55 protein-coding genes (1 of these 55 running past the window's edge) are annotated in these 55,952 nt (G+C 63.4%); 36 read left to right on the top strand and 19 right to left on the bottom strand.

Translation table 11 applies throughout. The features are described from left to right. Positions 1-11: the 3' end of an acyl-CoA desaturase gene (locus LRQ04_RS15755; protein WP_235521416.1), read on the top strand. It extends 1,162 nt beyond the left edge of the window; only the last 11 of its 1,173 coding nucleotides appear in the window; its start codon lies beyond the left edge, outside the window; its stop codon occupies positions 9-11. A 109-nt stretch (positions 12-120) separates the two neighbouring features. Here the strand turns inward: LRQ04_RS15755 and LRQ04_RS15750 are convergent, their stop codons facing one another. Continuing rightward, positions 121-954 (bottom strand): alpha/beta fold hydrolase, encoded by an 834-nt coding sequence (locus LRQ04_RS15750; RefSeq protein WP_235521313.1) that lies wholly within the window; start codon positions 952-954, stop codon positions 121-123. 95 nt (positions 955-1,049) lie between these two features. On the opposite strand from LRQ04_RS15750, the gene LRQ04_RS15745 reads away from it, so the two are divergent. Beyond that, positions 1,050-1,619: a TetR/AcrR family transcriptional regulator gene (locus LRQ04_RS15745; protein WP_235521312.1), complete on the top strand. Its 570-nt coding sequence runs from the start codon at positions 1,050-1,052 to the stop codon at positions 1,617-1,619. A 58-nt stretch (positions 1,620-1,677) separates the two neighbouring features. Here the strand turns inward: LRQ04_RS15745 and LRQ04_RS15740 are convergent, their stop codons facing one another. Then, complete coding sequence (locus LRQ04_RS15740) at positions 1,678-3,027, bottom strand: MFS transporter (protein ID WP_235521311.1); 1,350 nt, start codon at positions 3,025-3,027, stop codon at positions 1,678-1,680. 138 nt (positions 3,028-3,165) lie between these two features. On the opposite strand from LRQ04_RS15740, the gene LRQ04_RS15735 reads away from it, so the two are divergent. Further along, complete coding sequence (locus LRQ04_RS15735) at positions 3,166-4,302, top strand: App1 family protein (RefSeq protein ID WP_235521310.1); 1,137 nt, start codon at positions 3,166-3,168, stop codon at positions 4,300-4,302. On the opposite strand, the gene LRQ04_RS15730 is transcribed toward LRQ04_RS15735, so the two are convergent. Then, the gene (locus tag LRQ04_RS15730) at positions 4,299-5,360 is read right to left on the bottom strand and encodes a LacI family DNA-binding transcriptional regulator (RefSeq protein WP_235521309.1); all 1,062 of its coding nucleotides are present in this window, start codon (positions 5,358-5,360) and stop codon (positions 4,299-4,301) included. The two genes, LRQ04_RS15735 and LRQ04_RS15730, sit on opposite strands and share 4 nt — an antisense overlap. 181 nt (positions 5,361-5,541) lie before the next feature. Between LRQ04_RS15730 and LRQ04_RS15725 the strand changes: the two genes are divergently transcribed. Genes LRQ04_RS15725 through LRQ04_RS15705 form a run of 5 tightly spaced genes read left to right on the top strand, consistent with a single transcriptional unit; the run spans position 5,542 to position 10,232 of the window. Next, entirely contained in the window at positions 5,542-6,408 is an 867-nt protein-coding gene (locus tag LRQ04_RS15725; protein WP_235521308.1) for an ABC transporter substrate-binding protein, read from the top strand. 33 nt (positions 6,409-6,441) lie between these two features. Beyond that, positions 6,442-7,230, top strand: a complete 789-nt coding sequence (locus LRQ04_RS15720; RefSeq protein WP_235521307.1) for an amino acid ABC transporter permease — start codon at positions 6,442-6,444, stop codon at positions 7,228-7,230. Next, complete coding sequence (locus tag LRQ04_RS15715) at positions 7,227-8,015, top strand: amino acid ABC transporter ATP-binding protein (protein WP_308194955.1); 789 nt, start codon at positions 7,227-7,229, stop codon at positions 8,013-8,015. The genes LRQ04_RS15720 and LRQ04_RS15715 overlap by 4 nt, the downstream gene beginning before the upstream one ends. Next, positions 8,015-9,058, top strand: a complete 1,044-nt coding sequence (locus tag LRQ04_RS15710) for a Gfo/Idh/MocA family oxidoreductase (RefSeq protein ID WP_235521306.1) — start codon at positions 8,015-8,017, stop codon at positions 9,056-9,058. Before LRQ04_RS15715 ends, LRQ04_RS15710 begins: the two co-directional genes overlap by 1 nt. Positions 9,059-9,113: 55 nt before the next feature. Then, positions 9,114-10,232, top strand: coding sequence for an FAD-binding oxidoreductase (locus tag LRQ04_RS15705; RefSeq protein WP_235521303.1), 1,119 nt, complete (start codon positions 9,114-9,116; stop codon positions 10,230-10,232). An 84-nt stretch (positions 10,233-10,316) separates the two neighbouring features. Here the strand turns inward: LRQ04_RS15705 and LRQ04_RS15700 are convergent, their stop codons facing one another. After that, entirely contained in the window at positions 10,317-10,751 is a 435-nt protein-coding gene (locus tag LRQ04_RS15700; RefSeq protein WP_235521302.1) for a hypothetical protein, read from the bottom strand. 258 nt (positions 10,752-11,009) lie between these two features. Here LRQ04_RS15700 and LRQ04_RS15695 point away from each other — a divergent pair, with 258 nt between their 5' ends. Then, positions 11,010-11,465: an iron chaperone gene (locus LRQ04_RS15695; protein WP_235521301.1), complete on the top strand. Its 456-nt coding sequence runs from the start codon at positions 11,010-11,012 to the stop codon at positions 11,463-11,465. Positions 11,466-11,538: 73 nt separating this feature from the next. Here the strand turns inward: LRQ04_RS15695 and LRQ04_RS15690 are convergent, their stop codons facing one another. Then, positions 11,539-11,727, bottom strand: a complete 189-nt coding sequence (locus LRQ04_RS15690) for a hypothetical protein (RefSeq protein WP_235521300.1) — start codon at positions 11,725-11,727, stop codon at positions 11,539-11,541. A gap of 123 nt (positions 11,728-11,850) precedes the next feature. Between LRQ04_RS15690 and LRQ04_RS15685 the strand changes: the two genes are divergently transcribed. From LRQ04_RS15685 to LRQ04_RS15660, 5 genes are all read left to right on the top strand, one after another. Next, positions 11,851-12,897 (top strand): saccharopine dehydrogenase, encoded by a 1,047-nt coding sequence (locus LRQ04_RS15685; protein ID WP_235521299.1) that lies wholly within the window; start codon positions 11,851-11,853, stop codon positions 12,895-12,897. Beyond that, a complete protein-coding gene (locus LRQ04_RS15680) occupies positions 12,894-13,505 on the top strand; it encodes a TetR/AcrR family transcriptional regulator (protein ID WP_235521298.1) in 612 nt (203 codons plus the stop codon). Before LRQ04_RS15685 ends, LRQ04_RS15680 begins: the two co-directional genes overlap by 4 nt. Positions 13,506-13,565: 60 nt before the next feature. Then, on the top strand, positions 13,566-14,906 hold the full coding sequence (locus LRQ04_RS20775) for a DUF222 domain-containing protein (RefSeq protein WP_374198959.1): 1,341 nt from the start codon (positions 13,566-13,568) through the stop codon (positions 14,904-14,906). 255 nt (positions 14,907-15,161) lie between these two features. After that, positions 15,162-15,716 (top strand): RNA polymerase sigma factor, encoded by a 555-nt coding sequence (locus LRQ04_RS15665; protein ID WP_235521296.1) that lies wholly within the window; start codon positions 15,162-15,164, stop codon positions 15,714-15,716. Continuing rightward, positions 15,713-16,546, top strand: coding sequence for a hypothetical protein (locus tag LRQ04_RS15660; protein WP_235521419.1), 834 nt, complete (start codon positions 15,713-15,715; stop codon positions 16,544-16,546). The genes LRQ04_RS15665 and LRQ04_RS15660 overlap by 4 nt, the downstream gene beginning before the upstream one ends. Positions 16,547-16,588: 42 nt before the next feature. Here the strand turns inward: LRQ04_RS15660 and LRQ04_RS15655 are convergent, their stop codons facing one another. From LRQ04_RS15655 to acs, 4 genes are read right to left on the bottom strand one after another with little or no spacing between them, the layout of a single operon-like run. Continuing rightward, positions 16,589-17,083 (bottom strand): CoA-binding protein, encoded by a 495-nt coding sequence (locus LRQ04_RS15655; protein WP_235521295.1) that lies wholly within the window; start codon positions 17,081-17,083, stop codon positions 16,589-16,591. Beyond that, positions 17,080-18,402: an O-acetylhomoserine aminocarboxypropyltransferase/cysteine synthase family protein gene (locus LRQ04_RS15650; RefSeq protein ID WP_235521294.1), complete on the bottom strand. Its 1,323-nt coding sequence runs from the start codon at positions 18,400-18,402 to the stop codon at positions 17,080-17,082. The genes LRQ04_RS15655 and LRQ04_RS15650 overlap by 4 nt, the downstream gene beginning before the upstream one ends. Next, positions 18,402-19,592 (bottom strand): dimethylsulfone monooxygenase SfnG, encoded by a 1,191-nt coding sequence (gene sfnG / locus LRQ04_RS15645; protein ID WP_235521292.1) that lies wholly within the window; start codon positions 19,590-19,592, stop codon positions 18,402-18,404. The genes LRQ04_RS15650 and sfnG overlap by 1 nt, the downstream gene beginning before the upstream one ends. Beyond that, positions 19,589-21,694, bottom strand: coding sequence for an acetate--CoA ligase (gene acs / locus LRQ04_RS15640; protein ID WP_235521289.1), 2,106 nt, complete (start codon positions 21,692-21,694; stop codon positions 19,589-19,591). The genes sfnG and acs overlap by 4 nt, the downstream gene beginning before the upstream one ends. Before the next feature lie 223 nt (positions 21,695-21,917). Here acs and LRQ04_RS15635 point away from each other — a divergent pair, with 223 nt between their 5' ends. From LRQ04_RS15635 to LRQ04_RS15600, 8 genes are all read left to right on the top strand, one after another. Next, on the top strand, positions 21,918-22,343 hold the full coding sequence (locus LRQ04_RS15635) for a CoA-binding protein (protein ID WP_235521288.1): 426 nt from the start codon (positions 21,918-21,920) through the stop codon (positions 22,341-22,343). Between the two features lie 63 nt (positions 22,344-22,406). Then, a complete protein-coding gene (locus LRQ04_RS15630) occupies positions 22,407-23,258 on the top strand; it encodes a polysaccharide deacetylase family protein (RefSeq protein WP_235521285.1) in 852 nt (283 codons plus the stop codon). 62 nt (positions 23,259-23,320) lie between these two features. Next, on the top strand, positions 23,321-23,731 hold the full coding sequence (locus tag LRQ04_RS15625) for an MmcQ/YjbR family DNA-binding protein (protein WP_235521282.1): 411 nt from the start codon (positions 23,321-23,323) through the stop codon (positions 23,729-23,731). Between the two features lie 96 nt (positions 23,732-23,827). Beyond that, complete coding sequence (locus LRQ04_RS15620) at positions 23,828-24,286, top strand: hypothetical protein (protein WP_235521280.1); 459 nt, start codon at positions 23,828-23,830, stop codon at positions 24,284-24,286. 174 nt (positions 24,287-24,460) lie between these two features. Then, positions 24,461-25,870 (top strand): N-acetylglucosamine/diacetylchitobiose ABC transporter substrate-binding protein, encoded by a 1,410-nt coding sequence (ngcE, locus tag LRQ04_RS15615; RefSeq protein WP_235521278.1) that lies wholly within the window; start codon positions 24,461-24,463, stop codon positions 25,868-25,870. A 5-nt stretch (positions 25,871-25,875) separates the two neighbouring features. Further along, the gene (locus LRQ04_RS15610; RefSeq protein WP_235521276.1) at positions 25,876-26,892 is read left to right on the top strand and encodes a carbohydrate ABC transporter permease; all 1,017 of its coding nucleotides are present in this window, start codon (positions 25,876-25,878) and stop codon (positions 26,890-26,892) included. After that, positions 26,892-27,785: a carbohydrate ABC transporter permease gene (locus tag LRQ04_RS15605; RefSeq protein ID WP_235521274.1), complete on the top strand. Its 894-nt coding sequence runs from the start codon at positions 26,892-26,894 to the stop codon at positions 27,783-27,785. Before LRQ04_RS15610 ends, LRQ04_RS15605 begins: the two co-directional genes overlap by 1 nt. 118 nt (positions 27,786-27,903) lie before the next feature. Then, positions 27,904-28,224, top strand: a complete 321-nt coding sequence (locus tag LRQ04_RS15600) for a putative quinol monooxygenase (protein WP_235521272.1) — start codon at positions 27,904-27,906, stop codon at positions 28,222-28,224. A 59-nt stretch (positions 28,225-28,283) separates the two neighbouring features. Here the strand turns inward: LRQ04_RS15600 and LRQ04_RS15595 are convergent, their stop codons facing one another. Then, positions 28,284-28,577 (bottom strand): DUF503 domain-containing protein, encoded by a 294-nt coding sequence (locus tag LRQ04_RS15595; RefSeq protein ID WP_235521270.1) that lies wholly within the window; start codon positions 28,575-28,577, stop codon positions 28,284-28,286. A gap of 213 nt (positions 28,578-28,790) precedes the next feature. Between LRQ04_RS15595 and LRQ04_RS15590 the strand changes: the two genes are divergently transcribed. The 6 genes from LRQ04_RS15590 to LRQ04_RS15565 all read left to right on the top strand — a co-directional run bounded on the left by LRQ04_RS15590 (position 28,791) and on the right by LRQ04_RS15565 (position 37,566). Continuing rightward, on the top strand, positions 28,791-30,722 hold the full coding sequence (locus LRQ04_RS15590; protein WP_235521269.1) for a cellulose biosynthesis cyclic di-GMP-binding regulatory protein BcsB: 1,932 nt from the start codon (positions 28,791-28,793) through the stop codon (positions 30,720-30,722). Beyond that, positions 30,712-32,400 (top strand): glycosyltransferase family 39 protein, encoded by a 1,689-nt coding sequence (locus LRQ04_RS15585; RefSeq protein ID WP_235521267.1) that lies wholly within the window; start codon positions 30,712-30,714, stop codon positions 32,398-32,400. Before LRQ04_RS15590 ends, LRQ04_RS15585 begins: the two co-directional genes overlap by 11 nt. Next, complete coding sequence (locus LRQ04_RS15580; RefSeq protein WP_235521265.1) at positions 32,400-34,358, top strand: glycosyltransferase; 1,959 nt, start codon at positions 32,400-32,402, stop codon at positions 34,356-34,358. The genes LRQ04_RS15585 and LRQ04_RS15580 overlap by 1 nt, the downstream gene beginning before the upstream one ends. A gap of 120 nt (positions 34,359-34,478) precedes the next feature. Further along, a complete protein-coding gene (locus LRQ04_RS15575) occupies positions 34,479-35,657 on the top strand; it encodes a GGDEF domain-containing protein (RefSeq protein WP_235521263.1) in 1,179 nt (392 codons plus the stop codon). Then, complete coding sequence (locus tag LRQ04_RS15570; RefSeq protein ID WP_235521260.1) at positions 35,654-36,151, top strand: hypothetical protein; 498 nt, start codon at positions 35,654-35,656, stop codon at positions 36,149-36,151. The genes LRQ04_RS15575 and LRQ04_RS15570 overlap by 4 nt, the downstream gene beginning before the upstream one ends. Beyond that, positions 36,148-37,566 (top strand): bifunctional diguanylate cyclase/phosphodiesterase, encoded by a 1,419-nt coding sequence (locus tag LRQ04_RS15565; RefSeq protein WP_235521259.1) that lies wholly within the window; start codon positions 36,148-36,150, stop codon positions 37,564-37,566. Before LRQ04_RS15570 ends, LRQ04_RS15565 begins: the two co-directional genes overlap by 4 nt. An 84-nt stretch (positions 37,567-37,650) precedes the next feature. Here LRQ04_RS15565 and purL read toward each other — a convergent pair whose 3' ends face one another. From purL to purS, 3 genes are read right to left on the bottom strand one after another with little or no spacing between them, the layout of a single operon-like run. Next, positions 37,651-39,960 (bottom strand): phosphoribosylformylglycinamidine synthase subunit PurL, encoded by a 2,310-nt coding sequence (gene purL, locus LRQ04_RS15560; protein WP_235521256.1) that lies wholly within the window; start codon positions 39,958-39,960, stop codon positions 37,651-37,653. Next, on the bottom strand, positions 39,957-40,739 hold the full coding sequence (gene purQ / locus LRQ04_RS15555; RefSeq protein WP_235521255.1) for a phosphoribosylformylglycinamidine synthase subunit PurQ: 783 nt from the start codon (positions 40,737-40,739) through the stop codon (positions 39,957-39,959). The genes purL and purQ overlap by 4 nt, the downstream gene beginning before the upstream one ends. Before the next feature lies 1 nt (position 40,740). Further along, positions 40,741-40,992, bottom strand: a complete 252-nt coding sequence (purS, locus tag LRQ04_RS15550) for a phosphoribosylformylglycinamidine synthase subunit PurS (RefSeq protein ID WP_011773385.1) — start codon at positions 40,990-40,992, stop codon at positions 40,741-40,743. A 376-nt stretch (positions 40,993-41,368) separates the two neighbouring features. Between purS and LRQ04_RS15545 the strand changes: the two genes are divergently transcribed. Both LRQ04_RS15545 and LRQ04_RS15540 read left to right on the top strand, forming a co-directional pair. Next, positions 41,369-41,554, top strand: a complete 186-nt coding sequence (locus LRQ04_RS15545; RefSeq protein WP_235521253.1) for a hypothetical protein — start codon at positions 41,369-41,371, stop codon at positions 41,552-41,554. Between the two features lie 122 nt (positions 41,555-41,676). Then, positions 41,677-41,967, top strand: coding sequence for a DUF1540 domain-containing protein (locus LRQ04_RS15540; protein WP_211713976.1), 291 nt, complete (start codon positions 41,677-41,679; stop codon positions 41,965-41,967). Positions 41,968-42,015: 48 nt separating this feature from the next. On the opposite strand, the gene LRQ04_RS15535 is transcribed toward LRQ04_RS15540, so the two are convergent. Continuing rightward, positions 42,016-42,984 carry an NAD(P)-dependent oxidoreductase gene (locus LRQ04_RS15535; protein ID WP_235521251.1) on the bottom strand — a complete coding sequence of 323 codons (969 nt, stop codon included), beginning with the start codon at positions 42,982-42,984 and terminating at the stop codon, positions 42,016-42,018. Positions 42,985-43,185: 201 nt separating this feature from the next. Between LRQ04_RS15535 and LRQ04_RS15530 the strand changes: the two genes are divergently transcribed. Then, complete coding sequence (locus LRQ04_RS15530; protein ID WP_235521414.1) at positions 43,186-46,077, top strand: exo-alpha-sialidase; 2,892 nt, start codon at positions 43,186-43,188, stop codon at positions 46,075-46,077. A gap of 355 nt (positions 46,078-46,432) precedes the next feature. Beyond that, positions 46,433-49,513 (top strand): S8 family peptidase, encoded by a 3,081-nt coding sequence (locus LRQ04_RS15525; protein WP_235521413.1) that lies wholly within the window; start codon positions 46,433-46,435, stop codon positions 49,511-49,513. Between the two features lie 95 nt (positions 49,514-49,608). Here the strand turns inward: LRQ04_RS15525 and LRQ04_RS15520 are convergent, their stop codons facing one another. Further along, complete coding sequence (locus tag LRQ04_RS15520; protein ID WP_235521249.1) at positions 49,609-50,481, bottom strand: helix-turn-helix transcriptional regulator; 873 nt, start codon at positions 50,479-50,481, stop codon at positions 49,609-49,611. A gap of 231 nt (positions 50,482-50,712) precedes the next feature. On the opposite strand from LRQ04_RS15520, the gene LRQ04_RS15515 reads away from it, so the two are divergent. Next, complete coding sequence (locus tag LRQ04_RS15515) at positions 50,713-52,101, top strand: MFS transporter (RefSeq protein ID WP_235521412.1); 1,389 nt, start codon at positions 50,713-50,715, stop codon at positions 52,099-52,101. Positions 52,102-52,200: 99 nt separating this feature from the next. Here LRQ04_RS15515 and LRQ04_RS15510 read toward each other — a convergent pair whose 3' ends face one another. From LRQ04_RS15510 to LRQ04_RS15495, 4 genes are all read right to left on the bottom strand, one after another. Next, entirely contained in the window at positions 52,201-52,605 is a 405-nt protein-coding gene (locus LRQ04_RS15510; protein ID WP_235521247.1) for a serine protease inhibitor, read from the bottom strand. Positions 52,606-52,634: 29 nt separating this feature from the next. Beyond that, positions 52,635-53,573 (bottom strand): 3-methyladenine DNA glycosylase, encoded by a 939-nt coding sequence (locus LRQ04_RS15505; protein ID WP_235521244.1) that lies wholly within the window; start codon positions 53,571-53,573, stop codon positions 52,635-52,637. After that, positions 53,560-54,099 (bottom strand): SSI family serine proteinase inhibitor, encoded by a 540-nt coding sequence (locus LRQ04_RS15500; RefSeq protein WP_235521243.1) that lies wholly within the window; start codon positions 54,097-54,099, stop codon positions 53,560-53,562. The genes LRQ04_RS15505 and LRQ04_RS15500 overlap by 14 nt, the downstream gene beginning before the upstream one ends. A 93-nt stretch (positions 54,100-54,192) precedes the next feature. Continuing rightward, positions 54,193-54,654: a MarR family winged helix-turn-helix transcriptional regulator gene (locus LRQ04_RS15495; protein WP_235521240.1), complete on the bottom strand. Its 462-nt coding sequence runs from the start codon at positions 54,652-54,654 to the stop codon at positions 54,193-54,195. Between the two features lie 96 nt (positions 54,655-54,750). Here LRQ04_RS15495 and LRQ04_RS15490 point away from each other — a divergent pair, with 96 nt between their 5' ends. From LRQ04_RS15490 to LRQ04_RS15480, 3 genes are all read left to right on the top strand, one after another. Further along, positions 54,751-54,975 (top strand): hypothetical protein, encoded by a 225-nt coding sequence (locus LRQ04_RS15490; RefSeq protein ID WP_235521238.1) that lies wholly within the window; start codon positions 54,751-54,753, stop codon positions 54,973-54,975. A 101-nt stretch (positions 54,976-55,076) separates the two neighbouring features. After that, a complete protein-coding gene (locus LRQ04_RS15485; protein WP_235521411.1) occupies positions 55,077-55,310 on the top strand; it encodes a hypothetical protein in 234 nt (77 codons plus the stop codon). Between the two features lie 101 nt (positions 55,311-55,411). After that, positions 55,412-55,795 (top strand): lipopolysaccharide assembly LapA domain-containing protein, encoded by a 384-nt coding sequence (locus LRQ04_RS15480; protein ID WP_235521236.1) that lies wholly within the window; start codon positions 55,412-55,414, stop codon positions 55,793-55,795. Positions 55,796-55,952 lie beyond the last annotated feature (157 nt).

Raw genomic sequence — 55,952 nt, 5'->3', positions numbered from 1 at the left:
CAAGGACGTAAGGCGCGCCAAGAAGCAAAGCTGCAAACAACGACGGCGGCAGGCCGCCTTCGGTTCGGATGGAACCGTCGGTAACCTGCCGTCGTCGTGCGTTGTTGCTGAAAAGGCTGCCTACTTGGAGAGGAAGCCCAGCAGGATCTCGTTGATTTCGCTGCCGTGCGTCCAGAGCATGCCGTGGGGTGCGCCCTCGATCTCCACGTATTCGGCGGCGGGGAGGCGCTTGGTGAATTCGCGGCCGGTGGAGTCGATGGGCAGGATGCGGTCGTCGGTGCCGTGGACGATCAGGGACGGGACCGTGACCTTCTCGATGTCGGAGCGGAAGTCGGTCAGCCAGGTGTCAACCACTGCGAACGATGCGTACCAGGAAGAACCGGCGGCGACGTTCCAGGAGTTGCGCAGGGCTTCCTCACTGAGGCGGTTTCCGAGGAAGTTGTCCGTGTTGTAGAAGTCCTTGTAGAAGTTCTCGAACCAGGCGTAACGGTCTTCGATGGCCGCGTTGCGGATGCCGTCGAAAACGGAGGAGGGTACACCGGCGGGGTTGTCGTCGGTCTGCAGGAGGTAGGGCTCAAGGGAACCCAGGAAGGCAGCCTTGGCAACACGGCCTTCGCCGTAGGTGCCGATGTAGCGGCCGACTTCACCGGTGCCCATGGAGAATCCGACCAGCACAGCGTCCTGCAGGTCCAGGGTTTCCAGGACCGTGTTCAGGTCGGCTGCAAAGGTGTCGTAGTCGTAGCCGGTGGTGACCTTGCTCGACTTGCCGAAGCCGCGGCGATCGTAGGTGATGACGCGGTAGCCGGCGTTCAGGAGGGCGGCGGTCTGCTTCTCCCAGGAGGCGCCGTCGAGGGGATAGCCGTGGATCAGGACAACCGGCTGGCCCGAGCCGTGGTCCTCGTAGTAGAGCTCGATGTCCGTGGTGTTTTCAGTTCCGACTTTGATGAAGCCCATGATTCTGTTCCCTTTCCTCGAAGTAGAGAACGATCGTTCTCTCTCTGGTTCAAATACTATAGAACGCTCGTTCTCAATACAAGTACTATGGGTACATGGATATTTCCGAAGTCCGTAGCCGCATAGTCGCCACAGCTGATGGGCTCTACAACGCCAAGGGCATCCAGTCCGTTGGCATGGATGAGCTGCGCACGGCCGCCGGGGTATCCCTCAAGAAGCTGTACCAGGAATTCCCGTCCAAAGGCAGCATCGTGATGGCCGTGCTGGAACGCCGACACCAGTCCTGGACTGAAGGGCTGGATGCCACTGTTCGCCAGGCCGCGGATCCGCGGGCCAAGCTCCTGGCCATCTTCGATTATCTTGCCGGATGGTTCTGTCAGGACTCGTTCCGGGGCTGCGGCTTCATCAACAGCTTCGCCGAACTGGGGGCCGTCAGCCCCGAAGTGGCCGAGTATGCGCGGAAGCACAAGGAGTCATTCCAGGAATATGTCGCGGCGCTGGCGGCTGACGCCGGCGCTCCACCGTACTTGGCCCCGCAGCTTGCCATCCTTGCCGAGGGGGCGCAAACGACGGCGGCCATCGCCGGCACGCCCGACGCCGCGAGCCAGGCGCGGCAGGCGGCCGAAGTCCTGATCGCCGCCGCGTTGGGCCAGGCCGCGACCTGACCGACCGCCGTCGAGCCTTCCCTGCTAGCGAGCCTTCCCTGCTAGCTGGCCTTCCCTGCTAGCTGGCCTCGAGGTCGTCGAGCGACTTGCCCTTGGTGTCCGCGGACATCAGGGTGGCGACAACTGACACGAGACAGATGCCTAAGGTGGTCATGCCGATGACCAGCGGGATGTTGGCCGACCCCGGGGGAGCGATGGCTGTGAAAAGGCTGGGGAAGAACGAGGCGATCATGAGTCCGATGTTCTGGGAGACCGCGAAGCCCGTCACGCGCATGCGCATGGGGAACTGTTCCTGGAAGAAAGTGGCGAAGGTGGCATTCCACATTTGGAACAGGACGCCCTGCACAATCACGACACAGACGAACACCAGTGGCAGGCTGCCCTGCTGGATGGCCCAAAGGTAGGCCATGGTCAGCAAGCCACCGGAGATTCCACCGGCCACCATCAGTGGCCGCCGGCCGATCCGGTCGGACAGTGCGCCGAAGACAGGGATGGTCAGCACGGCCGTCACGTTGGCCGCCATGGTCACCCACAGGAACTCGCTGCTGGAGAAACCGACCCCATAGCCCTTCTGGGTGGCATACGAGACGCCGAAGATCAGGGTGGCCATACCAATGACGTTGGTAAAGGTCATGGCGATGCAGCGGACCAGTACCCAGGGGTGGGTTCGCAGGAGGTCGATCAGCGGGAATCGACGCTTGGTCTCGGCTCCCTCGGATTGGGCCAGGTAGGCGGGAGGTTCCTGCACCCGGCGTCGAATGACGTATCCGGCCACGATCACCACGGCGCTGAGCAGGAACGGAAGCCGCCAGCCCCAGGAGTGGAATTCCTCGTCAGGCAGCAGGGCGGCGAGTGGAATCAGGACTGCGGTGGCCAGGATCGAACCCACCTGTGTGCCCTGGAGGCTGAAGCTGGCAAAGAAGCCGCGCCGGGCATCGGGGGAGTGTTCCACGATCATCGCGCTTGCCCCACCCAGTTCACCGGCCACGGCAAAGCCCTGAATCAGCCGGAGGATGACCAGGAGGACAGGTGCCAGGAGGCCAACTTGTCCGTAGGTGGGCAGGAGTCCCACTGCGAAGGTGGCGAAACCCATGAGCAGCATCGCGAAGACGAGGACCTTTTTGCGCCCATGACTGTCGCCGTAGGCGCCCAGCACCACGGCGCCGAGTGGTCGGGAGACATAGCCGACGGCGTACGTCGCCAAGGAGGCGATGATGCCGACGGTGGGGTTCTCGGTAGGGAAAAAAATCGTGGGAAACAGGAGCGTTGCCGCCAGTGAATACAGGGCGAAGTCGTAGTATTCCAGCGCACTTCCGATCCACCCGCTCATCGCGGCCTTCTTCGGGTCTTTACGCGCGGCGTCGCCGTCGGTGATGGGGGTGGTTTCCCTCCGGTGCATGACTGTCACGTCGCTGTACTCCTCTGGCGTCGTTGGCAAAGATCAAGTGACTGGATAGGCAGCTTGAATCGATTCATAAAGCATACGATGTGACGTGGAATACGTCAAAGGCCTTTGGGTGGGCACGGGCCGTGGAAGACTGGACGCATGCCTTTCCGTACCGTGAGACCACGCCCGGAGTCCGACGCCGCCAAAAGCCTGAAGCATTCAAAGGAGCAGGCGCGCCATATCGCAATGCGGCTCGACGACGCGTGGCTGAGGTTCCAGACGAAGCTGGCCATCCGAAGGGGCCGGGTGGAAACCGTCATCCCTTACACCGGCTACGGCAGCACCTCCTGGATCAGGGTCCTCGCGCGCGTGGTCCGCAGCGACCCACGAGATGCGGCCGGACATGCCAACCCCTTGCAGGAAAGCATGCGCGGATGGCGCAACTTCACCAGCGCGCCGGTGGCTAACGCGGCCGTGCAAGTGACTGTCGCCGGCGAGGTGCACCATGTTGTTGCCGACCGCGGCGGTGTTGTGGACGCACGCATTCCGGTGGCCCTGGGTGCCGGTTGGCACACGATCATCCTGAAGTCGGGGGACTCCCGCACGGTGGAAGCTCCCGTGGAGGTCGTGGCAGACGACGCGGACTTCGGTGTGGTGTCCGACATCGACGACACCGTCATGGTGACCGCACTGCCGCGCCCCTTCCTGGCGGCCTGGAATACTTTCGTCCTCAACGAGCATGCACGGACGCCCACCCCGGGCATGGCCGTGCTTTACGAACGCATCGCGCGGACCGCCCCCTCCGCCCCGGTGCTCTACCTGTCCACCGGCGCCTGGAACGTGGCCCCCACGCTGTCCCGGTTCCTCAGCCGGAACCTGTACCCCGCCGGCCCCAAACTCCTGACCGACTGGGGTCCCACCCCGGACCGGTGGTTCCGCAGCGGACAGGAACACAAAAAGAACTCCCTGGAACGCCTCGCAGAGGAATTTCCCACCATCAAATGGTTGCTGGTGGGTGACGACGGACAACACGATGAAGCCATCTACTCCGATTTCGCCCAGCGGCACCCCGAAAACGTCAAAGCAATCGCCATCCGCCAACTTTCCCCCGGTGAAGCCGTCCTCGCCGGTGGCCGGTCAAAGTCCGGCGGCCAGCCCACCCCCGGTGTCCCGTGGATCTACGCCCCTGATGGCGCAGGCATGTCCGCGCAACTCGAGGAGTTGGGCATCATCCGGGGCGAAGTCAGGTCCGCGGACGATCCCGAGGAAGGCGACGTAGCTGGAGGAAAGGCCTAGGCCGCACCGATTGAGCCACGCACGATCAGGCGGGCCGCCAACTCCGGGCTGGGTGCGGAGGTCCTCCTGCCTTCGATCTGCCTGATGAGTGCCGAGGCTGCGGCCTGACCCATCTCGTAAACGGGTTGTGCAATGACCGTGAGCGGGGGAGTGGTGAGCCGCGTCCAAGCGAAGTCGTCGTACATGAGGAAAGAGACGTCGTCGGGAATTGATCGGCCTGATTCCTGGATGGCTTCCACTACGCCCAGTGCGATCAGGCCGTCGGAGGCAATGATGGCGGTGGCGGCGTTGGGTCCGTCCAGGAGTTCCAGGGTAATTTTCTTCACCGATTCGGCGTCGCCGGCGTTGAGCCGGACAAGGTCGGCGGGTCGGGTCAGCCCTTCTTCCTCGAAGGCGCGGCGGATTCCATCCAGGCGGTCGGCGATTTGCGAGGACTCCAAGGCCATTCCTTCCTGGTAGGGCTTGTCCGAGGTCAGCGTGGACACGAAGGCGATCCGACGGTGCCCGGCCGCGAGGAGGTGTTTGGTGGATTCGTAGGAGATGCCGGTCATGTCCACGGCGAACGCCTCGGCATCCAGCCCCTCCGCAGCACGGTCCAGAAGTACCAGGGGGCGCCCCGACTCGCGGAGCTGTTGGAGGTGCGCGGTATGCACGGACGATGCCGGGGCCACAATCAGCCCATCCACCCTTTTATCCAGGAGCACCCGCACGGCGTCTACTTCGGCGGCTCTTTCCTCGTCGGTGTTGATGAGGATGACGTGGTACCCGCTCTTCTTGGCGGTGTCTGTGATGCCTCTCATGGCAAGGCCGAAATGCGGGTTTTCGATATCGCCCACCACCACCCCGATGGTGTTCGATTTCCCGGTATTCATACTGCGGGCCAATTCGTTGGGCCGGTACTCCAACTCCTCGGCGGCGGCGAGGACACGCTCGCGGACGTCGTCGCTGACAGCCCCGTAATTGCCCAGGGCCCGTGCAGCCTGGGCCTTGGACACCTGCGCGGCCTTGGCGACGTCGGCAACCGTTACGTCCCGCCGTCGGGATCCCTCAGTGCTCATGTTCACCTTTCCAAAGGGGTGTTGACGCGGCTTTGTGAGTTCCGCTACATTCTAATCAATCGATGTGAGTCCGGTCTCAATCCTAGAGAATGAGACCGGACTCAGCAAGACTCCCGCATCGAGCAATATCTCCAGCGGCTCCTGACAGCACCGCTTTTCCCTCCCACGATTGGACAACGCTGTGATCAAATTGAACTTCCGCCCGGCAGCGCTGGCAGCAGCGGCCTTGGCGGCAATCCTCGCCCTTTCCGGCTGCGGTGGATCCTCCGCCAGCTCCTCGCCCTCCGCCGACAATCCCTACGGCCTGATCGAGTCGGGCACCATCCGGGTTGCCAGCCTGGGCGACTCCAAGCCGTATACCTTCACCGACAGCTCGGGTAACTTCACGGGCTTTGACGTGGAGCTGTTCAAGGATGTTGCCCACCGCGCCGGCGTAGACAAGGTTGTCTTCACCGGGCAGGACTTCTCGGGACTGCTCGCAGCCGTAGCCAACGGCCAGTTCGACGTTGGTGTGGCAGCTATCGGCATCACCGACAAGCGCAAAGAAACAGTGGACTTCTCCGACGGCTACCTCGCCGGCTACCTGACGGTCATCACCACAAAGACCTCGGGCATCAGCGACGTTGACGGCCTCAACGGCAAGCGCCTGGGCGTAGTCCAAGGCACGTTGCAGGAAGCCTACGCAGTGAAGAACTTCACCTCGGCGCAACTGGTCCGCTTCCCTGACAACAACACTGCCATCGCGGCCGTGAACAGCGGTTCCGTGGATGCCCATTTCCTCGATTACGAGGCTGCAAAGGCCTACCAGGAGCAGTTTGGCCTGGTCAGTGCTGCCGACATTCCATCCTTTGACGCTCCGGCCGGGTTCGCTATCGCCAAAGACAAGCCCGCCTTCAAGGACGCGCTGAACAAGGGCCTCGCGGCAGCGATGGAAGACGGCACCTGGAAGAAGCTCTACCAGAAGTGGTTCCCGGGTTCACCGATGCCGGAACAATACCTCCCCAAGGCAGAGCAGACCTCCAACCCGTCCGCTTCCGCCACCAAGTAAGTCGGCCCACCAACCAACGTCTGAGAGCACCCAATGGATTGGCTCAACACCATCAGCCGCACGTTCCTCGACTTTGATGCCATGGTCGAAGTGCTGCCCCAACTCCTCGGAGTTGGCCTCCTCAACACCCTGATCATCTCCTTCGCAGCAACCATCCTTGGCGTAGTCATGGGCATGGTGGTAGCGGTGATGGGAATCTCGCGGTCGAAGTGGTTGCGAATCCCTGCAAGGATCTACACCGACCTCTTCCGCGGGCTCCCTGCGATCCTTACGATCCTGCTGATCGGCCAGGGTTTTGCCCGGCTGAGCCAGTCCGTGTTCGGTCCCTCCCCCTACCCGCTGGGAATCATCGCGCTGAGCCTCATCGCCAGTGCCTACATCGGAGAGATCTTCCGCGCCGGCATCCTTAGCGTGGACAAGGGCCAGGGCGAAGCCTGCCGCGCCCTGGGCATGAGCTACACCAAGTCCATGGCACTCGTGGTGGTCCCGCAAGGAGTGCGCCGCGTGCTGCCTGCCTTGGTGAACCAGTTCATTGCCATCGTCAAGGATTCCTCGCTGGTGTACTTCCTGGGGCTCTTGGTCAGCGAGCGCGAACTGTTCCGGGTAGGGCAGGACGCAGCAGTGCTCTCCGGCAACCTTTCGCCCCTGGTCATGGCCGGTATCTTCTACCTGATCATCACCGTCCCCCTGACCCACCTGGTCAACTACTTCGACAACAAGTTCCGAACCGGCCGACGCCGTCCCACCGCACCAACCAGTGGGCTGAAGGAAGTCAAGGAACTCGACGCGGCTTCGCCGCTCATCACCGGGTGCAACACGTGAACCTCACAAGCAGCAGTGCGACCAGCACCAACAAGCCAAACCAGGACATCGAAAAGTTCCACGGGTCCAGCCTGGAATTGCAGAACCTGACCATGGCCTACGGCGACGTTGAAGTGCTCCGCAACGTCACCCTCTCCGTGGCTCCGGGAACCACCACATGCATCATTGGCCCATCCGGATCCGGCAAGTCCACGCTGCTGCGAGGAGTCAACCGACTCCACGAACCCAAAAGCGGTGACGTCCTCCTTGCAGGAGAGAGCGCCCTCACCGTCAAGCCTGACGTTCTCCGAGCACGCATAGGCATGGTGTTCCAGCACTTCAACCTCTTCCCGGACCACACCGCCCTCGAGAACGTGGCGCTCGCCCTCTGGAGCGTCAAGGGAATGTCCAAGGCGGAGGCACGGGAACGGGCCCGCCGCCGACTGGCGGAAGTCGGTCTCGCTGAGCGGGCCGACCATAGGCCAAGGGACCTCTCCGGCGGTCAACAGCAGCGTGTTGCCATCGCCCGCGCGCTTGCCATGGAGCCAGAGGTCATGCTGTTCGACGAAGCCACGAGCGCACTGGACCCCGAACTCGTCAAAGGCGTCTTGAACCTCATGGCAGGCCTTGGCCGCCGCGGCATGACCATGCTGGTTGTTACCCACGAGATGGGCTTCGCCCGCAAGGTAGCCGACCAAGTGGTGTTCATGGACGAGGGCGAAGTGGTGGAGATCGGCACCCCTAACGAGCTCTTCGACAACCCGCGCAGTGAACGCCTGCAACGCTTTCTCTCGGAAGTCCTGTGATGGGCAGGCCAGCAGTGGCACCCATCCGAACCGCCGTCGTCGGGTTTGGTGTCTCCGGCAAGGTTTTCCACGCTCCGCTGATCGCGGCGGACCCGAACTACTCGCTGGACATCATCGTCACGGCCGATCCGCACCGAAGGGCGGAGGCTGCCCGGCAGTACCCGCAGACGAGAATCGTGGCCACGCCGGAGGAGCTGTTCGCTTTTGCCGGGGAGCTTGACCTGGTGGTGCTCGGAACACCGCCGCTGACGCACCTGGAGCTGGGGGCCATGGCCATCGCCCACGGGCTGAACGTAGTAGTCGACAAGCCTTTTGTTATCACGGTCGCCCACGGTGAGGAGTTGGCCGCCCGGGCTTCCGACGCCGGTGTGCAACTGACGGTTTTCCAGAACCGCCGGTGGGATGCCGACTTCCTTACACTCCGAAGGCTGCTGCAGGACGGCGCACTCGGGGATGTGCGGACCTTTGAGTCCCGGTTTGAATGGTGGCGGCCTGCAGGCTTTGGCAACTGGCGTGATTCAGCGACACTGGCCGAAGGCGGCGGCATACTTCACGACCTCGGCGCCCATCTGATCGACCAAGCCATCCAACTTTTCGGTCCTGTGGAGGAGAGCTATGGCGAGACCGCCAACCACGGGCCGCATCCGGAGGCTGCGGACACCGAGGCTTTCGTCTCCTTGCGTCACGAATCGGGCGTTCGATCACGGCTGTGGATGAACGGCATGGCGGCCCAGGTTGGCCCACGGTTCCACGTCCTGGGCTCCCAAGCCGGGTACACCAAGTGGGGGCTCGACGGACAGGAACCCGCGCTGGCAGCCGGAGTCACGCCGTCGGACGCTGCCTACGGCAATGAACCCGAAGAATCCTGGGGCCTCTTGGGAGTTGACGGTTTGGCCACGCCAGTGCCGGCGGAAGGAGGCGACTACCCCCGGTTCTACGCGGAACTTGCAGCGTCGATCCGTGGCCAAGGACCGTTGCCCGTGCATCCGGCAGAGGCACTGGAAACCCTCAAAATCATCGAAAACATTCACGCCTTCGCCTAGGTGGCGCATAGCGCCAACATGCTCCACCCGCCAGAACCTGAAAGAGAGATCACGCATGTCTTCCACCGTTACCAAGCATGTCGCCGTCATTGGCGGCGGCATCCTGGGCGTCTCCACCGCGGTGCACCTGCTCCGCCAAGGTGCAACCGTTACCCTTTTGACCGAGCAGGGGCTGGCCAGCGAGGCTTCCGGCCGTTCCCTGTCCTGGCTCAACTCTGCTGGAGAGCGCTCCACTCCCTATCACCAGTTGCGCATGGCCGGCGTTGACCGGTACCGCACGCTCTTCGCCGCCGATCCCAACCGTGAATGGCTTCAGTTCGGCGGCGGCCTCATGTGGAACTCCGCCGGTCAAAGCGAAGTCACCAAAGCCCGGCACGCCTACGAGACGTCAATCGGCTACGACTCCAGGCTCCTGGCGCCGGAAGAGATTGCCTCGGCTACTCCCGGGATCGACGCCAGTGCCGTCCCGGAGAACGCAATCTTCAATCCCGGCGAGGGCTGGGTCAGCCTGCCGGATTTGGTGAACTTCCTGATGGAAGAATTCCACGCCCTTGGCGGCCGGCTGGTCCTCAATGCAGGCAAAGCCTCGGTGATGGTCGACGGCGGCCGGGCCACCGGCGTCGAAACCGCCGGAGGTGCAACGTACCCGGCGGACGCCGTGCTCGTAGCCTGCGGCGCTGCAACGCCCGCCGTCGTGAGGCCGCTCGGCGTCGAGATACCGAACGGTTCGCCGGTCTCCATGCTTGTTGTTACCAAGCCCGTTGAGCACCAGGTCGCCGCAGTGATGAATACGCCGCGCGCCGCCGTGCGACCTAACCCGGGCAACACTTTTGCCTTGGACCACGACTGGTATGAAGAGCACATCACGGAGCATGCGGACGGTTCGTTCACCATCCCTGATGATGTCGTCCAGGAATTGGCAGACGAGTCGTCCAGGCTGATCGCGGGAAACCCCGAGCTTAAGCCTGCATCGTGGAAGATCGGGTACAAGCCAATCCCGGGCGACGGCGAACCCGTCTTCGGGGAACTCGGCCAGGTACCGGGCTGCTTCGTAGCTTTCACCCACTCAGGTGCCACTCTGGGCCTCATCGCAGGCGAATTGCTTTCCGGTGAGATCCTGACCGGGGACAAGCACCCCATGTTCGCTACGTTCCGGCCGGGCCGGTTCTCCTAGCCCGGAACGCAAAAGGCCAACGGCCCCGATACGCCATCTGCATAAGCGTGTCGGGGCCGTTGGAGTGTGTGGGTGCCCGCCGGGTCAGCAGGTCAGCGTGCCCTTGAGGACTTTGCCCGTCCAGACATTGGTGGTGCCCGGGACCTTGTAGTAGCCGCGGATTTCGTAGGTCCAGGTTCCGATCACTTGGTAGCCGGAGGTGTAGGTCTTTCCGCTGGCTTTGCTGAGGTCGCCGGTGAACTCGAGTGTCCCGGAGCGGTTGAAGAGTTTGATGTCGTGGTAGTTCGCGTTGGCTACTGCCCCGAAGGAATTGACAGTGACAGTGGCCCGGATACCGAGCGAACAGCTCATGGACACGTTCGCCGTTGCCGGTGCGGCGAGGCTGGCCGTGGAGAACTGCGAGGCGTTTTGGTCAGTGTCGCTGAACGCGGCAAACGCCGCTGCCGGCGCCCCCACCAGGCCAAGAATAACGACGGCGGCGATCACCAGGCTGCGCAGGACGCTGTTCTGCGTGGTCATGGTGGTCATCCTCCTTCTGGTGTTTCGCGCCGGGCCTGATCGGGCTGGGGTTGAAGAATCCGATCAGACCCGGCGGGGCTTGGGAACTACTCTGCCGGGCCACCCTCAAGAACCACTCGTGCAAACCTGCAACAGTTCCTCAGGAAAACCTCAAGACTGCCGCACCGGCAAGCGAGCAGGATCGGAGAAGCATCCGGCGCAAGGCGCACCTACCGTTGAGGTATCCAAACAACGTCCAACAGATCAGGGGGCCGCGAAATGGCTGGGACAGGAACAGCTGACAAGACAAAGTCCTACGACGGATTCAGCGATGATGAACGCTCGGCAATGAAGGAGCGCGCGCAGGAACTGAAGAAGACCGCCAGGAAGAAATCGTCCGCCGCAGATGGTGAGGCGGACGTCCAGGCGAAGATCGCCGAAATGCCTGAGTCGGACCAGGCCATGGCCAAGCGCCTCCACGAAATCGTCAGGGAGCACGCCCCGGAGCTGACTCCAAAGACTTGGTACGGCATGCCGGCCTACGCCAAGGACGGGAAGAACATCGTCTTCTTCAAGAGCGCCGACAAATTCAAGAGCCGTTACGCGACGCTCGGCTTCGAAGAGAACGCCGCCCTCGACGACGGACCCATGTGGCCTACATCTTTTGCCCTCAAGGAGATCACGCCGGAGGTTGAAGCGAAGATCGTGGAACTCATCAAGAGGGCCGTCGCCTAAAGCGACTTAAACCCCGACGGCGGCTGGTTGCCCTCCCAGGCAACCGGCCGCCGTCGTATTTAATCCAGGAGCGTCAGAAGGTGGGGTCCGGGTTCGGGTGCGGCGGCACGGGGCCTGGATCGGGAGTGGGCGTCGGGCCCGGTGTGGGATTGGGATCCGGGATGGGGCTTGGGGGGAACGGGGTAGTGGGATCCGGCGGTGGCGGCACGGGCCCGGGATCCGGGGGAAACGGTTCGGGCTCGTGGATCGGAGGAAGTGTCATGATTCTCCTTTGCCTACTCAGGGGTATTGCTCCGGCAGATAAGTGCAGCCTACTCCGGCCCGGCCATGGGCTACAGGCCCACCCCAACGGGATTTCTAGGTCAAATGACCTATAATAATTTTCATGAATGATCTCCTTGAACTTGATACCGCCGGTCCAGTGCTGATCGTGGGCGGATACGGCACCGTCGGCACAGCGCTGACCCGGCTTGCCCCGAAAGAATGGCCCCTGCTCCTCACCGGCAGAAACCCGGCCCGTGGCAGCCACTTGGCCAGCGGGAATGTGACGGTCAGGAAGTGGGACCTCAACCACCCCGAACCCTTCGCGGCCAAGGTCAGGGCTGTGATCAGCACCGTAAATGACCCCGACGACAGGGTCCTTCGCGCCGCCGCCATTTCCGGAATTCCCTACGTGGATGTCACGCGTTGGACCAGCCGGGTCACCAGGGCAGTCACTCGGGCAACCCTCCTCCAGCCGACGGCTCCCGTATTGCTGAGCTCCGGATGGATGGGCGGAGTCACCAACATCGTCGCCGCAGCCTTGGCGCAGGAGGCCGGCGGTGCGGACCAGATTGATATCGCCATCCGCTACGACATCAACGACCAGGCCGGAGTCGACTCCGTGGACTTCATGGACCGGCTGGGACTGGACTTCGAAGTACGCAAACGCGGCCAGGCCGCCGTCGTCAGCCCGTTGACGGATGCGCGCTGGGTGGACATCGCCGGGCACCGCACCAAAGTGGCGCGGCTGGACACCCCCGAGCAGTTCACCCTGCCGCTGACCATCGGCGCGGGCTCGGTGGCTACCAGGATCGGGTTCAGTTCTAACGCATCGACGACGGCGTTGCTCGCCGCCCGTGCGGTGGGACTGTTCCGCTGGGGGAGCGGTGAGCGGTGGACGCCGCTGCGCCGATCCTTGCTGTACTCGCCGGGTGCAGGCGGAACCGCGCACATCCGGGTGGATGTGGAGGGCCCGAATGGAACGCGGACTGCTGTCATTTCCGATCCCCAAGGACAAGCGCACCTCACGGCGCTGGGCGGCTTGCTCGGGTTGCAGACGGTGCTTGCAGAGGGCGCCCGACCGGGTGTTTCCTTCCCCGAATCCGCGCCTGATCCGCTCTCTCGTCTCGCGGAAATGGAAGCACAGGGTGTGACAATATTGAGGTCATGACCGAAAGCAAGGGCGCCCTGAGGAAAGCGGCGCTGCTGGACGCTGCTGAAGAAGTCCTGGTCACGAAGGGCAACGCCAACGCTGCGATGCGGGACTTTGCCGCTGCCGCCGGCGTACGGATCGGGCACCTGCAGCACTACTTTCCCACCCGGGCTGACCTCATTCGGGCTGTCCTTGAGAGAACACTTGAACGGTCGCTGCACCGGCTGACGGAAGTCGCCGGGCTGGACCTCGATCCCGGGGCAGGTGGTGGACTGACCCGGGACGATTCCCACCGTCTTTTAGCGGCCCTGATCCACGAACATTCGGGTTTGGCAGACGTCAAGATGCACCTCGAGATCTGGGCCCTCGCCGCTTCGGACGAGCAGGCAGCCGCTGCCCTCAGGGCCTTCTACGAACAGTACTCGGGGCACGTCCAGGGTGTGGTGCGGCGAGGAAGGCCAGGCCTCCCGGAGCCAGAGGTGGAGGGGGTTGCCGCGGCCATCATCAGCCTCTTCGAGGGTGCTGCGGTCACACGCTCGGACATCGCGGGTCTTCGAACGGAGTCCGGTGATCAAGCCATCATTCGCGCGGCGCAGTGGATGATCCACGAACAGGGAACTTCCTGACCAACGTCGTGCCCAGCCTGGTGGCTCTATTTTGTCGGTGCCTGCTGGGAGAGTGTTGTCATGGAGCAGGTACGGGAACAGCAAGCAGGTGGGGTAGCTATAGCTGCGCCGGTGCCTGCTGCTTCCGCAGTGCTTGCGGCAGGCCTTGACCGTGGGCCAGAGGGCACGGTCAGTGGTGATCTGATCCAGCAGTTGCGGGTGCTGGAGGATATGAAGTCGGCCATCTCGAGTTTGCAGGCCAAGATCGCCGTGGCGTTTGACCTGGCCCAGCGGCAGGAGCAGGCAGAGAAAGGTATCCCGGCTTCGGAGCGGGGCAAGGGTATTGGGGCGCAGGTGGCGTTGGCCCGGCGGGAGTCACCAAACAAAGGCTCCCGGCTGCTGGGCCTGGCCAAGGCTCTGGTCACGGAGATGCCGCACACCATGGCCGCGCTGGAGTCAGGTCAGTTGAACGAGTGGCGGGCAACGCTGCTGGTCAAGGAAACGGCGTGCTTATCTGCTGAGGACCGGGCCGCAGTGGATGAGGAACTGGCCCCCGACACCGGCACGTTCGATGGTGCCGGGGACAAAGCCATCGCTGCCGCCGTGAAGGCCGCGGCGTACCGGCGTGATCCCCGCTCTGTGACCGAACGCGCAGCGCACGCCGCGTCCGAACGGTATGTCAGCCTCCGCCCGGCGCCGGACACCATGGCCTACCTGACCGCCCTGTTGCCCGTCGCCCAAGGCGTCGCCGTGTTCGCGGCACTGACCCGGCAAGCTGGTACGGCCCGGTCCGCCGGTGATACCCGGTCCAAGGGCCAGGTCATGGCCGACACCCTGGTGGAGCGGATCACCGGCACCGCGGCCGGGTACACGGGTATCGACCTGCAACTGGTCATGACCGACAGGACCCTCCTGGCCGGAGACAGCGAACCGGCACGGCTGAATGGCTACGGGATCGTTCCCGCCGGCTGGGCCCGGGAACTGCTCAGCAACGGACAAGTCGGTGAAGGGCCCGGGGCTTACTACCAGGACTTCAACGTCTGGGTCCGCCGGCTTTACACCGCTCCGGAGACCGGTGAACTGCTCGCATCCAACTCACGGGCACGCTTCTTCCCACCCGGAATACGACGCTTCATCCAAACACGAGACAACACCTGCCGCACCCCCTACTGCGACGCGCCCAGCCTGCACCTGGACCACATCGTCCCGTGGCACTCAGACGGTCCCACCACCGTTCACAACGGGGCCGGGCTCTGCGAAGCCTGCAACCACACCAAAGAAATCCCCGGCTGGAAGTCCACACCCGAAGCAGGAAACCGGCACACGCTCAGAATCACCACACCCACCGGCCACAGCTACCAATCACAAGCACCACCACTGCCCGGATACCGGCCTGGCAAATCCCCTCAGAAAATTCCTTAAAAAAGATTCGTACCCCGCGTAACCCTTTGGCGTCCCCTGACGATTACGTCATTGAAAGGGCCGAGCTGGAATTTGTCCCCCATCATGTTCCAGCTCGGCTCTTCTTTGCCCGAGGGAGTTTTCCTCAGGCAAGCGGGTCTTCCCTACGGATGGTCCGGATGAGCAGTTACCCTTGGTGGGGTTGTCCGTCGAGCTTTGGCGGAAGACCTGGCTCCACAACCACGGACCTGCCGCCGATCGAAAGTCCCAAATCCTGTGACCGACGCATTGACCGACGAAGCGCTTCACGCACTCAAGGACAATAACGCGGAACTGTTCAGCGCCATCTACCAGGCCTATGCGGGCCAGGTGCTCGGTTACCTGACAGCCAAAGGCGTGCCCGATCCTGAGGCAGTCACGCAGGATGTGTTCCTGGCGGTCCTGCCTCGGCTGGACGATGTGAGCGGAGGCGTCAACGGCCTGCGGACTTTCATCTTCTCGGTCGCCCACGCACGCATGGTGGACGAGCACCGGAAGAAACTCCGGGCGCCCGATCATCACGAGTTCGAGCCCGAGCGGGATACCCGCGAATCGAATTCCGCAGAGGCGGAAGCCTTGGACCGGCTGGCACCATATGAGGTCATGGCGCTGTTGGACCATCTTGGCGAGGACCAACGGGAAGTCCTGACCTTGCGCATCGTGGCAGGCCTGACGGTGGAACAGGTGGCCGACATCATGGGGAAATCCGCCGGGGCAGTGAAACAGCTGCAACGACGGGCACTGATTACCCTCCGTGAGCACTCGGCAGTAAAGGAATACGTGGCCCCATGACATACAGGGATACAGAGCGCGAAGCCATCGTGGACGGGCTCATGCTCGACGCGGAGCTTGCTGACGCGCCGGATGTCCGGCAGGCGCTCCTTTCATTGGGTTCATTCGCCAACGTGCCCGCTCCTGCTCCTGGCACCGAGCTCGCCGCGATGCTGGCCGGTCCGCACGACGAACTCTCCAAGCGCCGTTGGCGCCACAAGCACCGCACCGCCGTCGTCAGTGTTGCTGTGGTGGCGGCGATGGGACTGGGCGTCAGCGGCGTAGCCGCCGCCAGTTCGGGCTTCACCCGCAGCCCGTCCTTTGACGGACTCCTGGGCAACTTTGCGCCGCGCTGGTCAGCGTCCACGCCTGTGCTGCCCGCCCCGGATGCGCCCAAGATCAGCACCGAGCCAGCGCCCGCGGTGGATCCTGCGGCGCTCCCGCCCGCGACACCTGCACCCTCGATCCCCGTACCAGCGCCGGCTGAGCCAGCCGCGCCAAGCACGCCAGCGCAGGACGCGGCCAACGCGCCAGCGCCGGCCCCCGGCCCCGAAGGTCAGCCTCCCCATGTCCCTGGTGCGGATGAGGCCAAGTCCGGCTTCGCGAAAGGCCAGCAGGAAAAGCCGGCCCCGGGTAGCCCGGGCCAGGACCAACTGCAACGTCCCGCTGCGCCCAAGCCCGATATGTCCAAGGCTGAGGCGGACAAACCGGGCAAGCAGACGCCCGGCAAACCCGGGAACAAGGGCCAAGCACTGCCGTCCTACCCCAGGCAGTGGTCCGGGGAGCAGGTCAACGAGATCACGGACAAATTGAAGCAGTGGAAGAAGCACGGCGGCAGCTGGACCCGCTAGTGCCGGGCGCCTTGGGGACGACCTGCTGCGGCGGGGTGCCGCTTAGGCGAGGACCTGGCGCTTGGAGGAGATCACTCCGGTGTCGAAGCCGGCCAGGTGGAGTCCACCGTGGAATCGGGCGTGCTCGATCTTCACGCAGCGGTCCATGACCACGTTGAGGCCCGCCGCCTCAGCATCGCGGGCCACCTGTTCGTGCCAGGAACCCAGCTGGAGCCACAGGGTTTTGGCGCCGGCCGCGACAGCTTCGTCCAGGACCCCGGGGAGGTCGTCGTGTTTACGGAAAACGTCGACGATGTCCGGGGACTCGGGAAGATCGGCCAGCGAAGCGTACGTCGGCTGGCCCAGGATCTCCTTCACCACGGGGTTCACGAAATACACCTTGTAGCGCGTGGACGACTGCAGGTAGGTGGCCACGAAGTAGCTGGCGCGGGACGGCTTGTCCGAGGCACCAACGATCGCGATGGACTTGGCCTGGCGCAGGAGCGACAGGCGCTCGGGAGCGGAAGGGCCCTGCCAGGTTCGTTCCGTGGTGCTCATGCTTTCGCTCCTACTTCTGATGGGACTTCGACAGCTGCTTGCGCCTCGGTAAGTGCCTGGTCAAGGTCCCAGATGATGTCATCCAGGTCCTCCAAACCCACGGAGATCCGGACCAGGTCTTCCGGGACACCCGCGGATTCGAGCTGTGCTGCGCTGAGCTGCTGGTGCGTGGTGGAACCCGGGTGGATGACGAGCGTCCGTGAATCGCCCACATTGGCCAGATGGGATGCCAGCTGCAGCGATTCGATGAACTTCTGTCCAGCTGCCCGTCCACCGGCAACACCGAAGGAGAACACGGAGCCTGGGCCCTTGGGCAAGTATTTCTGTGCTCGTTCGAAGTGCGGGTGCGATGGCAGGCCGGAGTAGTTCACGTAGGCAACCCGCGGATCGGCGTCCAGCCATTCCGCGACGGCCTGCGCGTTCTTCAAGTGCTCGTCCAGGCGCTGGGGGAGTGTCTCCACACCCTGCAGGAGCTGGAAGGCGGAGAGCGGGGAGAGCGCCGGACCAATGTCGCGGAGGTGCTCGCAACGCAGCTTGGTCAGGAAGCCGTATTCGCCGAAGTTGCCCCACCAGGAGACGTTTCCGTAGGACGGCACGGGCTCGGTCATCATGGGGAACTTGCCGTTGCCCCAGTTGAAGCGCCCACTTTCCACGATGACGCCGCCAAGGGTGGTGCCGTGTCCGCCGATGAACTTGGTGGCGGAGTGGATCACGATGTCGGCGCCGTGCTCGATCGGACGCACGAGGTAAGGCGTGCTCAAGGTGGCATCGACCACCAAGGGGATACCGGCGTCGTGCGCTACCTTGGCCAGCCCGGCAAGGTCCTGGACTTCCGACGACGGGTTGGCCACTACCTCGACGAAGAGCGCCTTGGTGTTTTCCTGGATGGCCGCGGCGTAGTCCGCAGGGTCGGTTCCCGGCACGAACGTGGTGTCCACACCGAAGCGGCGCAACGATACGTCCAGCTGGGTGACCGTACCGCCGTAAAGCTGGGATGCGGCCACGATGTGGTCGCCGGACTGGGTCAGCGCGGCGAACGTGATGAACTCGGCAGCCATGCCCGACGACGTCGCAACAGCGCCGATGCCACCCTCGAGGGAAGCGATGCGCTCTTCAAAAGCGGCCACGGTGGGGTTGCCGATGCGTGAGTAGATGTTGCCGTACTTCTGCAGCGCGAACAGGTTGGCGGCGTCGTCGGTGTCCTTGAACACGAAGGACGTGGTCTGGAAGATCGGCACCGCCCGGGCGCCGTGCTCGGCGTCGGGGGTGCCGCCGGCGTGAAGCGCGCGGGTGCGGAAACCGAAAGTGCGGTCAGCCATCAGACTGCCACCGACTCGGCGACGGGTGTGGAGGAAAGGTCCAGCTCAGTGCCGTTCCTGCGGGCAAGGTCGGCCTCGAGTTCGCGGACGATCGGCAGGATGTCCTGGCCGAAGGCCGCGATTTCTTCCTGGAAGTGCAGGTAGCCGGTGAGGAACAGGTTCACGCCGATCTTCTTGTACTCCACGATCCGCTCAGCGATCTGCTCCGGAGTGCCGATCAGTTGGGTCTTGAAGCCATCGTTGTACTGGACCAGGTCCTCGAAGGTGGAGTCGGCCCACATGCCCTTGCCGTCCTTCGTGGAGGCGCCGGCTTCCTGCACGGCGTCGCGGAAGCCCTGGACTGCCGGTTTGTGTGCTTTCTCGACGATTTCGCGGAGGGTGTCGCGGGCTTCCTTCTCTGAATCCCGGGCGATCACGAAGCCGTTGAGGCCGAACCGCGGCGCAGCAAGGGCGCCTTCGGTGCCGCGCTTCGTTTCGCCTGCCGCCGCAACGACGCCGGCGATGTTTTCCTTGAAGCCCTCAAGGTCCTTGCCATTGGAGAAGTACCAATCGGCCACCCGGCCGGCGGTGGCCTGGGCCGCCGTCGAATTTCCACCGAAGAAGATTTCCGGGTGCGCCCGGCCGGGAACCGCAACCGGGGCGGGGTTCAGGGTGAAGTCGGTGATGTTGTAGTACTTGCCGTCTTGGCTATAGCCCTGCTCAGTCCACAGGCCGCGGAGGACGTTGATGAATTCCTCGGTGCGAACGTAGCGTTCGTCGTGCTCCAGCCATTCGAGGCCGAAGTTGGTGAACTCGCTCTTGAGCCAGCCGGAGACGATATTGACGGCGGCACGTCCGTTGGAGATGTGGTCGGCGGTGATGATGTACTTCGCCAGGACGCCGGGGTGCCACATTCCCGGGTGGACGGCGGCGATGACCTTGAGGCGTTCGGTGGCTGCAAGGAGGGCCAGGCTGAAGGATGTTGCCTCGTGCTGCTTGTCGGCCCCGTAAGACGCGGCGTAACGGGTCTGGGTCAGCGCATATTCGAAGCCGGAGTTCTCCGCGATCCGGGCGAGCTTCTTGTTGTAGTCAAAGTCCCAGCCGGTGCGCTGCTCGATGGTGGAGACCACCAGGCCGCCGGAAACGTTGGGCACCCAGTAGGCGAACTTGAGCGGCTCGGAGAGTCGTGCGACGTTGCTGATCTCGGTCATGAATTTTCCTTCACTAGTGCCCGCTCGCGCAGGACGTCCTGGATTCCGGCGATTGCCGGCTCGTTTTGGAGTGAGGTGGTATCGCCCAAAGCGGTCCCCTCAAAGAGTTGGGTCAACAGCCGGCGCATGATCTTGCCGCTGCGGGTCTTGGGTACGTCCGCGACCACGACGACGTCGCGCGGCTTGGCGATCGGGCCGATCTCCTTGGCAACGTGGTTGCGCAGGTTGTTGGCGACTTCCGCTTCACGCTCATTGGAGCCGCTTCGAAGCACGACGAACGCGACGACGGCGTGCCCGGTGGTGGGATCGGGCACCGGACAGACTCCGGCTTCCACCACATCCGGATGCGACACCAATGCGGACTCGATCTCAATGGTGGACAGCAGGTGTCCGGAGACATTGAGGGTGTCGTCCACGCGCCCAAGGATCCAGATGTCGCCGTCGGAATCGTATTTGGCGCCGTCGCCGGCAAGGAACCAACCCTGTTCCGCGTACTGGCTCCAATAAGAGTCGAAGTAGCGCCGAGGGTTTCCCCACACGGTCCTGGCGATGGCGGGGCCGGGGCGGTCCACCACGATGAAGCCTTGCTCGCCGGGCCGGGTGCGTCGACCGGCCTCATCCACCACGCGGGTGCTCACGCCCGGAAGGGCGCGCGCCGCGCAGCCCGGCTTGAAGGACGTGTCCGTGGGCGAAGGGGACATGATGGTGGCGCCGGTCTCGGACTGCCACCAGGTATCCACCATGGGCGCAGTGCCACCGCCGATGTTGTGGCGAAGCCAGCGCCAGGCCTCGGGATTGACGGCCTCGCCCACGGTTCCCAGCACCCGGATCGAGGAGAAATCGTAGCTGTCCGGCACGCCGTCCGGGAACCAGCCCATGAGGGAGCGGACCAGCGTGGGTGCCGTGTAGTACTGGGTGACCTTGTAGCGTTCGATGATCTCGAAGTGCCGGCCGGGGTGCGGGGTGTTGGGCGTGCCCTCGAAGATCACCTGGGTGGCTCCGTTGGACAGCGGACCGTAGATCTCGTAGGTGTGGGCGGTGACCCAGGCAAGGTCCGCCGTGCACCAGTGGACGTCCTGGTCCCGCAGCGCAGGATCGGGGTTGCTGAACAGGTACTCGAAACTCCACGATGCCTGCGTCAGGTAGCCCCCGGACGTGTGGACCAGTCCCTTCGGCTTTCCGGTGGTTCCGGAGGTGTACATGATGAAGAGCGGAGTCTCGGCGTCGAAGGCCTTGGGCTCGTGGACCTCGGAGGCAGTATCAACGACGTCGTGCCACCAGACGTCCCGGCCCTCCTTCATGGTTACGGTGCCCAGATCCTCAGCAGGTGTGGTCCGGTTGATGACGAGCACGTGCTCAATGGCGTTATCACCGGAGACTGCGGCGTCGGCGTTGTCCTTGACCGGCACTGCAACCCCGCGGCGGAACTGGCCATCGGTGGTGACCAGGAGTTTCGCCTGGGTGTCCTCTACCCGGAACCGCAATGCCTCGGCAGAGAACCCGCCAAACACCAGTGAATGGACTGCCCCGATGCGCGCCACGGCCAGGGTGATGATCACGGTTTCGGGGATCACCGGGAGGTAGATGACTACACGATCGCCTTTGGTGATTCCCAGCGAAATCAGTGCGTTCGCGGCCTTGGACACCTCGCGTTGCAACTCTGCGTAGGTGATGGCGCGGCGGTCACCGGGTTCGCCCTCGAAGTAAAGGGCAACCCTGTCACCTTTTCCGGCGAGCACGTGCCGGTCCACGCAGTTGTACGCAACGTTTAGCTTGCCGCCGTCGAACCATCTGATCTCCGGCCCGCGGCTGGCTTCAACGTCAACCGGAGTCCAGGTGTGGGCCGTGTGCCACGGGGCTGCCCAGTGCAGGCGGCGCGCCTGCTCTTCCCAGAATCCGACGGCTGACCCGTTCCCGTCAAAACTGCCGTCAAAACTGCTGTGACGCGCCCGCTCGCCGGTATCGGCGCCGTGCACTGCGCCGCCCGTTGGCTCGCTCGAGGACCATCCCGAAGAGCCGTGAAGTGAGCCGGGCGCGTCAAGCAGCCCTGCTTCAGGGGCCGTCGCGCCTGAAGTGGTGTGTGTGGGTACGTCAAAAGTCATGGATGCTCCTTGCCCGGAATTGCAGGCGCAGTGCTAAGGGTGCGAAGAAAGGATGGTCGCCCTCATCCGCGGGGATGGTCACTCTTCACTTAAGCCGATGGTCCATTTGGCTCAAAACCCGGGGGTATTGGTGCGTAATATTCGACTGAGGCAACCCGGGATGGACAGAAAATGCAGATTATTCGGCCAGCTGCCCGATTGTGCGCAGGAGTAGGCTTAGGTCATGATGCACGTCAACGATCCCGCCGTCGTGGAGCGGTTGATGCGAACAAAAGGCACGTGGGCCATTGTGGGCTTGAGTAGCAATGAGTGGCGCTCCGCCTACGATGTTTCGCTGTACGTCCGGGACACGATGGGCATGGAGATCATCCCCATCAACCTCAAGGGCGAGGACGTGCACGGGGAAAAGGGGTACAAAACCTTGGCTGACATTCCGCCCGCCAAACACCCCATCGACGTCGTGGATTGCTTCGTCAACTCCCAACGCGTGGGGGCCGTGATTGACCAGGCGATTGCGATCGGTGCAAAGGCTGTCTGGCTGCAACTTGGCGTCTTTGACGACCAAGCAACGCAGCGTGCCAGGGACGCAGGACTGGACGTCGTGGTGAACTCCTGCCCGGCGCGTGAAGGTTGGCATTACGGTCTGTGATCCCGGGACGGGTTCCTCTGCTAGATTGCTGCTGACTCATCTCTTTAGCCCCGGGGGACAGCCATGACTGGCGACCACTCTGCAATGCCCTTTTCCATGCCCAGCAGGAGGGTTCTCCTCGGTCTCGTGGGCGCTTCGGTCGCGGCCGGCCTCACCGCGTGCACTCCCGGTGAGGGCGCGGAAAGCACGACGACGGCGCTGACGCCGGATGCCGCCGTCGGGTCGCCCGAGGTTCCGGCTGCTCCAGGCGCACCAACAGCAACACCGACCGCGACGAAGCGAATCCGGCGGAGTTTCATCCCGGACTACCAATTGCCCCCGATTGTCGGCGGGCTCGCGCCGGTGATCACCAAGATCCCCACCAAGCATCCGATCGTGTTCCTGACCATCGATGACGGGAACATCAAGACCCCGGAATCCGTGACGCTCATGGCGGAGTACGACTACCCGGCCTCACTGTTCCTCACCAAAAACACCATTGCCGACAACCCGGCGTTCTTCAATGCCTTCAAGGCCCAGGGCAGCCTGGTGGAGAACCACACGGTGACACACAACATCAACATGGTGCGGCAGTGGGGCTATCAGCAGCAGCTGAACGATATCGTGGGGATGCAGGAGTACGCGGTCCAACAGTATGGCCGCAAGCCCACGCTGTTCCGGCCACCCGGTGGAGCCTATTCAAACGCGATGCGGCAGGCCGTGGCGGCTGCGGGCCTGAAAGCGGTGGTCACGTGGGAGGCAAAGGCAAACGCCGGAAAGATGGACTACCAGGTGGGGGACTCGCTGCGTCCCGGCGACATTGTCCTGATGCATTTCCGGGCCGAGTTTGCAGCGGACCTCGCTGCATTCCGGGCCGCCCAGCTGGCGGCAGGGCTGGAAGTGGTGTTGTTGGAGGATTTCCTGGGCGTCGCGTAGGGCGTCGCATAAGCGTCGCAAGAGGGCTCGCTCCGGAGCCGTCCCGCCAGTAGGCTCACTCTATGGATGTTTCCCGTTTGCGCGAGATTTGCCTGGGCTTCCCTGGCGCTTTCGAAGACTTTCCGTTTGGCCCCGAGGCGTCCGTCTTCAAGGTCAGGTCAGCTGTTGCCGGCGGGGCGCGGCACGAGGCCAAGATGTTTGCCCTGTCCTACATGGACCCGGACAACTGGTCGGTCAGCCTCAAATGTGAACCGGCGCTGGCCGAACAGCTCAGGGCGGCCCATCCGGAAATCACTGGTGCCTGGCACATGAACAAGACCCATTGGAATGGTGTCCGGCTGGACGGCGCCCTCCCGGACGACATGGTCCGGGACATGGTGGAGGACTCCTACGACCTGGTGGTGGCCACCCTCAGCCGCAAGCAACAGGAACAGCTGGGGTGGGCCAGGCTGGCCGCTCCGCGCGGGAAGTAACGCCCTCATAACAGCCCTCCCCATGGTGCTGACATGGGGATAGATTGATACTGCATACCTTGAGACCACAGCCATGGGCTGGTCAGGAGCAGTTTGATGCTGGATCAGAAGACGCTTGACCACTTGTGGAAGTTTGGCGATCCGGCGGCTTCCGAAGCCAGGTTCCGTGCCGCCATGGTTGAGGAAATGTACGACGCCGATGAGCGGGCTGAGCTTGCCACCCAGCTTGGGCGGGCCATCGGGTTGCAGGGTCGTTTCGAGGAAGCTGACGCGCTCCACATGCTCTCCATCGCCGACTCCGGCAACGCCGAGGTCTGGATGCGGAGCGGCTTGGAATATGCGTCCTCCGCCCGCGATGAGCGAACCAAGCGCTGGATGATTGCTTTGCACGCGGGCTTGGGGTCGTTTCTGCGCGGTAAAAACCGTCTCACGGAGGCCATGGTGGAGTTCCAATTGGCCGAACAATGGGCGGAAAGACTGGGAACTGAGCGGCAGAGGGCGCTCGCCCGGGAGGCGATCACGGAGTGCGGAAAGGCGCTCGCGGAGGGTCCGTAGAAAGATCACGCTTTGACAAATGTTGATCGAAACTGCCGCGAAATATTGATTTTCGATCATTCGTGGTGAATTATGTCACAGAAGGTTGGTGCTGCCAGAGCGCCAACCCAGACTGTCTGACTGAACGGTTCCTGCCGCAACAGTCGACACTACGAGTCACTGGAGGGTTTAGAAATGAACGTTCAGCACCAGTCCGTTGGTCGCCGTGGATTCCTGCGCGGAGCACTCGCCGCAGCTGTCCTCGTTCCTATGGGGGGAACCATTGCTTCATGTGCTGCGGGCGGCGGTGGAACAACCGCAGGTCCCACAGGAACTGTCTCCGACACCAACCCGTTCGGCATGGCTGACAAGGCCACCCTGGACGCCGTGATCTTCAAGGGCGGCTACGGCATCGACTACGTCGAGTTCGCGGGCAAGCTCTTCGAAAAGAACCACTCGGGTTCCACGGCCAAGATTGCCCCGTCCACTGACATCGCCCAGGAGCTGCAGCCGCGCTTCGTTGGGGGCAACCCGCCGGACCTGATCGACAACTCCGGCGCCAAGGCCATCGGCTTCAGCACCATCCTCGGCCAGCTCGAGGACCTCACGCCCCTTGTTGAGGCCAAGAACCTCGAAGGCAAGGTCATCAAGGACACCCTGTACACCGGCGTACTGGCTCCAGGCACCTTCGACGGCAAGCTTGCCGCCTTGAACTACGTGCTCACCGTCTACGCAGTGTGGTATTCGGATTCCCTCCTCAAGGAAAACGGTTGGACCGTTCCCAAGACCTGGGATGAGATGTACGCCCTCGGCGAGCAAGCCAAGGCCAAGGGCAAGTACCTGTTTGTCTGGGGCAAGGAAGCCGCCACGTACTACCAGGAACTGGCCATCGCGTCCGCCATCAAGGAAGGCGGCGACGAGGTGCGCCTCGCCTTGGAGAACCTCAAGGCCGATTGCTGGTCGCACCCGGCCATCCAGTCCGTCTTCACTGCGCTGGACAAGATCGTCAAGGCCGGCTTCTTCAAACCGGGCGGTTCGGGCACCCAGTTCACTGCCGCCCAGGCACAGTGGAGCAACGCGCAGGAAGCCGTGTTCTACCCCTCGGGTTCGTGGATCGAAAACGAAATGAAGGACCAGACCAAGGCCGGCTTCAACATGATGGGCACTCCCGCTCCGTCCGTGACTGCCAGCCCCAAGATGCCGCAGACTGCACTTCACAGCGCTGCAGGCGAACCGTTCATTGTCCCCTCGCAGGGCAAGAACGCTGCCGGCGGCAAGGAACTGCTCCGCATCATGCTCTCCAAGGAAGCAGCCACCAACTTCGCCAAGACCAAGCTGGCGCCGACCATCGTCAAGGACACCGTTCCGGCCGATGGCTTTGGTTCAACCGCCCTGGTTTCGCAGACGAAGATGCTCAGCGATGCCGGTGAGCACATCTACACCTGGAACTTCATTGACCTGTACGGCACCAACAAGGACCAGCTGGTTGTCTGGAACACCTTCCTGGATGGCAAGTCCGACGTCGCGACGCTGACTTCCGCACTCCAGAACATCACCGACAAGGTCCGTAACGACAGCTCGGTCAAGAAGATCGAAGTGAAGTGACTTCAGTGAAAACTCAGCAGAGCCGGAACGGCGACGGCCTGGCCGCCGTCGTTCCGGCGACCGCCCCACCGCAGGTGATCAAGCGGCGGCGGAAGCCGTTGACGTGGGACAAGGTCAGTTTCTTTGCGGTATTCCTCGGACTGCCGCTGGCGATCTACCTGTTGTTCGTGATTTGGCCCTTTATCCAGGCTTTTGGCTATTCATTGACTGACTGGTCGGGCTTCTCGCCCAACCAGAACTTCATCGGCCTTGAGAACTACGCCAAGATCTTCACTGACGACATCTTCATGAAGGCCATGGGGAACAACATCCTCCTGGTCATCTTCCTCCCGATCATCACCATCATCCTGAGCCTGGTACTTGCGTCCCTGGTGACGGTTGGCGGCAGCAGCAAGGGCCAGATCAAGGGCCTGCGCAACTCCAGCTTCTACCGTGTGGTCTCGTTCTTCCCGTACACCATCCCCGCCATCGCGATCGGCATCATGTGGGGGCAGATCTACGATCCCTCGGGAGGGCTTCTTAACGGCATCCTCACCGGCGTGGGCCTGGACCAGTTCAAGGACTTCGCCTGGCTGGGCGACAAGAACACCGCGATGATTGCCACCATGTTCGTGATCGTCTGGGGCTTCGTGGGCTTCTACATGGTGCTGTTCGTGGCCGGCATCAAGGGCATCCCCGCCGAGCTTTTCGAAGCCGCGAGGATCGATGGCGCCGGTCGCTTCCGCACCGCTGTGTCCATCACCATCCCGCTGATCCGCGACAACATCCAGACGGCCTACATCTACATGGGCATCCTGGCGTTGGATGCCTTCGTTTACATGGCCGCGCTGAATTCCGGCGGTGGTCCGGACAACTCAACTCTGGTCATGGCACAGCAACTGTTCTTCACCGCATTCAGCAAGGGGCAGTTCGGACTCGCAAGCGCCATGGGCGTTGTGCTTGCCATCGCGACCCTGATCTTCTCCGGCCTGGTCTTCGCGGTCAACAAGCTCACCGGCGGCGATAAGGATGTGAGCCTGTAATGAGTACCAAAGTTTCGACACCCGAGATGAAGTCGCTGCACTTCCAGCCGCGGACACCGGCCACCTCGACGGGCGACAAAGTGGTGGGAGCCGTTTCGCACACGGCGTTGACCATTTGGACGCTCATCGTCATCCTGCCCCTCCTGTGGACCTTCATGTCCTCCTTCAAGACGTCCAGCGAGATCTTCGCATCACCGTTCTCCTTGCCGGCCGAATGGAAGCTGGACAACTACGTCAAAGCGTGGAGTGAAGCCGGGATCGGCAGTGCGTTCCTGAACTCGGTGATCGTTGTGGCCGTGGCTTTGGTGATCGTGATGGTTCTGGGCGCCATGTGTGCCTACGTCCTCGCCCGCTACACCTTCCCGGGCAGCAGGGCCATCTACTACCTGATGCTCGCCGGCCTGACCTTCCCGATCTTCCTGGCCATGGTCCCGTTGTTCTTCGTCCTGAAGAACATGGGCTTGCTGAACACCCTGCCCGGGCTGATCCTGGTCTACGTGGGCTTCGCGCTTCCGTTCACCGTGTTCTTCCTGTTCTCCTTCTTCAAGTCGCTGCCCCACGAAATTACAGAGGCCGCAGCCCTTGATGGAGCAGGGGAGTGGCGGACGTTCTTCCAGGTCATGTTGCCGATGGCCAAGCCGGGCCTCGCCTCGGTTGCCATCTTCAACTTCCTGGGCCTGTGGAACCAGTTCCTCATCCCGGTGTCCATCAACGCTGCCGGTCCGCGTGTCCTCTCCCAGGAACTCGCGGCCTTCGCCGGCCAGATGGGCTACGCGGTGGACTACGGTGCGCTGTTCGCGGCCGTAAGCGTCACAGTCATTCCGGTGCTCATTGTCTACGTGATCTTCCAGCGCCAGCTGCAGGGTTCCGTATCGCAGGGCACCTCCAAGTAGTTCAACCAAGCCAAAAACAGCGTTCGACGGCGGTCCCCACCTTCCGGTGGGGGCCGCCGTCGGCCGTTAACTCTGAAAGACTGGAACGGATCAGTAGTCCAACGAAAGGCAGCAGCCCGTGATTTTCATTGTGGTTAAGTTCAACGTCAAGCCTGAGTGGTCCGAGCGTTGGCTGGACCTGGTGGCCGACTTCACCGAAGCGACCCGCGCCGAGCCCGGCAACTTGTGGTTCGACTGGTCCCGCAGTGTGGAGAACCCGAATGAGTTCGTGCTGGTGGAAGCATTCCAGGATGACGCGGCCGAGGCACACGTCAACAGCGAGCACTTCAAGAAGGCCATGGCGGACATGCCCCAGGCCCTGGTGGAGACTCCCCACATCATCAGCCGGCAGTTCGAAGGCAGCGGTTGGGACCGAATGGGCGAGCTGACCATCGCTTAATCCGCGGGGCTTGGCGGCAGCGGGGACGGGGAGCATCCGGGGATCCTTGAGACTGGCTACTAGTCCTCGCTGTGCAGCTCCCGCTGGCGGGCGCTCAGCAGCTCAAACTCGGGCCGGGCAGCCACGAACCGTTCAACGGCGTCGAGCACTTGCTGAAGATGCACGTTGTCCGGGGCCACCAGTGCCGCGCCGATCAGGGCGCGACGATACTGGTCCTGGAACCCGGTCTCTGCGGCCGAAACCTCGAAACGCCGTTTCAGCTCCGCCACCAGGGGCCGCAGCAGCGAGCGCTTTTCCTTCAAGCTATGGACATCGCCCAAGAGGACGTCGAACTCGATCCAACCGATCCACATAGTTCATTATCACCGCAGGTCAGTGGGATGGAACGGCAAGGACTTGATGGAATCTTGAGGAAACGCAGCAAGGCACCTTGAGTTGGACTTGGCAGTGTCTATGAGGTTGGCCCAAGAGGCTGACGGACTCATTCGCTGCTAGTTACCAGGACTGACATCGTGCCCTTAGCCCCTGCCCGAACCAGACCCCATACCCGTTACCGTGCCGCGGCGGTGACGCTCGCCTTCGCTGCCGCTTTGGCCCTGTCTGCGGCCACCATTCCGGCGGCAGTCGCTGCACCCTCCCAGGGATCAACCCTGAAGGCATCGTCCAGCGTTTCTGCCCTCGCAGGGCAGTCGGAGCAGGTCCTGGTGGTTCCGGTGGCTTCGGGCCTGGAGCCCACACGGGTCAAGGGAACAATCGTGGTGTCCGGGAAGCTGGAGGGCACAGTCCGGGCAACGGTTAACGGCCGTGTTGTGCTGGAGACTGCCGCTGCTGCCAACATTGCCCTCGATGCCGCTGTCAGCAATTCCGACGTGCTGGACCAGCAGTTGACCGTGGGCCTTCAAATCGTTCCCGCAACCCAGACCATGTGCGTGCTCTCCAACGCCACGGCAACCCTGAACAACACGGTGGTGGACTTCAGCGGGACCGCCAAAGCACCCACCACAGTGGGTGAGTTCTTCCCGGCGTCCGTGCCCGCCGTCGTTCTTCCCGTCCCGGCGGATCCTGGCTCCGATGTGTCGGCGGCCATCATGACTGCCTCGGCAGCGATGTCGCACCGTTATCCGGACGCCGCAGTCACTGTGGTTCCGGAAGGTGAGCTGGCGGCGCGCGTGGCGAACCTGCCCGCCGGCAGCCGAATCCTCAGCGTCGTCGCCGACCAGGGCGAGGTTGCCACCAAGCTCACCACCACCGCGGGACTGCCGCAGCTGGTCCTTAGCGGCCACGAGGAACAGCTCCGTACCGCGGCCAGGGCCCTGGCCAGCGACAAGACCGCGCTCGCAGTGACACCGTCGGTCACCGGCCTGACCTCGGCGCTGCCCGCCGCGCAGGGCCTGACCCAGACCATCAAGGACCTCGGGAGCACCACGCTCAAGCTCTCGGGCTATGGCACCCCGGAATCCTATGTTGGTATCTCGCAATCACAGTTCGGCGGACCTGTTTCCTCGGTGAAGGTCCAGCTCAAGGGAACCCACACGGCCGTGCCAAATAACGCCCAGGCGCAGCTTTCAGTTTTCTGGAACGACTACCTGCTCAGTTCCAGGAACCTCGACGGCGGCGACACCTTCAGTGTGGACGCTGAGGTTCCAGCCGGCCAGCTCCAGGCGAAGAACGGCTTGCGGATCCGGCTGGCTGCCCTCCCCGCCGGCGGCGATTGTTCCGGACCGGCAGGCGTCATGCCCATGGAAGTCACGCTGGATACGGCGGGCAGCACCGTGACGGCTGTCCGCGGTGACTCCACCCAGGCCGGTTTCGCGCGTTTCCCGCAGGTTTTGGGCCAGAGCGTTCCGGTAGCTTTCGGCGACGGGAACGCCCAGGCGAACACCCTCAACGCCGCCACCCTGATCGCTGCCCTCCAGCGGGACAGTGCCTCGCTGCTGGACACCCGGGTGGTGGGCATCGATTCACTGGCCGGATCGAGTGAATCCGGGCTGGTGGTGGGTGCCACGGCAGAGGTGGCCAACAAGCTCTCAGCACCCCTGCGTTTGGCGGAGTTCCGCACGATCTCACCTGACGACGTCGAATATGGCGTGGGCGTCTCCGCCCCCTATGGCGTGCTGGAAGCTTTTGAGCAGGGCGGGCGCAACCTGCTGTTGCTGGGTGCGTGGGCCCCCGAAGGCGACGCCGCGGCAGCTGCTGCGCTCCAAGGATCGCTGGCCGCGCATGTGGGCGGGGTTGAAGGCGGCTGGGGTTCCCTGTCCCGCAACCTCCTGGTGACGCAACCGTCCGGTACGCCGGTGTTGTTGGAGAGCAACGTCGTTGTTCCGCAGAAGGCTGTCACCGATGACTACCGTCCGTACGCCTGGTGGATCGGCGGAGCCGTGCTGGTCCTCGGGCTCGCGTTTGCGCTGCGCACCCTGCTGGCCAGGAGGCGTGCCAAGGAAGCGCAGGCCTACGTGGATGCTGAGCTGAAATCTTCCGAACCGGGCCATGGCAACTAGCCTCGCCACGCGTCGTGCCGGCCACCGGAAGGAGGCAGTGCCTGGAGCCCTGGCTTTGCTCGCCCGGGCATGGGAACGGCTCGACGCCCCGGTTGCCGGCCGCAAGGTTCCGGGGACCAGGATCGTCGCACTCCTGTCGGCCGTGGTCGGTTACCTCGCCTGCCTGTACACGATCGGGCACGGCACCAACCTGGACTATTCGGACGCCCAGAGCCATCTGACCATCGCACGCCGGATTTTCGACAGCAAGGCTCCGGGCTTCGAGCAGTTGGGAACGGTCTGGTTGCCCATGCCCCACCTGCTGCTGGCACCATTCGTGGTGAACATGTGGTTGTTCAGCACGGGGTGGGCGGCCGGGCTCTTGGGAATCCTGGCCTTGTCAGCCACCACCACGGGCCTGTACCTGATTGCAGCCCGGCTGGGGTTGGGGCGGGCCGGCCGACTGGCCACCACTCTGGTTGTCCTGGCCAACCCCGCGGTCCTGTACGTCTACACCACGGCCCTCACCGAGCCCGTGCTGATCATGTGCATCGTGGGCGGCATGGCAGGCCTGGCGCATTGGGCAACCAGCCGTCGCCGCATGAGCGCCGGTGAACTCGCTGTCTTCGCCGGCATCCCGTCGGCGGCCGCCGTGCTCTCGAGGTACGAAGGCTGGGCGCTGGTCATGACGGGGACCGTGTTCGTGCTCATAGTCGCCAAACGCCGCACTGGCGCCTGGCGCGAGGCACTCATCATGGCCGGTGGTTACGTGATGATTCCCGCAGCCGCCGTGCTGTGGTGGGTGTCCTACAACTGGGCCATCTACGGCAACCCGCTGGAGTTCATGTTCGGGCAGTACTCCGCCTACGCCCAGCAGAAGAACATCACCGACGGCGGCCTGTTGCCTACCAAGGGCAACCTGGGACTGACGCTGACTACTTTCCATTGGTCGCTGCTGGAGACAGCCGGCGTCCTGGTCCTCGCGATGGCAGCGTGCGGCGCCGTCGTGCTTGTCTTCAGGCGGGGATTCGCGAACAGTACCTTGCTGGTGGCGGTGACCGGCAGTGCTTACGCCTTTGCGTTGTTGAGCCTGTTCCTGGGCCAAACCGCGATCAACAACGACCATTCGTTGCCGTCCACGTGGTGGAACAACAGATTCGCACTGACGGCCTTGCCGCTGGTGGCGATCCTGGTGGCTGTGTTCGTCCAGGACATCACGCGGGCCCGGCGGTTCAGGCCCTGGGTGGTCGGTGCTTTGCTGGCAGGACTGGTGGGGCAGAACCTGTGGTGGAATGAGGACCCGACTGCTCGCCTGGCCGTTCTGGCAGAAGGCCGGATGTCCGCGGAATCCACCACCAATTCAACCGCTGCAGCGCGCTGGCTCAACGCCCATTATGAGTCCGGAGGAATCCTCATGGATGAAAGCGCCCGCGGCAATGCGATCCTTCCCGTCATGGGAATTCCCCTCAAGGAAATCTACAACCGCGCGTCCGGCGACTACTTTGCCCCCGCCCTGGAGGATCCGGCGAAGTACGCCAAGTGGGTCTTCGTTAATGTGGAGGCAGGCTCAGGTGCCCGCGATTCCGGCCCCACCGACTTGGTGTACCAGGCCATGGTGAAGGACCCCGGATTCACCGTGCGTTACTCAGTCGCTTTCTCCACGCCAACACACCGGATCTATGAAAGGTCCTCACACTGATGACACCTCCATCCCACGTTGCGGAGCAGCGGCTGAACCGGAAGTCAATCGGCCAGACACTGCTCGAAGCAGGGCTCGTGACCCCCGAGCAACTCCAGCGGGCACTTGACCGGGCCGCAGCTGAAGGCGGGCTGCTCGGCCGGCACCTGATCCTGGAAGCGGGGCTGGACCGCCGTCGGATTTATGAAGTGCTGGCCCAGCAGTGGCAGGCCCCCTTGGTTGACCTGGTGGCTGAACCGGCGGATGACGCACTTATGGAGATGCTCGGTTACAGCGAGCTTGGGGAACCCTTCTGGTTGCCGTGGCGGATGGAAGGGGATGTCCTCACCATAGCCACCGCAGTGGCACCCACGGACGCCATTGCGCACGAAGCAGCCTTGACGTTCGGGGCCGCCGCTGTCGAGTTCCGCACCACCACCGACTGGGACATCAACCAATCCATCCAGCGATCGTTCCGTCGGCACCTTCTCTATGAATCGGCCGAACGCTTGGCCGAAGAACGCCCGGGGGAATCTGCGCGCACGGCCCTGACGCGGTGGCAGCGACTCCTCCCGGTTGTCCTCGTGGCAGGCATCGTGGCGGCGTTCGTGGTGTCCCCGCTGACCGCCGTCGTCGTGCTGCTGGCAGCGGCCAACATCGTGTTCCTGGTCAGCATCGCCTTCAAGTCCCTGGCGAGCCTCCGCCGGCCCTTCGACAGCCTGCATGAGGCCGCAGTGGCCAACGCCAGGAACAGGGAACGGGCCAGCCGTGGACTCCCACCCCTGGCGGAAGAGCGGGTTCCTGATGCAGACCTGCCCATCTACACCATCCTGGTTCCGGTGTTCCGCGAGGCCAACATCATTGACAAACTTCTGGTCAACCTTGGGCAACTGGACTACCCTCGCTCCAAGCTTGACGTCCTTGTGCTCCTGGAAGAGGACGACGCCGAGACCATCGCCGCCGCGAAAGCTTCCAGGCCGCCGGAGTACGTGCGCATCCTGATCGTGCCCAAGGGCGAGCCGCAAACCAAGCCCCGTGCCTGCAACTACGGGCTGACTTTCGCCCGGGGGGAGTACGTGGTGATCTACGACGCCGAGGACCGTCCGGATCCGGGCCAGTTGCGGGCATCCATCGCAGCGTTCAAGAAGGACGAGTTCGAGCGGCAACACCTCAACCCGGACCGCAAACCCCTCATCTGTGTCCAGGCAGCCTTGAACTATTTCAACGCAGACCAAAACGTCCTCACCCGCATGTTCACCATCGAATACACCCACTGGTTCGACTCCATGCTTCCCGGGCTGGACAACTCCGGGATTCCTCTGCCGTTGGGAGGGACCTCCAACCACTTCGTCACCTCCTTGCTCAAGGAAGTCGGTGCGTGGGACCCCTGGAACGTCACGGAGGATGCCGACCTGGGACTCCGTGCCGCTGTGGAGGTGTACCGGGTGGGCGTCATTGACTCCACCACGTGGGAAGAAGCCTGCTCGCAGGTTCCCGCCTGGATCAAGCAACGCACCCGGTGGATCAAGGGCTACATGGTGACCTCCGCCGTCAACACAAGGAACTCGCTGCGCTACGTCAAGAGCACCGGGATCGCCGGCACCATCGGCTTCCTCGGCCTGATCCTGGGCACACCGCTGGCTTTCCTGGCCTATCCGCTGGTGGTCGGGTTCACCGTGGTCACGTACATCGGCTACGACATTGTTGGATTGGTACTGCCCCAATGGCTGCTGGCGGGAGGTGTGGTGTCCATGCTGTTCGGCAACGCCATGATGATCATCGTCTCCGGGGTTGCCACGCTGCGTCGCCATGGCTGGCGGATCGCCATCTTCGCGTTGTTGAACCCCTTCTACTGGGTGCTGCACTCGGTGGCCGCCTGGCGGGCCGCGTGGCAGATGCTGACGAGTCCCCACAAGTGGGAGAAGACACCTCACGGCCTGGAAGCGGAATTCCACGACGACGGCCACTGGGCCGGGTGAGAAGCCGCCCTGAAGCCAGGGATCTTGAGCCAATCTTGAGGTAATGCCGCAGTGAGGTTGAGCGAGCCACATCACACTGGGCTCAAAGGCCGATGCATCACCAGCTGAGGGGGTTGGGCCATGGTTCTCGACGCATTCTCTGTGCGGGTGGCCTTGGGTGTGGTCACACTGACGCTCTTCGCACTTTTCTGCGCATCTTTCTACCGCACCCGCTCACCCTACGCAGGCTGGTGGAGCATTGCCCTGCTGGAATTCATGGTGGGCAACGCGGCGTTCCTCCTCAACGGCACCACCCATCAGCAGTGGGCCAACCCGGTGGGCAACGTCCTGGTGGTTGCCGGCGCATTCAGTGTGTGGGCCGGAGCGAGGTCGTTGCGGGACCTGAAAACAGCGCCGTGGCAGCTGGCGGCGGGCCCCGGAATCACGGCCATTGCCTCCATGCTTGAAGAACCCGCAACCAACGTGTGGTCCGGGGGTTTTGTTTACCTGGCCATGATGACAGCGGGCATCGCACTGGCGGCCACCGACCTCTGGCTCATCAAGTCTTCCCACTCCCAGGCGCATAAGGCACTCTCGCTGGCCGCTGGCCTGCTGGCCCTCTACTATCTGGGCCGCTGGGCCGTCTACGCCATGGAAGGTCCCGCCGGCGCTACTTTCCGAACATACTTTGGGCCCGCACCATCCGGGCTCGTGTCCATGGTCCTGCTGGTCACCGTGTCCTTCAGCATGACGGCACTGACCAGTGACCAGCTCATCAAGGGCCTCAAGGAACGGGCCGCCCGGGACCACCTGACGGGCCTGCTGAACCGTGGAACCTTCCTGGACCTCGCCACTGGCGAACTCAAACGCTTGCGTGCCACCGAGTCCAACGTCGCGATCATCCTGGCGGACCTCGACCACTTCAAAGCCGTCAATGATGAGTATGGACACGGCACGGGGGACGTCGCCCTTAAAGCCTTCGCGGCGGCCTGCACTGCCTCTGCCAGGTCCACCGACCTCATAGCCCGTTACGGTGGCGAGGAATTCATCCTCTTCCTCCCGGGGGCCACCCAGGAACGGGCCGAGAACATCGCCGGCGAGATCAGTCGCCGCATGGCCGCCACGGCCGTTCCCGAAGGCGTCACGTTCCCCACGATCAGTTACGGCGTCACGTCCAGCCCCAACGCTGCCGCGGACCTCACTTTCATGATCGAGGTAGCGGACGCGGCCCTGTACAGCGCCAAAGCACAAGGAAGAAACCGGATTGTCGGAGCAGACCGCCTGCAGGCGGCCGTTATCGCGGATGAGGCACGATCATGAATGAACTCACCACCAGGATCCAGATCCAGCACAACCACGAGTTGTCCGCTTTCAGGCAGGACATCACCAGCGCACCATACCAAGGAGCGGCAATCCCGTCCCTGAACGCCGGCCGCCGGTCAGTGCGGATGAGTCCAGTCCAGTCGGTCGAGGACGGAAACGCCAACCTGACCATAGTGGCCGACGTCGAAGGACTCGCCCGGTTCACGACGGACAGAGGCCTCAAGGGCAGTTGCATCACAGTGTCCATCGCAGGGCACCGCCGCAACACAGGCAGCCGGGTTCACCTGCCGCTGGCCGAATGCGACGCTTGGATCGAAGCCATCCTGGGCGGGTCCTGGATCACCCACGTTTACCGGGCAGGGTACAAGGTAGAACCGGACGGCCGCCTGGACATCGCCTCCTACCGCCTTTTCCTGGACGAGCGCAGGAACCCCGTTTCCAAACCACAGGCAGTTGCCGACACCACGTTGCGCCGCCTGGAAGAGTCGTGACCAGCATTTCGTCCGGCTCTCCAGCAGGCCTGGATCCCAGGATCGGCAGGCTGGAACGGCACATCCAGGACCTCATGGAGGAGTTGCACCAGGCCCGCTACGAACAGCGCCGGGACACCCTGTCCGACGCCCTGACCGGGGTGGGCAATCGCCTGGCGTTGATCAACGCCTACAACGATGCCCAGGCTGCCACGGCCCAGGGTGCCGCACCGCCAGCGCTGCTCCTGTTGAACCTGGACGGGTTCAAGGCGCTGAAGAACTCGGCCGGCCATGCCGCCGCGGACCAGATCCTGGTGACGGTCGCCATGCGCATTAGGTCGGCCGTCCGCGATAACGACGTCGTCACCCGCCTGGGCGGCGACGAGTTCGCCGTGCTGTTGCCGGCCACCCCGCAAAGCCGGGCCACCGCCGTCGGAAACCGCATCCTTGCCGCCCTGGAACCAAACATCGACCTGGGAAACAACTCCGTCCGGTGCGGGGCGAGCATGGGCCTGCGGATCGCCGAAGCACACCACAGCGCCGAGGACCTCCTCCAGGAAGCCGACCTGGCTATGGAGGAATCGAAAAACGAGGGCCGGAACAAGCTCAAGGTGTTCGACCCGGGAACACTGCACGCCCGGCAGCTTCAACGCCAGATCGTGGGGGAACTCCGCGACGCCATCCGTTCGGAGCAACTGGTCCTGTATTACCAGCCGATCGTGGAGCTTGCCACGGGCCGGATCGAGGGATCCGAGGCATTGGTCCGTTGGAACCATCCCGTGCATGGCCTCATCATGCCGGACCAGTTCATTCCGGTGGCCGAAGCCACGGGCCTCATTGCTGAGTTGGGCCGCTGGGTCCTCCGGACGGCCGTGCGGCAACTGCGCGAGTGGCGTCAGAATCCTGCCACCGCGGGCCACGACTTTTCCATGCGGATCAACGTCTCCGCCGCAGACCTGCAAAGCCTTGAGTTCGTGGACGACGTCAGCGAGGCCTTGGCGGAGGAGTCCCTGGCCCCGGAGTCCTTGGTGCTTGAGCTAACGGAGAGCGCCATCATCCACAACAATGAACTGGACCGTTACACCTTGGCCAGCCTGCAGAGGCTGGGAGTGGGACTGGAAATCGACGATTTCGGCGCGGGCTATTCGTCCATGGGCTACCTCCGGAAACTTCCCGTGGACCGCGTGAAAGTGGACCGTCAGTTCGTGAAGGAACTGGGCAAGGATTCCACGCAGCTCGGCTTCCTTGCTGCCATCCAGCAGGTGATCCGCTCCTGCGGCCTCGACGGTGTCTGGGAGGGCATCGAGACGGCCGAGCAGGCTGAAGCGCTCCGAAGTATTGGCTGCACGAGCGGACAAGGCTACTACTTCGGCAAGCCATTGCCGGAGGCTGAGTTCACGGCCCAGCTGGCCCGGCAGGACGCCTGGCCGGCTTAAAGCAGTAACGCGGGGTCACTACGGCCCATCCCGAGGGGATTTTTGGGCCGTACGTGACCCCGCGTTGCTTTAAGCGGGGAGGTTCTAGCCGAAGTACTTCGGCAGCGTACCTTCGTGTGCTTCGCTGAGGGCATCCAGGGAGAGCTCGTCCACCCCGTTGATCTCCAGCTTTCCACCGGCAGCGTCAACGACGCCGATCCGGATGTGGGCGAAGCCGCGTGCCGTGCACATGTCCTTGAAGCGGACTTCCTCGGAACGCGGCACTGAGACGATGGCGCGGGCCTGGGATTCGGAGAAGAGGGCCGTGAACAGGTCCACGCCGTCACGCTCCATCAATTCCTCAAGGGCAATGCGGGCGCCAACACCGTAGCGCAGCGAGGACTCAACCAGGGCAGCCGCGAGGCCTCCCTCGGAGAGGTCGTGTGCGGCGTCAACCATGCCATCGCGGGAAGCGTTGATCAGGATCTGGCCCAATTCACGCTCGGCAGCGAGATCGACCTTCGGCGGCAGGCCACCGAGGTGCCCGCGCAGGTTGGACCATTCCGAACCATCCAGTTCCGCTGCGGTGGTACCGAGCAGGTAGATGGCCTGGCCGTCTTCGCGCCAGCCCGACGGCGTGCGGCGGGCAACGTCGTCGAGCTTGCCCAGGACTGCCACCACGGGGGAGGGGTGGATGGGCGTGGTGCCCGTCTGGTTGTAGAGCGAGACGTTGCCGCCGGTGACGGGGATGCCGAGCTCCATGCAGGCATCGGAGAGGCCACGGATGGCTTCCGCGAGCTGCCACATGACATCCGGGTCCTCGGGGGAACCGAAGTTCAGGCAGTCGCTGACGGCCATCGGAACGGCGCCGGAGGTGGCGACGTTGCGGTAGGCCTCGGCCAATGCCAGCTGTGCACCCTGGTACGGCTCAAGGTAGGTGTAGCGGCCGTTGGCGTCGGTGGCCAGGGCAACGCCCAGGCCGGTCTCTTCGTCAACGCGTACCACGCCGGCGTCGTCCGGGAATGCCATGGCAGTGTTGCCGCCGACGTAGCGGTCGTACTGCTTGGTGATCCAGGACTTGCTGCACATGTTCGGCGATGCGATGAGCTCGGTGACAGCTGCTGCCAGCTCGGACGGAGCTGACGGGCGGCCGGCGTCCTCGACGGAGCCGGTGAAGGTGTTGGCCTGGACCGAGTCCTGCCACTCCGGGCGGGCGAACGGACGGTCGTAGACCGGGCCGTCGTGCGCAACGGTGCGGGGATCGACGTCGACGATTACTTCGCCTTCCCAGGTGATGATGAGGCGACCGGTGTCGGTGACCTCACCCAACCAGGAGTACTCCACAGCCCACTTGTCCATGACTGCTTCGAACGCTTCGATGTTCTCCGGGGTGACCACGGCCATCATGCGTTCCTGCGACTCGGACATCAGGATCTCGCCCGGGGTCAGCGTGGGATCGCGCAGCAGGACGGAGGTCAGTTCAACTTCCATGCCGCCGTCGCCGTTGGAGGCGAGCTCGGACGTGGCACAGGAAATGCCTGCGGCGCCGAGGTCCTGGATGCCTTCAACCAGGGAGCCCTTGAAGAGCTCCAGGCAGCACTCGATCAGGACCTTCTCAGCGAAGGGGTCGCCCACCTGGACGGCGGGGCGTTTGGAGGGCTTGGTGTCGTCGAAGGACTCGGAGGCGAGCACCGATGCGCCGCCGATGCCGTCGCCACCCGTGCGGGCACCGAACAGGACAACCTTGTTGCCCTTGCCGGAGGCGTTGGCCAGGCGGATGTCCTCGTGGCGCATAACGCCAACGGCCAGGGCGTTCACCAGCGGGTTGCCCTGGTAGACGGAATCGAACACCATTTCGCCGCCGATGTTCGGCAGGCCCAGGCAGTTGCCGTAGCCGCCGATGCCGGCAACGGCACCGTGCATGACGCGGGCGGTGTCCGGGTGGTCGATCGCGCCGAAACGCAGCGGGTCCATCACGGCGACCGGGCGGGCGCCCATGGAGATGATGTCGCGGACAATGCCGCCGATGCCGGTTGCGGCACCCTGGTAAGGCTCAACGAACGACGGCGAGTTGTGGGACTCGATCTTGAAGGTCACGGCCCAGCCGTCCCCAAGGTTGGTGACGCCGGCGTTTTCGCCGATGCCCACCAGCATGTCCTTCTTCATTTCCTCGGTGACCTTCTCGCCGAACTGGCGGAGGTGGTTCTTGGAGGACTTGTAGGAGCAGTGCTCGCTCCACATGACGGAGTACATGGCCAGCTCGGCGCCAGTGGGGCGACGGCCAAGGACCTTGACGATCTCATCGAATTCGTTCTTCTTCAAGCCCAGTTCGGACCACGGAAGTTCCGTGTCCGGGGTCTTGGCAGCGTGCTCAACGGTGTCGATGTTGAACTTCTTGGTGGTTTCCGTGGTCACTTGTCGCCTCCCACAATCTTGGTCAGTACGGAGGTGAAGAAACCGAGGCCGTCGGTGTCGCGGGGCTCGCCGGCGGAGCCGGACAGACCAGCTTCCGGACCGAAACCGGCCTCAACTGCGTGCTCGGGGTGCGGCATGAGGCCCACCACGTTGCCTGCGGCGTTGGAGATGCCGGCGATGTCCCGGCGGGAGCCGTTCGGGTTGAAGCCAACGTAACGGAACACCACGCGGCCCTCGGCTTCAAGAGCGTCCAGGGTCTTCTCGTCCGCGATGTACTGGCCGTCCTGGTTCTTCAACGGCACGATGATTTCCTGGCCATTGGTGTAATCCACGGTCCAGGCAGTGTTGGCGTTTTCCACGCGCAGCGTCTGGTCGCGGCAGATGAACTTCAGGTGGTCGTTCTTGATCATCGAACCGGGCAGCAGGTGCGACTCGGTGAGGATCTGGAAACCGTTGCAGATACCCAAAACCGGAAGCTTCGCCTCGGAGTTGGCAGCATCGATGATCTTGGTCATCAGCGGCGCGAAACGCGAGATGGCGCCTGCACGGAGGTAGTCGCCGTAGGAGAATCCGCCGGGGATGATGACAGCGTCAACGTCGCCCAGTTCGGAGTCGGCGTGCCAGAGCGGAACCGCTGTGGCGCCGGCGAGCCGTACTGCACGGGCGGCGTCGCGGTCGTCCAGGGTGCCGGGGAAGGTGACGACGCCAACCTTGGCGCCTGCGAGCCTGGGCTCGGCGGCGACGGCTACAGCCTCGCCAATCAGGGGGATCGACGTCATATCAGGCCTCGACGACCTCGACGTTGACGACATCCTCGATCACTGGGTTGGACAGGAGGGTCTCTGCAGCTTCGCGGGCCTGGGCCAGGATAGCGTCGGTCACCTCGCCATCGACCGTCAGTTCGAAGCGCTTGCCTTGGCGGACTGCGCTGAAGCTGTTGAAGCCGAGGCGGGGCAGGGCACCCACAATGGCCTTCCCCTGGGGGTCCAGAATCTCGGGCTTGGGCATGACGTCAACGACGATCCGGGGCATCCGGTAACTCCTGTGCGGTGAGTTGGGTGAACCTTAAATAAGGCTGCCGCGGAGGTGCCGTCTCACGCCGTTCAGCCGCATCCAAACAGCGTCTTGAACACAGGGTTAAACACGGTTGTGAACTGCAATGTTTGAACGGCATGGGGGGCGCTCCGCGAGCTTGCACACCTATTCTACCGGGAGCGGCGCACATACCCTATTCAGCCCGTTTCCGCGAGGACCCCCCGCCGTCACGGCGGAAAATGCCCTGTTTGAGGGCCCGACGGCGGCACTCGCCAAGCCCTGACGGTCGCCGCTGCCAGGCTTCGACGGTCGCCGCTGCCAGGGTTCGGCGGCGGCGCTGGCCGCAGGTGGCCTGCGTCACTAGGATTGCGGCATGGCTGAGAAACCGAAATCGATGGTGCTGGGCGTTGTGGCTGCGGCCGTTTTTGCCGGGCTTGGCCGGATGGTCATCCAAAAGATCCTGTCCGACAGGGCTGCGCGGGAGCGGCACCTCACGGCACCGCTGGACCAGGAAACGCGGGCAAAGATCAGCGAAGCACTGCGTACACCCCGCAATTAGCCGGCTAATAGCGCACGGACAAATGCGCTAATGGTTCGGGTTCAATCATGTGATTCCGGCGTAGCTTGGAGGTACACGGGGTGTTCGCCCCCGTACCATTCAGGATCCAGCCAGGAGGAACAATGACCGAACACATTGCCGAAGTATCCGCCTGTAGCGTGGGCAGCTGTGGCTTCAACCACGACGGCTGCACCGCATTTGGAATCACCATTGGTGGCACCCAGGATCACGCCTCCTGCGCCACGTTCATCGACACCAATGCGATGGGTGGCCTTCCCAAGGTCCTTGCCCATGTGGGTGCGTGCCAGCGGTCCGAGTGCGTCCACAACAACAACCTCATGTGCGAGGCACACGACGTAAGGGTAGGGCCCGGTCGTGAAGCGGCTGACTGCCTGACCTACGAGCACGCCTGACCGTTACCGCAAAAGCGGGCCTGACCTCAGCGGAGGTCAGGCCCGTTTTTACGTTGCCGCTTCGTGCCCCTGGCCGGCAACCTGGTTCGTCAGAGGTTTGCCATCCTTGAGTGCGGCGACATTGCCAACGATCAATTGGGATGAGCCCTTGGGCCGGTTGCCGGCCACGTGCGGGGTGATGATCAGGTTGGGCGCAGCCCACAGCTCCGACCACGCCGGGAGCGGTTCCTGCTTGGTGACGTCCAAGACTGCCACACGGAGCCGTCCCTCCCGCAGGGCGGCCAGCAGTGCGTCTTCGTCAACGGTGGCGCCGCGGCCCACGTTGACGAAAACGGCGCTGGCGGGAAGCTGCCGAAGGATGTCGTCGTTCAGGGCATCGGCGGTGTCGGGCGTGGCGGGAAGGATGGAGATCAGCACGTCGGTGGTGCCCAGGACGCCGGGCAGTTCCTCTGTTGAGACCACCGGGAAGCCGTAGCGCTCACCCTTGGAGTTGGCCACGCCGGTGACATTCGCACCCAGGGCGGCCAGCAGGGGAGCGAGCCGTCCGGCGATCGAGCCGAAGCCCCAGATGGTGACGTTGGCGCCGTCGAGCGTGTAAAGCTTTTCGGTCGCGGGATCGGACTGCGCGGCGTTGAACTCCGCGTTCCAGGTGGTGTCCCGTTGGGCTTCCTGCAGGACGTCCAGGCGCCGGACCGCTGCAAGAACCAGCGCCAGCGCGTGCTCAGCGACAGGGCCGTCGTGCAGCGAGCGGCCGGAGGTAATGGCCACATGGTGGGCGAAGCCAGCCGCCAGCACGGAGTCGGGTCCGGCGGCCAGCGTTTGGACCAGCTTGAGGTCTGGCAGTCCGTGCGCCGCATCCGCCAGGTTTTCCGCGGTGTTGCGCCACACGATGAGGACCTCGGCATCGCGGTGATCGCCGGGGATGGGCTGGTCCACAGCGTAGGTGGCTACCTCGTCCCCGGCACGGGTGAGCTCGGTAAGGTCCAGTTCGATGGTGTCCGGGGCAAGGATCTTCACGGCAACTCCAAGGTCATGGGGGTGGGTGGTTCTTTCTCGAGGCTACCGCTTGGCGTCCCACAAGAGCCGAATACACCGTAATGCTGGCCATGTGACCCAGAACACCCTATGGTGGTAGGACGTTCGACGTAGCACGTAGCATCCACTCGAAAGGACCTCGATTTGAGATCACCATCGCCCGCCCATATCGCAGTTACCGGCATGCTGAGCCTGGGCCTTCTGGCCGGGCTGGCCCTGCCCGCCACCGCCGCACCCATCCCACCCGTCAACCCCACAGCCTCCCCAGGCATCTTCGCCGAGGCCAACCTCGGCGCGGACCGCACGGCCGCCAACTTCTTCTACCGGATCCCAGCCCTGACATACCTCGGTAACAACGTGGTGCTCGCGGCATGGGACGGACGTCCGGGCTCAGCCGCAGATGCCCCCAACCCGAACTCGATCGTGCAGCGCCGCAGCACTGACGGCGGCCAGACCTGGGGACCGGTCACGGTCATCGCGGCCGGGCATGTGGGCGATGCCAGCGGCCCCAAATTCGGATACAGCGACCCCTCGTATGTCTACGACGCCGAGGCGGGGAAGGTCTTCGCTTTCTTCGTGTACTCCAAGGACCAGGGCTTCGGCGGCAGCCAGTTCGGCAATGACGACGCCGACCGGACGGTGATCTCTTCGGCCGTCATCGAATCCTCCGACGGCGGCGTCAGCTGGAGCCAACCGCGGCTCATCACCAACGTCACCAAGCCCGGAACCAGCAAGACCAGCCCCGTGGCAGGCGACATCCGTTCCAACTTTGCGTCCTCCGGCGAGGGCATCCAACTCAAGTACGGCCCCTACAAAGGCCGCCTGATCCAGCAGTACGCCGGTGATGTCCGCCAGTCTGACGGCACCAACAAAATCCAGGCCTACTCGGTCTACTCCGATGACCATGGTGCTACGTGGAAGAAGGGTTCCAACGTCGGGGACCGGATGGATGAGAACAAAACGGTTGAACTCTCCGACGGCCGTGTTCTGCTGAACTCCCGCGACAACGCCAACCAGGGGTACCGCAAGGTGGCCATCTCCACTGACGGCGGCGCCACCTATGGTCCGGTCACGCAGGATACCGAGCTCCCGGATCCCGCCAACAATGGCTCCATATCAAGGATGTTCCCTGATGCTGCCCAAGGCTCTGCCGACGCCAAAAAGCTGATCTTCACCAACGCGAACTCCAAGACCGGCCGCGAAAATGTCTCGGCCCGGGTCTCTTGCGACGACGGCGCCACCTGGCCGGGCGTCCGCACCATCCGTTCCGGATTCTCGGCTTACTCCACTGTCACCCGGATGGCCGCGGGTACGTTCGGAGTCCTCTACGAAGGCAACTACACCGACAACATGCCCTTCGCCACGTTCGACGACGCTTGGCTGAACTACGCCTGCGCCCCGCTGGCAGTACCTGCGGTGACCACAGCGGCCGGCGCCACCCAGCAGGTGCCCGTGACGGTCACCAACCAGGAAGCCACCACGCTGTCCGGAGGCACGGCTACGGTGTACACACCCAGCGGTTGGTCAGCCACCACAGTGAGTGTTCCTTCCCTGCAACCGGGGGCATCAGTCACCGTCAGCGTAGCCCTCACCGCGCCCGCCAATGCGAGCGGCCCGCAGAACCTGAATGCTGCATTCACGACGGCGGATGGCCGGGTTTCGCAGTTCACCTTCACCGCCACGGTGCCGGTGGCCCCGCAAGTCGGCCTGGCCATCACCGGAACGGCGCCGACACGCGACGTCGCCGCCAGCCCATACCAGGTGGGCGATGTCCTCAGCTACTCGCTCAACGTCAAGAGCACCGCCAATGTCACAGCCAACGCGGTGCCGGTATCCGGAACCTTCGACTCCGGGTTCCTGCCGCCGTCGGCCCCTAACTGCCGCTACAACAACCTGGCTGCGGGCGCGAGCTACAACTGCACCACTGCCAAACACGTCATTACGGCAGCAGACGTTGAGCGGGGCTTCTTCGTGCCGGAAGCCAGCTTCAGCATCGCCGCAAGTTCAACGCCGTCCCTTACCGGGACTGTTCCATTCACCGGCGCTGCTGTCGCCTTGCGCGATGGACTGTTAACGGCAGACATCAGCGGGGCGCGTGCCGACGTCGGGCGTGACCTAGCCACGCAGCCATACGCTGCAGGTGACCTGGTTCCCTATACGTTCTCAGTGAAGAACACCAGTCCGCTGGTTGAGAAGGTAGTTCCGACTGCCGGTAACTTCAGCCCGTTCCTTCCGGAAGGGCCGGGCAACTGCCGCTACAGTGTCCTGCCGGCCGGGCAGAGCTACCAATGCGCCACCCCAAGGCACACCGTGACCGCTGAAGAAGCCGAACAGGGATTCTTCGTTCCGAAGACCACCTGGGAGGTCAGTTCCGCAGGCCAAAGCACCGAAACCTTCACGGTGGATGGCGGCGAAGTGGACCTTACGGTTCGTGACCCCAAGCTTGAAGCAACGGTCTCCGCCGCGTGGGAGGACGCGGATGGTGACAGGTTTGCCAGTGCCGGCGATCCCGTTACGTACACCTACACTGTGGGCAACGCGGGCAATGTCGCCGTGACCGGATTGGAAGCACCCGACGCAGGTATCTCGGCAGCTGCGCTCGCAGCCGGTTCCAGCGTGACAGCCACCCGCGAGCACGTACTGCCAGCAGCGGACATTGCCGGCGGGAGATTGGCCGCTGCGTCTTTTGAGGTGAAGGCAATGAATGGTTCCCGTGAGGTTGTCGCCGGAGCTGAAGGCGATGCGCTGGTTCTGGCTGTGCAGCCTGCGCAACCCAGCACAGAGCCGGCTCTGACCGTCCAGGATCTGGGGACGCCGCCTACGGATCTTGGGACCGCGGACAAGTACCGCACGGGTCAAAAGGTGGTACTGAAGGGCCTCGAGTACGGAGAGTGGTACTACGTGTACCTGAATAAGACGGGTTATCGTCTGGGGTGGATTTTCCCCACCACTGACAACACCGTGGAATTCATCCTTCCCCCGGACGTCAAGAACGGACGGGACGATGTTGTGGTCCTGGACAAAGACGGTATCCGGGTTTCGTTTGACCGCCTGCAGGTGACGCCGAAGGGCTAGCCTCACCGGCTGGAGATCCGCGACGGACCGGAGGTTGAATCCTGCGGTCCGTCGTTGGTCGTTCCATGACGAATCGCCCATGTTGTGACAAGACAAATTTCCTTAAATGTGCTGTATATCATATTCGTCTCTCACTAGGTACTCTGTGACTCGACTGGTTGCGCGTGTTTGACAAGAACTGTCAAAGGTTCAACCAACTCATAGGTGACCGGCCCCGGCGATGAAACCCGGGCCTCTTCAGTGAAAGGTGCAACCACACGTGAAACCACAAGGAAAGAGCTCCGCCAGAAGCGGGAGCCTCCGGAAGGCCGCGGCACTCGCCGTCGGACTGCCGTTGCTGCTCTCGTCGGTGGCGATGCCGGCCCAGGCCGCTCCCGCCCCGGAGGCGCCCGGGAATGTTGCAGACGTGGCCAAGAAGAACCTTGACCCCAGTGCCTACAAGGACGGCCGCTACATGGTGGTCCTCGCCGAAAAGCCTGCGGCGACTTACGACGGCGGCACGCCGGGCCTTGCGCCCACTAAACCGGAGGAAGGCAAAAAGCTCGACGCCGACAGCGCAGAGGTGAAGGAATACCAATCCCACCTCCAGCAGAAGCAGCAGGAAGTCGCCAAGCAGGAAAATGTGAACATCAAGCGGGAGTTCACCACTGCCGTCAATGGTTTCAGCGCGGACCTCACCGCCGATCAGGCCATCAATCTTGCCAAGGACCCCAAAGTCCTCATGGTTGCACCAGACACGCAGTACGCACCGGACTACTCAACCAGCGACTTCCTCAAGCTCAGCGGCCCCAACGGAACCTGGGCCACCCAGTACGGCGGGCAGGAAAACGCAGGTAAGGGAACCGTCGTTGGTGTCATTGACACCGGCTACACCCCGTCCAACCCCTTCTTCGCCGGGGAGCCCGTAGGCCCGCTGGTAGGCAACCCCCAGGTAGGCGTTCCCTACCGCACCGCCGACGGCAAGATCGCCATGCTCAAGGCCGACGGTGACACATTCGTCGGTGAATGCCAGCCCGGAACAGGTACGGGCGCTGACTACGATGGCAGCGCCTGTAACTCCAAGGTCCTCAGCACCCACTACTTCGCAGACGCCTTCCTTGACACCGTGGCACCGGAAAACCGGGCCCCGGAAGAAGTCATCTCCGCAGTGGACGTCGACAGCCACGGAACCCACACGGCCAGCACCGCGGCGGGCAACGCCAACGTCGACGCCGTAGTGGACGGCCGCAGCTTTGGAACCACCAGTGGGATCGCACCTGCCGCCAAACTCTCCATTTATAAGGTCTGCTGGGAAGACACTGATCCCGCTACGGGCGGTTGCTACGGCTCCGCTTCCGTGGACGCGATCGAGCAAGCCATCCTGGACGGCGTGGATGTCCTGAACTACTCCATTTCCGGTTCCACCACTACCACCACGGATCCTGTCTCGCTGGCGTTCCTGTCAGCAGCGTCGGCAGGTATTTTCGTGGCTACCTCGGCCGGCAACTCCGGCCCGACGGCCAGCACGGTGAACCACGGAGCCCCGTGGCTGACCACTGTTGCCGCCACCTCGTTTTCCCAGGAACTGCAAGGCACGGTCCAATTCTCCGACGGCAGCAAATTCCGCGGAGCGAGCATCATGAACCGTGAGGTGACCGGGGCCGGCGTCGTGCTTTCCACCAACGCCGCAAGCGGTCAAGGTAACGCTGCGCTCTGCGCTCCCGGTTCCCTGGACCCGGCTAAGGTCGCCGGCAAGGTTGTGGTCTGTGACCGCGGCGTAGTTGACCGGACCGCCAAGAGCGCAGAAGTACTGCGCGGCGGTGGCGTGGGCATGATCCTGGTGAACCTGACTGACTCCTCGTTGGACACCGACAAGCACGTGATCCCCACGGTCCACGTGAACCCGCCGGCCACCCAGGCCATCAAGGACAAGGTCACGGCCAATCCGGCCATTACCGTGTCCCTGTTGAACCGCGATACCACGGGCCTGCCTGCCGAAGCGCAGCCGCAGATTGCCGGCTTCTCGTCGCGCGGTCCGTTGCTTGCCACGGACTCGGACCTGCTGAAGCCTGACGTGTCAGCACCCGGCGTCGCCATCCTCGCCGGTGTTTCTCCCATCGGAACCGGAGGCGACAACTTCGGCTTCCTGTCCGGAACGTCCATGGCCTCACCGCACGTAGCCGGTTTCGGTGCGCTGATTTTGGGCAAGAACCCGCAGTGGTCTCCGGCCACCGTGAAGTCTGCCATGATGACCACCGCTGGTCCGGTAAAGCTCGCCAACGGCGCCATCAACAAGGACGTCTTCGCCACCGGTGCCGGACAGGTCGATCCGGCAAAGGTCCTCTCGCCAGGCCTTGTCTACGACGCCACCACAGAGGATTACCTCAAGTTCATCCAGGGAACGGGCATGGACCTGGGCATGGAAGGGCTCGGCACCACAGCGCCACGGGACATGAACGTTCCTTCCTTCGCCCTCGGTAACCTCGCAGGCAAAATCGAGGTCACCCGTACGGTGACCGCGCTGACACCGGGCCTCTACCGTGCCTCGGTCAACGTGCCGGGCGTCAACGTCAAGGTCACTCCGTCTGTGCTGAACTTCGGTGCACCGGGCGAGAAGAAGACCTTCAAGGTCCAGTTCGAGAACAACAACGCAGCCCTCGGCAAGTTCGCCATGGGTTCGCTCAGCTGGACGGGTGCCAACAAGACCGTCACCTCGCCGATCGCGGTCCGGCCACAGTCCGTCATCGCGGACAAGGCGCTGGCGTTCACAGGAACGGGTCCCAACGGCTCGGGATCGATCAACATCACCTCCGGCACGAACCTCCCGGTGGGTGTGACCATTGATGGACTGTCCAAGGCCGATTCCTCGGCAGTGGAACTGGTTCCCGGCCCGTTCGCCGGTGAGACCAACGCATCCAACTTCGTGAAGAAGGTGACCGTTGGTGAGGGCAGCGCCCTGGCCAAGTTCTCGGTCATCTCCTCCAACGACGCCGCGGACTTCGACATGCTGGTGCTGACACCGTCGGGCCAGCAGCTGCCGGCAGCGACAGCCTCCGCCAGTGAGACACTGTCCGTTCCCAACCCCGCGCCGGGCGACTACTACGTCTTCGCCAACCTTTACGCGAGCCCCAACAACCAGGCCACCAAGGCCACCGTTGATGCCGCCGTGCTGGGAGCGAACCAGGGCAACGCCACCGTGACGCCTAACCCGATCCGTCTCGCCAACGGCAAGACGGGCCAGATTTCGCTGAACTGGAAGAACCTGGAGCCGGGCTCCTACATTGGCCGCCTGACCTTCGCCGGAACCAGCGAACCAAGCTTCGTCACCGTCCTGGTCAACCCGGGCGGAACCGTGGTGGTTCCTGACGATGAGGACCCGAAGAAGGACAAGAAGGACAAGAAGAACCACGGCAAGATCCGTGGAGACGAGCCGGCACAGAGCAATAACGCAAGCTAGTCCGGCTTGATCCAATAAGCACAGTGGCCGGTGGGATTTCCCACCGGCCACTGTGCTGAGGTCCTATGCTCCAGCTGTCGCAACTCGTTGGTAGTTCACGAGGTCCAAGCGGGTTCCACCACGTTGACATCGCTGGACTCCAATAATTGCAGGGCCTCGGCCGCAGGCGTGCCGGGGTCAGCGGTATACATCAGGATCCGGTGTCCCGATTCGTCGGGAGGGGTCAGGACCTCGAAGTTGAGCTCAATGTCGCCGACCTCGGGGTGATGCATGTACTTCAGTCCGGACATGCAGTTCTCAACGGGGTGGCGTGCCCACAGTTTGGCGAACTCGTCGCTGTTCATGGTCAACTCGCCAACCAACGATGCGAGTTCCGCGTCATCAGCCGCGCGGCCCGCGACCAGTCGCAGCGAGGACACTGCACGTGTAGCCTCTTCGGCCCATCGGCTGTAAAGCTCCCGGGTGTGGCGGTCCAGGAACAAGAGCCGCGTCATGTTGGGCCTCGTTGACGGCGTCTCCGGCGCGGCGAAATCCAAGTGGCCAGCCACAAGCCTGTGACCGATCCGGTTCCACGCGAGCACTTCGCTGCGGCGCCCCAGGACGACGGCGGGTGTGTTGGACATCGACTGGATGAGGCGCAACATGCCGGGCCTTACCTTCTCTGGCTTGGTCAGGGTGCGCCTTTTGGTGGTCCCTGGCCGGGCGAGATTGAAAAGGTGCGCACGCTCGTCGGTGTTCAGGTTAAGAGCCCGGGCGATTGCATCGATGACCGCTTCGGAGGCGTTGTTGCTGAGGCCTTGCTCCAAGCGTGTGTAATACGTATTGCTGACGCCGGCCAGCATGGCCAGCTCTTCCCTGCGGAGGCCGGGTACACGGCGGATGCCGTAATTCAGAAGGCCAACGTCCTCTGGCTGTAAGGCAGCTCTTCGGACGCGAAGGAACTCCCCAAGTTCACTTGGATTACTCATGGGCCCATTCTGCCGGTCTTGCGCAGCAATGTCCTGTCACTGCCAGGGGTAGGCAGAAGGGGGTGTGGTTGATCCCTGGGCATTCCGTGAATGTGGAGTTGTGAAGATGCCGTCCGCGGACGGCGACCCCTCCAAAGAAGGAACACCCCCATGACCACGCAACCGGATGTCACCACAGGACCCCGCGTTCCACCCTTGATGGAAACCGAGGCGCCTGCCTCCTCGGGACGGATGAATGGCCGCCAACGGCTGGCACTCATCGTCCTGCTCGCGGCGGGCTTTACCCTCGCCGTCGACTTCTCGATCCTCAACGTCGCGCTCCCGGCCATCGGTGCCGACGTCGGATTCAGCCTGGAGAACCTCCAGTGGATCGCGACGGCGTTCGCACTGTGCGCCGCCGGGTTGACCCTCTTGTTCGGGCGCGTCGCGGACATCGCGGGCCGCCGCAGGATGTTCATCATCGGCATGGCACTGCTGGGTGCAGCCTCGCTCGCCGGCGGCCTTGCTGCAGACCCCGCACTGTTGCTCATCGCCCGCGTCGGCCAGGGCATCGCGACGGCCATCGTCGTTCCAGCCGCCCTGTCCTTGCTGTTGGCGTCCTTCCCTGAAGGCCCCTTGCGAGACAAAGCCCTGGGCCTGAACGGTTCCCTGATGGCTGCCGGGTTCACCACGGGGGCAATCCTCGGCGGCCTGCTGACTGACCTGCTCAGCTGGCGCTGGGCGTTCTTCATCAACGTTCCCGTGGCCATCGCGGTGCTCATCATTGCGCGCATTGTCCTCGCCGAGAGCAAGCCCACCACCAAGTTGCGGCTTGACGTACCGGGTGCCATCACGGTGACACTCGGCCTTCTGGCCCTGGTGTTCGGTCTGACGAACGCCGCAGAACACTCCTGGGCTGATCCGCTCACGTTGGGCAGCCTCGCAGCCGCTGTGGTCTTGTTCGTTGCTTTCGTGGCCGTCGAGCGGAAAGCCGCCTCGCCCTTGGTACCACTGGAAATCCTCAAGCGTTCCACGGTCGCGTGGGGAAACATTGCGGGCATCCTTGCCTTCGTCACCGAAACGTCCTTGGTGTTCTTGCTGACGCTGTACCTGCAGCAGGTCCTCGGCTACACCCCGCTCGGTGCCGGCCTGGCCTTCGCTGTCCTGGGTCTCGGAACGGTGTTGGGTGGTGTCCTTGGCCCCAAGGTCATCGGGAAAATCGGCAACAAGAAGGCAATCGTCTACGGATTCATCGTCCAGGCAATTGCCACTGGTTCCCTGGTCCTGCTCAGCGCCGCCCCGGCGTCCATCGCCCTGCTGCTGGTTGCCACGTTTATTGGGGGCGTGGCAAACCTCGTGGTTATCGTCGGATTCATGGTCACCGCAACGTCCGGCCTGCCTGACGCCGAGCAAGGCCTTGCCACCGGGTTGGCGACCATGAGCCAGCAGGTCGGCATCACCATGGGTATCCCGATCATGAGCGCGATCTTTACCGCACAGATCCTCGCCATCGGGAACAACGATGCCCCGGCCGTGCTCAGCGGCGTCACCACGGCCATCTGGGTGAATGCGGCCCTGTGCCTGCTCACAGCGCTGGTGGTGGGGTTGTTCCTCCGCAAGCCGGCGCCTGCCGTTAGCTAAGGCAGCACACCCTAGCTGAGGCGGCATACGCCGCCGCCAGGTCCCAGCCAGTCCAGCGACATCATCACTGGACTGGCTGGGCCTGTTGGGCAGCCCAATCTACACTGCGCCGCTTGAGCCTCCCGTATTGCCCAGCAACGCCGCCAACGCTTTCCAACGGGCGATCTCGCAGCCGTCGGTCCTGCTGAAGTGGCTGTGGACTTTCCGTCCGCGGAACCAGCCTTTAACAACGGCAACCTGCGGGCCACCGTATTGCTGGGTGCAGATCCTGTCCGGGCGTGGTTCGGGGAAGAAGATTTCCTCCCCGAACTGCTCGACGGCGGCAAGCGCCGCAGGCGCGTCCGGGAGGTTCGAATCCATTGACGTCGGATCGGGTGAGAGGACGCCGCCCGCGGACCGGAGGTGGAACGTCCTTTCCTCAGCGCCCGGTGCCTCTGTCAACGTCACTGTCAGCTCGACGTCGTACTCGCTTGTGGCTGTGTCAACGGTGTTATCGGAAACCATGGTGACCTTTCGCTTGTGGCGTCGGGTGCTCAGGCGGCGAGCCCGCTCAGCTCGTCCAAGAGCGGTCCTACTGCCTGGAGCACGCGGGTCCGCAGCTCCTGGGATTCGGCCGCGAAAGCCCGCTGGTATTCAACGTACTCGGCCTTGCCCTGCGGTGTCTCAATCCTGATGGGTGGGTAGCCCCATTCTTCGAGATCGTACGGTGAGGCCTGCATGTCCATGGCCCGGATCCGCCACGACAACTCGAAGCAGTCCATCACCAGCTCACTCGGCAGCGCGGGCGCCAGCTTGTAAGCCCACTTGTAAAGGTCCATGTTGGCGTGCAGGCAGCCCGGCTGTTCCATGCTCCGCTGGTTCTCGCGCGTGGGTGTGAGCTCGTTCAAGGGCAGGGCGTCCGGGGTGTAGAAACGGAAGGCATCGAAGTGGGAGCAACGGATCCTGTTCTGTTCCACCACGGTGTCCGTGCCCTGGCCACCCAACCTCAGTTTCAGGTATTCATGCCGCAGCTCGAACTTCTCCTGCCGGTAGACCATGGCCCATTCGTGCAGTCCAAAACAGCCGAATTGTGCCGGGCGCTTTGCGGTTCCGGCAAGGATGATTCCCGCGAACCGGACTGCCTCTGCGCGGTCGGCCAGGAAACTGCCGCGGTCAAAGGTGACCGCAGGGGTTCCCGCGGGCAGGCCCGCTGCGGCGAGTTCGCCGTCGTCGGCTGTCCGGTAGAACTTCCAGTTGGCGCGCTCCAAGGCACGATCGCCACTGAGCAGCACTGCCTGGCCGGGATGCCAGCGCAGCAACTGTCCCGGTTTTTGGGTGTAATACGTGAAGAGGAAGTCTTCCACGGGGTGTTTCTTCCCCGCCGAACGCCGGGCCAGGTACGGGTCGGCGTAGCGCGCCACCCGGGCATGATGGGTTGCCTCCAGCCCGAGCCATTGCTCCTGGGGGAGGTGCCGCAGGTTAGGCGCCGCCATCTGAACCGAGAATACTCTTGGCGGCGTCCCACATGGCGATCTGGCAACCGTCCGTGCGGCTGAAGGCGGCCGTCACTTCCTTGCCGTTCACGGCGCCGGTCACCTTGGCTATTGCCGGGCCGCCGTACTGCATGGTGCAGGCCTGGTCGGTCCGGGGTGGGGCGGGGCTGAGGATGGCGGGGTTGTTCTTGAGCGTGGCGCAGGCTTCAGCGGGGGAGGGGTGCTTGCTTTCGGCTGCGGGCTTCCCATCGGCGCAAACAAGGGTGAAGGTCTTCGGTGCGGCTTCCGGTGTTTCCATGAGCGTGATGGACAGTTCGGCGGTGCCGCTGCTGCTGCTTGTCGGAGCGCTGCTTGTCGGAGCGCCGCTTGCGGGGCTGCTGCTTGCAGGAGCGGACGACGACGGTGCCTGGGTTGCGCTTCCCGTGGAACCCGGCGTGGGGGCGCCTGAGCATGCCACAAGGCCGGCAACGGTCAACACGGTCAGTGCCGGTACCGTCAGTAGGGGGCGAACAAATCGCATGCGCATGGGATCTCCTGGGTTTGCGTCCATTTTACGTGGCACCTGTGGTGTTTTACGCCGGTGTTCACTCCCAAGCAGAGCACCGCCGCCCGTCCTTGGCTAGGGGGTGCGTTGGGTAGTGGCTATCAACCCGATCATGGCCTGATGGAGCTCCGCCACCTCTTCACGGCTCAGTTGCAGGCGCTCGCGGATCTGCCCCGGGACCGCCGTCGCCTGTTCACGCAGGGCGGCGCCCTTCGGCGTCAAATTGATGGCCAAGGCGCGTTCGTTGCCGGCCACGCGCTCGCGGGTGATGAGCTCGGCGTCTTCGAGCCTCTTCAGCAAGGGGGAGAGGGTGGCGGGCTCGTGGAGGAGGCTGTCGCTGATGTCCTTGAGTGTCCGGGGGCTTCGTTCCCAGAGGGCCAGCATCACCAGGTACTGGGGGTGGGTGAGTCCCAGCTTCTCCAGGACAGGTTTATAGATGCCGACGACGCTCCGGGAAGCCACAGTCAATGCGAAGCACAGTTGACGCTCCAGAAGGAGGTCATCGGTTTCCTCCGTGGTCTCGCTGACGCTGGTCATGTCTTTCCTTTCCGACAGCCTGCGGATTAGTTAGTGCACTAATGATTAGCGTACTATGAAGGTGTTGAACCGTCTAAAAAGAGGAGTCGATCAACCGTGGCAAAGGAATCCCTGACCCGGAAGTTCATGCGCGCCACCGGGAAGTTCCGGATCATTTTCGGACCGGCGCAGAGCAGTTCCCTTGACCACGAGATGACCGAGGCCAACCGGCAGCTGCTCGCCCAGCGCCAGGCTGAGACCCAGCAGTGGGAAACCCTCCGCCGCCCCGACGGCAGCACCTATGTAGTGCCCCGCAACCCGGACGACAAGTCCCTGCGCTAAGCCCTCTCGCATGGGGTGATCCGGGCGTAAAATTGGCTCACTGAACGGCACCGCATCAGCCCTGCCGCGCTTCTCTCTCCTGTGGAAAGGGGGTGGAGATGATGGGACGCAGATTGGAAGGTTTCCAACACGTCACGGAGCGGCTGCAATACGTCTTTGGTCCGGCGACGCACGGCGACACTGACAGCCCCGTTGTGCACAAGCATGATGACTTCGAGACGGCTTCGGAGGAAGACCTGAAGAACTTCGACGTCGAGACCGATTCCGAGGGGCACCACTACGCTGTCCGCAACAACGATCCAGGTCCAACCAGTACCGACTACTCAATGAAGTAGGCGCTGGCTCGCCCCATTTTCGTTACGCCCCCTGTCCACAAATAAGTAAGCATGCTTATGATGCTTACGAACGACAGCAGCCGACGGGTAGGGGTCCAGCCATGAGGTTCCAGGATGATGCCGCAAGAACTCCCACCGGATCCGAGCCGGGGGAGCCAGTCACCGTGCCGCCAGCAGAGCGTGCGGTCCAGCCTCCGGCGCCAGGGCGGAACCGCCCTACGCGCACCGCTGCGCTATGGGTCGCGGTGGCAGTTGGACTGGTGGTCCTTGTGATGTTGATTGTCTTCTTTGTCCAAAACCAGGACATGATCACCGTCCGGTTCTTTGGACTTGAAGGAACCCTGGCATTGGGCACCACATTGTTCATTGCGGCGGTCGGTGGAGGTGTCCTCGTGGCCTTGGCGGGCGGAGCCCGGATCCTTCAGCTCAGGCTAAGCAACCATCGGCGCCAGAAGACCGTCGGCAGGGCAGGAATGCCACAGTAGCGAGGCCTTAAGTGCGGAAGGACCGGAGCATTGAACTGCTCCCCGAAAGTTGGACTGAAAATTCAGTTCTGACTTACGGGGAGCAGTTTGATGTTTAAGAGCAGTTCATTGTCCGAGGAACAGCGTGCGGCCGCGGTGGTGTTGTTCGGACGCGGTT

It is taken from the genome of Paenarthrobacter sp. AR 02, assembly GCF_021538675.1.
Lineage (GTDB): Bacteria > Actinomycetota > Actinomycetes > Actinomycetales > Micrococcaceae > Arthrobacter.
Note: the sequence above shows the minus strand (reverse complement) of the source record. Positions and strands in the feature narration are given on the sequence as shown.

What these genes read in the sequence shown, in the direction of transcription:
- LRQ04_RS15695 (WP_235521301.1), top strand. Translation starts at nt 11,010, where the DNA reads ATGGCTGGGACAGGAACAGCTGACAAGACAAAGTCCTACGACGGATTC.
- LRQ04_RS15500 (WP_235521243.1), bottom strand. Translation starts at nt 54,099, where the DNA reads ATGCGCATGCGATTTGTTCGCCCCCTACTGACGGTACCGGCACTGACC.
- LRQ04_RS15680 (WP_235521298.1), top strand. Translation starts at nt 12,894, where the DNA reads ATGACCGAAAGCAAGGGCGCCCTGAGGAAAGCGGCGCTGCTGGACGCT.
- LRQ04_RS15540 (WP_211713976.1), top strand. Translation starts at nt 41,677, where the DNA reads ATGACCGAACACATTGCCGAAGTATCCGCCTGTAGCGTGGGCAGCTGT.
- LRQ04_RS15515 (WP_235521412.1), top strand. Translation starts at nt 50,713, where the DNA reads ATGAATGGCCGCCAACGGCTGGCACTCATCGTCCTGCTCGCGGCGGGC.
- LRQ04_RS15630 (WP_235521285.1), top strand. Translation starts at nt 22,407, where the DNA reads ATGACTGGCGACCACTCTGCAATGCCCTTTTCCATGCCCAGCAGGAGG.
- LRQ04_RS15730 (WP_235521309.1), bottom strand. Translation starts at nt 5,360, where the DNA reads ATGAGCACTGAGGGATCCCGACGGCGGGACGTAACGGTTGCCGACGTC.
- LRQ04_RS15545 (WP_235521253.1), top strand. Translation starts at nt 41,369, where the DNA reads ATGGCTGAGAAACCGAAATCGATGGTGCTGGGCGTTGTGGCTGCGGCC.
- ngcE (WP_235521278.1), top strand. Translation starts at nt 24,461, where the DNA reads ATGAACGTTCAGCACCAGTCCGTTGGTCGCCGTGGATTCCTGCGCGGA.
- LRQ04_RS15505 (WP_235521244.1), bottom strand. Translation starts at nt 53,573, where the DNA reads ATGGCGGCGCCTAACCTGCGGCACCTCCCCCAGGAGCAATGGCTCGGG.
- LRQ04_RS15580 (WP_235521265.1), top strand. Translation starts at nt 32,400, where the DNA reads ATGACACCTCCATCCCACGTTGCGGAGCAGCGGCTGAACCGGAAGTCA.
- LRQ04_RS15710 (WP_235521306.1), top strand. Translation starts at nt 8,015, where the DNA reads ATGGGCAGGCCAGCAGTGGCACCCATCCGAACCGCCGTCGTCGGGTTT.
- LRQ04_RS15585 (WP_235521267.1), top strand. Translation starts at nt 30,712, where the DNA reads ATGGCAACTAGCCTCGCCACGCGTCGTGCCGGCCACCGGAAGGAGGCA.
- LRQ04_RS15700 (WP_235521302.1), bottom strand. Translation starts at nt 10,751, where the DNA reads ATGACCACGCAGAACAGCGTCCTGCGCAGCCTGGTGATCGCCGCCGTC.
- LRQ04_RS15625 (WP_235521282.1), top strand. Translation starts at nt 23,321, where the DNA reads ATGGATGTTTCCCGTTTGCGCGAGATTTGCCTGGGCTTCCCTGGCGCT.
- LRQ04_RS15735 (WP_235521310.1), top strand. Translation starts at nt 3,166, where the DNA reads ATGCCTTTCCGTACCGTGAGACCACGCCCGGAGTCCGACGCCGCCAAA.
- LRQ04_RS15705 (WP_235521303.1), top strand. Translation starts at nt 9,114, where the DNA reads ATGTCTTCCACCGTTACCAAGCATGTCGCCGTCATTGGCGGCGGCATC.
- LRQ04_RS15575 (WP_235521263.1), top strand. Translation starts at nt 34,479, where the DNA reads ATGGTTCTCGACGCATTCTCTGTGCGGGTGGCCTTGGGTGTGGTCACA.
- LRQ04_RS15595 (WP_235521270.1), bottom strand. Translation starts at nt 28,577, where the DNA reads ATGTGGATCGGTTGGATCGAGTTCGACGTCCTCTTGGGCGATGTCCAT.
- LRQ04_RS15720 (WP_235521307.1), top strand. Translation starts at nt 6,442, where the DNA reads ATGGATTGGCTCAACACCATCAGCCGCACGTTCCTCGACTTTGATGCC.
- acs (WP_235521289.1), bottom strand. Translation starts at nt 21,694, where the DNA reads ATGACTTTTGACGTACCCACACACACCACTTCAGGCGCGACGGCCCCT.
- LRQ04_RS15745 (WP_235521312.1), top strand. Translation starts at nt 1,050, where the DNA reads ATGGATATTTCCGAAGTCCGTAGCCGCATAGTCGCCACAGCTGATGGG.
- LRQ04_RS15570 (WP_235521260.1), top strand. Translation starts at nt 35,654, where the DNA reads ATGAATGAACTCACCACCAGGATCCAGATCCAGCACAACCACGAGTTG.
- LRQ04_RS15660 (WP_235521419.1), top strand. Translation starts at nt 15,713, where the DNA reads ATGACATACAGGGATACAGAGCGCGAAGCCATCGTGGACGGGCTCATG.
- LRQ04_RS15690 (WP_235521300.1), bottom strand. Translation starts at nt 11,727, where the DNA reads ATGACACTTCCTCCGATCCACGAGCCCGAACCGTTTCCCCCGGATCCC.
- LRQ04_RS15520 (WP_235521249.1), bottom strand. Translation starts at nt 50,481, where the DNA reads ATGAGTAATCCAAGTGAACTTGGGGAGTTCCTTCGCGTCCGAAGAGCT.
- LRQ04_RS15530 (WP_235521414.1), top strand. Translation starts at nt 43,186, where the DNA reads ATGCTGAGCCTGGGCCTTCTGGCCGGGCTGGCCCTGCCCGCCACCGCC.
- LRQ04_RS15605 (WP_235521274.1), top strand. Translation starts at nt 26,892, where the DNA reads ATGAGTACCAAAGTTTCGACACCCGAGATGAAGTCGCTGCACTTCCAG.
- LRQ04_RS15750 (WP_235521313.1), bottom strand. Translation starts at nt 954, where the DNA reads ATGGGCTTCATCAAAGTCGGAACTGAAAACACCACGGACATCGAGCTC.
- LRQ04_RS15510 (WP_235521247.1), bottom strand. Translation starts at nt 52,605, where the DNA reads ATGGTTTCCGATAACACCGTTGACACAGCCACAAGCGAGTACGACGTC.
- LRQ04_RS15635 (WP_235521288.1), top strand. Translation starts at nt 21,918, where the DNA reads ATGATGCACGTCAACGATCCCGCCGTCGTGGAGCGGTTGATGCGAACA.
- LRQ04_RS20775 (WP_374198959.1), top strand. Translation starts at nt 13,566, where the DNA reads ATGGAGCAGGTACGGGAACAGCAAGCAGGTGGGGTAGCTATAGCTGCG.
- purS (WP_011773385.1), bottom strand. Translation starts at nt 40,992, where the DNA reads ATGCCCCGGATCGTCGTTGACGTCATGCCCAAGCCCGAGATTCTGGAC.
- LRQ04_RS15525 (WP_235521413.1), top strand. Translation starts at nt 46,433, where the DNA reads ATGCCGGCCCAGGCCGCTCCCGCCCCGGAGGCGCCCGGGAATGTTGCA.
- LRQ04_RS15685 (WP_235521299.1), top strand. Translation starts at nt 11,851, where the DNA reads ATGAATGATCTCCTTGAACTTGATACCGCCGGTCCAGTGCTGATCGTG.
- LRQ04_RS15495 (WP_235521240.1), bottom strand. Translation starts at nt 54,654, where the DNA reads ATGACCAGCGTCAGCGAGACCACGGAGGAAACCGATGACCTCCTTCTG.
- LRQ04_RS15655 (WP_235521295.1), bottom strand. Translation starts at nt 17,083, where the DNA reads ATGAGCACCACGGAACGAACCTGGCAGGGCCCTTCCGCTCCCGAGCGC.
- LRQ04_RS15620 (WP_235521280.1), top strand. Translation starts at nt 23,828, where the DNA reads ATGCTGGATCAGAAGACGCTTGACCACTTGTGGAAGTTTGGCGATCCG.
- sfnG (WP_235521292.1), bottom strand. Translation starts at nt 19,592, where the DNA reads ATGACCGAGATCAGCAACGTCGCACGACTCTCCGAGCCGCTCAAGTTC.
- LRQ04_RS15650 (WP_235521294.1), bottom strand. Translation starts at nt 18,402, where the DNA reads ATGGCTGACCGCACTTTCGGTTTCCGCACCCGCGCGCTTCACGCCGGC.
- LRQ04_RS15485 (WP_235521411.1), top strand. Translation starts at nt 55,077, where the DNA reads ATGGGACGCAGATTGGAAGGTTTCCAACACGTCACGGAGCGGCTGCAA.
- purQ (WP_235521255.1), bottom strand. Translation starts at nt 40,739, where the DNA reads ATGACGTCGATCCCCCTGATTGGCGAGGCTGTAGCCGTCGCCGCCGAG.
- LRQ04_RS15480 (WP_235521236.1), top strand. Translation starts at nt 55,412, where the DNA reads ATGAGGTTCCAGGATGATGCCGCAAGAACTCCCACCGGATCCGAGCCG.